52 protein-coding genes, 1 tRNA gene and 1 pseudogene (1 of these 54 cut by a window edge) are annotated in these 57335 nt (G+C 69.2%); 26 read left to right on the forward strand and 28 right to left on the reverse strand.

Going from position 1 to position 57335, the window contains the following annotated elements:
- Positions 1–176: 176 nt before the first annotated feature.
- The gene (locus H5965_RS38435; RefSeq protein ID WP_310975962.1) at positions 177–512 is read left to right on the forward strand and encodes a hypothetical protein; all 336 of its coding nucleotides are present in this window, start codon (positions 177–179) and stop codon (positions 510–512) included.
- A gap of 243 nt (positions 513–755) precedes the next feature.
- On the opposite strand, the gene H5965_RS38440 is transcribed toward H5965_RS38435, so the two are convergent.
- The 16 genes from H5965_RS38440 to H5965_RS38515 form a co-directional block, all read right to left on the reverse strand.
- Positions 756–1922 (reverse strand): argininosuccinate synthase-related protein, encoded by a 1167-nt coding sequence (locus tag H5965_RS38440; RefSeq protein ID WP_310975963.1) that lies wholly within the window; start codon positions 1920–1922, stop codon positions 756–758.
- A 43-nt stretch (positions 1923–1965) separates the two neighbouring features.
- Positions 1966–3273 (reverse strand): ATP-grasp domain-containing protein, encoded by a 1308-nt coding sequence (locus tag H5965_RS38445; protein WP_310975964.1) that lies wholly within the window; start codon positions 3271–3273, stop codon positions 1966–1968.
- Positions 3273–3899 carry a 2OG-Fe(II) oxygenase gene (locus H5965_RS38450; RefSeq protein ID WP_310975965.1) on the reverse strand — a complete coding sequence of 209 codons (627 nt, stop codon included), beginning with the start codon at positions 3897–3899 and terminating at the stop codon, positions 3273–3275. The genes H5965_RS38445 and H5965_RS38450 overlap by 1 nt, the downstream gene beginning before the upstream one ends.
- Before the next feature lie 29 nt (positions 3900–3928).
- Entirely contained in the window at positions 3929–5176 is a 1248-nt protein-coding gene (locus H5965_RS38455; RefSeq protein WP_310975966.1) for an MFS transporter, read from the reverse strand.
- Positions 5177–5210: 34 nt separating this feature from the next.
- Complete coding sequence (locus tag H5965_RS38460; RefSeq protein ID WP_310975967.1) at positions 5211–5810, reverse strand: (d)CMP kinase; 600 nt, start codon at positions 5808–5810, stop codon at positions 5211–5213.
- Positions 5801–6190 (reverse strand): adenosylmethionine decarboxylase, encoded by a 390-nt coding sequence (gene speD / locus H5965_RS38465; protein WP_310975968.1) that lies wholly within the window; start codon positions 6188–6190, stop codon positions 5801–5803. The genes H5965_RS38460 and speD overlap by 10 nt, the downstream gene beginning before the upstream one ends.
- Before the next feature lie 30 nt (positions 6191–6220).
- Positions 6221–7258 carry a bis-aminopropyl spermidine synthase family protein gene (locus H5965_RS38470; RefSeq protein WP_310975969.1) on the reverse strand — a complete coding sequence of 346 codons (1038 nt, stop codon included), beginning with the start codon at positions 7256–7258 and terminating at the stop codon, positions 6221–6223.
- Between the two features lie 7 nt (positions 7259–7265).
- Positions 7266–9254: a carbamoyltransferase C-terminal domain-containing protein gene (locus tag H5965_RS38475; RefSeq protein ID WP_310975970.1), complete on the reverse strand. Its 1989-nt coding sequence runs from the start codon at positions 9252–9254 to the stop codon at positions 7266–7268.
- Between the two features lie 104 nt (positions 9255–9358).
- Positions 9359–10204 carry a TauD/TfdA family dioxygenase gene (locus H5965_RS38480; protein ID WP_310975971.1) on the reverse strand — a complete coding sequence of 282 codons (846 nt, stop codon included), beginning with the start codon at positions 10202–10204 and terminating at the stop codon, positions 9359–9361.
- A gap of 251 nt (positions 10205–10455) precedes the next feature.
- Positions 10456–11280: a phytanoyl-CoA dioxygenase family protein gene (locus H5965_RS38485; RefSeq protein WP_310975972.1), complete on the reverse strand. Its 825-nt coding sequence runs from the start codon at positions 11278–11280 to the stop codon at positions 10456–10458.
- On the reverse strand, positions 11277–11831 hold the full coding sequence (gene cysC / locus H5965_RS38490) for an adenylyl-sulfate kinase (protein WP_310975973.1): 555 nt from the start codon (positions 11829–11831) through the stop codon (positions 11277–11279). Before cysC ends, H5965_RS38485 begins: the two co-directional genes overlap by 4 nt.
- A gap of 26 nt (positions 11832–11857) precedes the next feature.
- On the reverse strand, positions 11858–12703 hold the full coding sequence (locus H5965_RS38495; protein ID WP_310975974.1) for a hypothetical protein: 846 nt from the start codon (positions 12701–12703) through the stop codon (positions 11858–11860).
- The gene (locus H5965_RS38500; RefSeq protein ID WP_310975975.1) at positions 12700–13998 is read right to left on the reverse strand and encodes a diaminobutyrate--2-oxoglutarate transaminase family protein; all 1299 of its coding nucleotides are present in this window, start codon (positions 13996–13998) and stop codon (positions 12700–12702) included. The genes H5965_RS38495 and H5965_RS38500 overlap by 4 nt, the downstream gene beginning before the upstream one ends.
- Positions 13999–14060: 62 nt before the next feature.
- Entirely contained in the window at positions 14061–14702 is a 642-nt protein-coding gene (locus H5965_RS38505) for a 2OG-Fe(II) oxygenase (RefSeq protein ID WP_310975976.1), read from the reverse strand.
- A gap of 55 nt (positions 14703–14757) precedes the next feature.
- Positions 14758–15780: a tRNA pseudouridine(13) synthase TruD gene (gene truD, locus H5965_RS38510; RefSeq protein ID WP_310975977.1), complete on the reverse strand. Its 1023-nt coding sequence runs from the start codon at positions 15778–15780 to the stop codon at positions 14758–14760.
- Between the two features lie 3 nt (positions 15781–15783).
- Positions 15784–17217 (reverse strand): hypothetical protein, encoded by a 1434-nt coding sequence (locus H5965_RS38515; protein ID WP_310975978.1) that lies wholly within the window; start codon positions 17215–17217, stop codon positions 15784–15786.
- 544 nt (positions 17218–17761) lie between these two features.
- Here H5965_RS38515 and H5965_RS38520 point away from each other — a divergent pair.
- From H5965_RS38520 to H5965_RS38545, 6 genes are read left to right on the forward strand one after another with little or no spacing between them, the layout of a single operon-like run.
- The gene (locus H5965_RS38520) at positions 17762–18166 is read left to right on the forward strand and encodes a 2OG-Fe(II) oxygenase family protein (RefSeq protein ID WP_310975979.1); all 405 of its coding nucleotides are present in this window, start codon (positions 17762–17764) and stop codon (positions 18164–18166) included.
- Positions 18163–18816 (forward strand): hypothetical protein, encoded by a 654-nt coding sequence (locus H5965_RS38525; protein WP_310975980.1) that lies wholly within the window; start codon positions 18163–18165, stop codon positions 18814–18816. Before H5965_RS38520 ends, H5965_RS38525 begins: the two co-directional genes overlap by 4 nt.
- A gap of 24 nt (positions 18817–18840) precedes the next feature.
- Positions 18841–20181 (forward strand): radical SAM protein, encoded by a 1341-nt coding sequence (locus H5965_RS38530; protein ID WP_310975981.1) that lies wholly within the window; start codon positions 18841–18843, stop codon positions 20179–20181.
- Complete coding sequence (locus H5965_RS38535) at positions 20181–21494, forward strand: SidA/IucD/PvdA family monooxygenase (RefSeq protein WP_310975982.1); 1314 nt, start codon at positions 20181–20183, stop codon at positions 21492–21494. The genes H5965_RS38530 and H5965_RS38535 overlap by 1 nt, the downstream gene beginning before the upstream one ends.
- A complete protein-coding gene (locus tag H5965_RS38540; RefSeq protein ID WP_310975983.1) occupies positions 21495–22238 on the forward strand; it encodes a tyrosine-protein phosphatase in 744 nt (247 codons plus the stop codon). It abuts the gene before it with no gap.
- A complete protein-coding gene (locus H5965_RS38545; RefSeq protein ID WP_310975984.1) occupies positions 22235–23317 on the forward strand; it encodes an aminotransferase class I/II-fold pyridoxal phosphate-dependent enzyme in 1083 nt (360 codons plus the stop codon). Before H5965_RS38540 ends, H5965_RS38545 begins: the two co-directional genes overlap by 4 nt.
- A gap of 1346 nt (positions 23318–24663) precedes the next feature.
- On the opposite strand, the gene H5965_RS38550 is transcribed toward H5965_RS38545, so the two are convergent.
- Entirely contained in the window at positions 24664–24819 is a 156-nt protein-coding gene (locus H5965_RS38550) for a hypothetical protein (RefSeq protein WP_310975985.1), read from the reverse strand.
- A 584-nt stretch (positions 24820–25403) separates the two neighbouring features.
- On the opposite strand from H5965_RS38550, the gene H5965_RS38555 reads away from it, so the two are divergent.
- Together H5965_RS38555 and H5965_RS38560 are read left to right on the forward strand one after the other, a co-directional pair.
- Positions 25404–26180, forward strand: coding sequence for a helix-turn-helix transcriptional regulator (locus H5965_RS38555; RefSeq protein ID WP_310975986.1), 777 nt, complete (start codon positions 25404–25406; stop codon positions 26178–26180).
- Between the two features lie 77 nt (positions 26181–26257).
- On the forward strand, positions 26258–27409 hold the full coding sequence (locus tag H5965_RS38560) for a 4-hydroxybenzoate 3-monooxygenase (protein ID WP_310976050.1): 1152 nt from the start codon (positions 26258–26260) through the stop codon (positions 27407–27409).
- A 31-nt stretch (positions 27410–27440) separates the two neighbouring features.
- Here H5965_RS38560 and hpxZ read toward each other — a convergent pair whose 3' ends face one another.
- Genes hpxZ through H5965_RS38580 form a run of 4 tightly spaced genes read right to left on the reverse strand, consistent with a single transcriptional unit; the run spans position 27441 to position 30837 of the window.
- Complete coding sequence (hpxZ, locus tag H5965_RS38565; protein ID WP_310975987.1) at positions 27441–27857, reverse strand: oxalurate catabolism protein HpxZ; 417 nt, start codon at positions 27855–27857, stop codon at positions 27441–27443.
- Positions 27854–29455, reverse strand: a complete 1602-nt coding sequence (locus tag H5965_RS38570; protein WP_310975988.1) for a regulator — start codon at positions 29453–29455, stop codon at positions 27854–27856. The genes hpxZ and H5965_RS38570 overlap by 4 nt, the downstream gene beginning before the upstream one ends.
- 22 nt (positions 29456–29477) lie before the next feature.
- A complete protein-coding gene (locus H5965_RS38575; protein WP_310975989.1) occupies positions 29478–30170 on the reverse strand; it encodes an isochorismatase family cysteine hydrolase in 693 nt (230 codons plus the stop codon).
- 25 nt (positions 30171–30195) lie between these two features.
- Complete coding sequence (locus H5965_RS38580) at positions 30196–30837, reverse strand: isochorismatase family cysteine hydrolase (RefSeq protein WP_310976051.1); 642 nt, start codon at positions 30835–30837, stop codon at positions 30196–30198.
- A 226-nt stretch (positions 30838–31063) separates the two neighbouring features.
- On the opposite strand from H5965_RS38580, the gene H5965_RS38585 reads away from it, so the two are divergent.
- The 3 genes from H5965_RS38585 (at position 31064) to H5965_RS38595 (ending at position 33202) form a co-directional block, all read left to right on the forward strand.
- Entirely contained in the window at positions 31064–31618 is a 555-nt protein-coding gene (locus H5965_RS38585; protein WP_310975990.1) for a sigma-70 family RNA polymerase sigma factor, read from the forward strand.
- 10 nt (positions 31619–31628) lie between these two features.
- Positions 31629–32657, forward strand: coding sequence for a hypothetical protein (locus H5965_RS38590; protein ID WP_310975992.1), 1029 nt, complete (start codon positions 31629–31631; stop codon positions 32655–32657).
- A 227-nt stretch (positions 32658–32884) separates the two neighbouring features.
- Positions 32885–33202, forward strand: a complete 318-nt coding sequence (locus H5965_RS38595; protein ID WP_310975993.1) for an amidase family protein — start codon at positions 32885–32887, stop codon at positions 33200–33202.
- Between the two features lie 278 nt (positions 33203–33480).
- Here the strand turns inward: H5965_RS38595 and H5965_RS38600 are convergent.
- Positions 33481–33553: transfer RNA gene (locus H5965_RS38600), tRNA-Ala, on the reverse strand.
- A 259-nt stretch (positions 33554–33812) separates the two neighbouring features.
- Between H5965_RS38600 and H5965_RS38605 the strand changes: the two genes are divergently transcribed.
- The 10 genes from H5965_RS38605 (at position 33813) to H5965_RS38650 (ending at position 46651) form a co-directional block, all read left to right on the forward strand.
- A complete protein-coding gene (locus tag H5965_RS38605; RefSeq protein WP_310975994.1) occupies positions 33813–35990 on the forward strand; it encodes an RICIN domain-containing protein in 2178 nt (725 codons plus the stop codon).
- A 132-nt stretch (positions 35991–36122) separates the two neighbouring features.
- Positions 36123–36692 (forward strand): HdeD family acid-resistance protein, encoded by a 570-nt coding sequence (locus tag H5965_RS38610; protein ID WP_310975995.1) that lies wholly within the window; start codon positions 36123–36125, stop codon positions 36690–36692.
- Between the two features lie 13 nt (positions 36693–36705).
- Positions 36706–37632: a ribonuclease Z gene (locus H5965_RS38615; RefSeq protein ID WP_310975996.1), complete on the forward strand. Its 927-nt coding sequence runs from the start codon at positions 36706–36708 to the stop codon at positions 37630–37632.
- Positions 37633–37642: 10 nt separating this feature from the next.
- The gene (locus tag H5965_RS38620; protein WP_310975997.1) at positions 37643–39295 is read left to right on the forward strand and encodes an FAD-dependent oxidoreductase; all 1653 of its coding nucleotides are present in this window, start codon (positions 37643–37645) and stop codon (positions 39293–39295) included.
- Positions 39292–40713 carry an ATP-binding protein gene (locus H5965_RS38625; RefSeq protein ID WP_310975998.1) on the forward strand — a complete coding sequence of 474 codons (1422 nt, stop codon included), beginning with the start codon at positions 39292–39294 and terminating at the stop codon, positions 40711–40713. Before H5965_RS38620 ends, H5965_RS38625 begins: the two co-directional genes overlap by 4 nt.
- Positions 40713–42206, forward strand: a complete 1494-nt coding sequence (locus tag H5965_RS38630; RefSeq protein WP_310975999.1) for a carboxylesterase family protein — start codon at positions 40713–40715, stop codon at positions 42204–42206. Before H5965_RS38625 ends, H5965_RS38630 begins: the two co-directional genes overlap by 1 nt.
- Before the next feature lie 81 nt (positions 42207–42287).
- The gene (locus tag H5965_RS38635) at positions 42288–43361 is read left to right on the forward strand and encodes a hypothetical protein (protein WP_310976000.1); all 1074 of its coding nucleotides are present in this window, start codon (positions 42288–42290) and stop codon (positions 43359–43361) included.
- Between the two features lies 1 nt (position 43362).
- A complete protein-coding gene (locus H5965_RS38640) occupies positions 43363–44490 on the forward strand; it encodes a toxic anion resistance protein (RefSeq protein ID WP_310976001.1) in 1128 nt (375 codons plus the stop codon).
- Entirely contained in the window at positions 44487–46088 is a 1602-nt protein-coding gene (locus tag H5965_RS38645; protein WP_310976002.1) for an extracellular solute-binding protein, read from the forward strand. The genes H5965_RS38640 and H5965_RS38645 overlap by 4 nt, the downstream gene beginning before the upstream one ends.
- Positions 46085–46651: a hypothetical protein gene (locus H5965_RS38650; protein WP_310976003.1), complete on the forward strand. Its 567-nt coding sequence runs from the start codon at positions 46085–46087 to the stop codon at positions 46649–46651. Before H5965_RS38645 ends, H5965_RS38650 begins: the two co-directional genes overlap by 4 nt.
- A gap of 79 nt (positions 46652–46730) precedes the next feature.
- Here H5965_RS38650 and H5965_RS38655 read toward each other — a convergent pair whose 3' ends face one another.
- From H5965_RS38655 to H5965_RS38665, 3 genes are all read right to left on the reverse strand, one after another.
- Positions 46731–47555 (reverse strand): hypothetical protein, encoded by an 825-nt coding sequence (locus tag H5965_RS38655; protein WP_310976004.1) that lies wholly within the window; start codon positions 47553–47555, stop codon positions 46731–46733.
- 57 nt (positions 47556–47612) lie between these two features.
- On the reverse strand, positions 47613–47867 hold the full coding sequence (locus tag H5965_RS38660; RefSeq protein ID WP_003083120.1) for a hypothetical protein: 255 nt from the start codon (positions 47865–47867) through the stop codon (positions 47613–47615).
- A gap of 832 nt (positions 47868–48699) precedes the next feature.
- On the reverse strand, positions 48700–49608 hold the full coding sequence (locus tag H5965_RS38665; protein ID WP_310976005.1) for an ornithine cyclodeaminase family protein: 909 nt from the start codon (positions 49606–49608) through the stop codon (positions 48700–48702).
- Positions 49609–49649: 41 nt separating this feature from the next.
- On the opposite strand from H5965_RS38665, the gene H5965_RS38670 reads away from it, so the two are divergent.
- From H5965_RS38670 to H5965_RS38685, 4 genes are all read left to right on the forward strand, one after another.
- Complete coding sequence (locus tag H5965_RS38670) at positions 49650–50249, forward strand: pentapeptide repeat-containing protein (RefSeq protein ID WP_310976006.1); 600 nt, start codon at positions 49650–49652, stop codon at positions 50247–50249.
- 29 nt (positions 50250–50278) lie between these two features.
- Positions 50279–50878 carry a sulfite oxidase-like oxidoreductase gene (locus H5965_RS38675; protein ID WP_310976007.1) on the forward strand — a complete coding sequence of 200 codons (600 nt, stop codon included), beginning with the start codon at positions 50279–50281 and terminating at the stop codon, positions 50876–50878.
- Entirely contained in the window at positions 50848–51591 is a 744-nt protein-coding gene (locus H5965_RS38680) for a ferredoxin reductase (protein WP_310976008.1), read from the forward strand. The genes H5965_RS38675 and H5965_RS38680 overlap by 31 nt, the downstream gene beginning before the upstream one ends.
- Before the next feature lie 91 nt (positions 51592–51682).
- Positions 51683–54319 (forward strand): fibronectin type III domain-containing protein, encoded by a 2637-nt coding sequence (locus tag H5965_RS38685; RefSeq protein ID WP_310976009.1) that lies wholly within the window; start codon positions 51683–51685, stop codon positions 54317–54319.
- A 175-nt stretch (positions 54320–54494) separates the two neighbouring features.
- Here the strand turns inward: H5965_RS38685 and H5965_RS38690 are convergent.
- The 3 genes and pseudogenes from H5965_RS38690 to H5965_RS38700 all read right to left on the reverse strand — a co-directional run.
- Positions 54495–54650: pseudogene (locus H5965_RS38690) on the reverse strand (IS110 family transposase); the annotation flags it as partial.
- A 77-nt stretch (positions 54651–54727) separates the two neighbouring features.
- Positions 54728–57103 (reverse strand): helix-turn-helix transcriptional regulator, encoded by a 2376-nt coding sequence (locus H5965_RS38695; RefSeq protein ID WP_310976010.1) that lies wholly within the window; start codon positions 57101–57103, stop codon positions 54728–54730.
- A protein-coding gene (locus H5965_RS38700; protein ID WP_310976011.1) for a molecular chaperone DnaK crosses the window boundary here: on the reverse strand, positions 57100–57335 show its final stretch. Its footprint extends 877 nt past the window's final position; only the last 236 of its 1113 coding nucleotides appear in the window; the start codon falls outside the window, past its right edge; it ends in the stop codon at positions 57100–57102. The genes H5965_RS38695 and H5965_RS38700 overlap by 4 nt, the downstream gene beginning before the upstream one ends.

Here is a 57335-nt window from a genome sequence, read left to right on the forward strand (position 1 = left end):
GGCTCGGGAGCTGGAGCGAGCCGGTTCCGCCCCGTCGACGGTGAGTTCGCAGGTGAACCTGTTGTCGATGCCGCTGGCCGACGCGGCCGATGAGCGGCTAATCCCGTTCAATCAGGTGTCGGCGGAGGCGTCGTGGTCGACGGTCGCGGCGGGCGGTACCGGAGAGGATCTGGGCGATGCCGGAGCAGGTGGTGCGGATCGCCGAGCAGACCGGTCTGCTCGGCGGCCCGATCGCGCGGCTGCTGATCATCACGGCGGCGTGGACCGGTTGCCGGTGGGGCGAACTCGCCGGGCTGCACCGCGACAACGTCGACCTCCGACGCGGCGTGATCGTGATCGATCCGCTGGTGGGTGCGCTTCATGAGTCGGGGTCCATGCGGTGGCTGGGGGCGCCGAAGACCCGGGCCTCCGCCCGGACGATCGCGCTCCCGCCGTTCCTGGTCGCTGCTGCTCGGCGTCGTCCAACGAACTACGCCCCGCAGCGTCGGGTCGGTGCGACAGCAACGCGCTGAACACCGCACCCATCGACGTGCCAGCCAGCATCTTGTCAGCCGGCGGGTCGCGCACGGCGTGACCCGCACGCTGCTCGATGTTTGGCCCAGCTGATCACTCCGTCCTTCAACCGGAAGCCCCGTTGAGGGGGCGACGCGGTCTGGCATGCGTGGAAGTCGGGCCTGACGACCTCATGCCCGGCGGCGTGCATGCGATCCGCGGCACTCAGTTTCACTGGCCACGGTATTTGGCTGATCTCGGCATCACCACGCGGACACCGAGGTCGCTTCCCAAGTTTCACGGCTTCTCACGTACAATGGGCGCTCGGCGCGAATCGATACCACTTCCGCGCCGTGGCCGGAAAGCTCGAACATCACCGTGCCCGTCACCGCGATCCGGACGTAAGAGATGAAGGCTTGGGCGGCGTGCCGGAGGCTGCCGAACCATCGGCCTTCGAGCGCCTCCCGGACCCAAATCTGCTCCAAGGCCATCTTTTCGCGGATGGTCTCCGCTTCGACTGTCGCCGATTCCAGGTGCCGGTAAGCCCGCAGAAGAACCTCGGCCGCGGGCATCTCGCGCACTTCCAGCACCTTTGCTCCGGAGTCCAGGTGTTCCAGGCCACTGTACCGGCCGAGTCCGAACGCGCCGGCGATCCGGTTGAGTCGGTCGATCAGTTCGATCCCCCCGACGGCTTCGCCATCCAAAGCAACGGGGATGCCCTCTCGGAAGGAAAGCGAGATGATCTGGTCGCCGGCGGCCGGATCCGCGCGGCTCCACTTGTAGAATTCAGCTGGAGCGGCGAACCCTTCGGGGTCATCGAGAAATCCCGACTCGAATTCGCGGCACCACAGATTGCAGTCAGAGCTGAGCGCGCGGTCGGAGAACAGATCGATGCCGGCGCTCTTCAAGTCGAATTGCTTTTGAGCGCGCTGGACGGCCGACGCGTCGTAGGGGGATCCGAACTTGCCCATGAAGCCGAGGGTTCCGATGGCGCCGTTGATCCGGCGCAACGTGTTCTGCGAGCGGCTAGCCGTGTGCAAGATGGCTTCGGCGCCGACCTGCCGTGCGAGCCGCACCCCTTCCCGGGCGATCAACGGACGGGTGAGTGATGAGCTGATCGGATGGAGACCGAGGTAGATCGCTTGTGCCTGGATCGCCGGGAACACGAACTCGCTCACCAGCTCCGCGCGCCGGTCGATCACCTCCAGCCGGGCACCGAACTGCTCGCAAAGTGCCGCGGCGTTCTCGGTGTCGACGAAGTCGCCGAGCTCGACGACCAGTGCGGTGATGTCCCGGAAACCTCGCTCCGCCAGCATGAACAGCAGGTGGCTGCTGTCCAGGCCGCCGCTGAACAGGGTGACGACCGGTGCCGAGACGTCGAGCTCGACGGTGAGGTCCTCGACGCGTCGGACGGTGGGGAGGATCGACATGTTCACGTCCTGACTTGGCTCTGATGACGGGAAGGAGCGGAGGCTACGCCTCGTCGAGTCCGGTCCCCGCGGTCGCGAAGGCCGGGCGGATCAGCGGAATGCCCAGTCGCTCTTCGAATCTCGGGATCAGCTCGTCCGCTCGCCGCATCGCGTCGGCCCAGTCCTCGCCGAGAACCGCGAAGCGGCCGAGTACCTGCTGCCGTTCGACTGCGGCACCGGGCCGGATGCGGAAGTTCTCGAAGTTGTCGAGTGTGCAGGTGAGCCGCTCGAGGCTTGCCAAGTCGAGCTGGTCCGGGAGGGTTCCGCTCCGGCGGGGCATGAGCCGCCGCGCGGTGATCGTTCGGTGCCGCGGGACGGAGCCCGGGCGGGGGTGCTTTCCCAAGTGGATGTCGAGGATGTAGTCGCAGAAGTCCGTGCCGGTGAGCAGCTTGTAGAGCCGAGCCATCACCCCTCCCATTGCCCGTGGGTTCACCTCGACGAGTACCGGTCCCTCACCGGTCACGATCATTTCGACGTGGAACACGCCGTGGTCGAGCCCCACCGCGCGGCAGACCCGCTCTGCGTACGCGAAGCAGGCTTCCTCGTCCACGGAAGCGTGGTGGGCAGGCAGGACCGCACCCATTTCGATGCAGTCGTTCTCCGCCGCTCGTGACCGCCCGGTGATCAGGAAACGCCAGGTCTTCCCCCGCAGAACGCCGAGCTCGGCGGAGACCAGCTCTCCCTCGACGTGCTCCTCGACGAGGACCCCGTTGTCGAGCAGCCGCCGCACGAGTTCGGGTGTGCGCCGGTCCGCCGCGGCGGCGAAGATTTCCTCCGCCGCTGCGCGGACCTCGGCGGGCCGATCGGCCCGGGACGCCATGATGCTGTCCGTACCGCTGACCGGCTTGACGACGACGGGGTAGCCGATCTTCTCCGCCGCACGCAGGACGTCATCGGTGTTGTGGGCGACGGCGAACCGGGCGGAGGCGAGTCCGACTTCGTTCAGCAGCTGCCTGGCCAACGCCTTGTTCCGGACATTGCGGACACCTGCGGTGCTGGTGAAGGGAAGTTGCAAGCGCTCGCACGCTTCGGAAAGCGCCGGCAGCACCGAGTCGTACTGCCCGACAACCCCGTCGACCGGACGTCGAGCGTGTGCTTTCCCGATCGCATCGGTCAGCGCGTCTGCGTCGAAGGCGTCGGGAATTTCGATGACTTCCCCGACCCGGTCCAGCAGTGCCCGGAACTCGTCGTCGACGGCGTAGTAGTGCACCGACATCCCGCGCACGAACGTGACGTAGTGGCCCCTTTCGACAGCTCGCCGGATGGTGTGCAACCCGGCCTGCGTCGCATCGCCGAAGAGCACGTGCGCCATCAGGGGCGCCAGAATTCCAGCATCATGACCAGCCGATCGGCGCGCCCGCCCGAATCGACCTGCTGGATCCGGTGCCAGGTCGAGGGGCCGGGGGTCATGGTCGTGCAGCGGCCGCCGATCGGGACGATCTGCCGGTCCGGCGACGCCGCGGGTTCCTTGGCGGAGTAGAGCTGGTAGTTCCCGCCGAAACCCTCCTCCCAGAACTCGTTGAGGTACAACGCGAAGGTCAGAGCCTTCTCTTCTTTCCCGGTGTCGATGGTCGTGTAGTCACCGTCTTCGAAGACGTAGAGCCCCACGGTCTGCGGGCACGGGGCAAGGTCGATTTTGACGTTCTCCGACAGCCAATGCCGGAAGTCGGAGCTCAACACACTGTCGACCAGCTTCGACCACGGAGGCGCGAGCCGGTCGGCGACCGGTGCCCGCACGCTCTCGAGTGCGACTTCGGAACGCCACATCCGGTACTCTTTGCGGTGTTCAGAGCCAGTCTTGATTTCCCGGCTGTAGATCTCCCGATCGGGGAGGACGGCGTTCAACGCGCTGATGTCCTCCGGCGAGACCAGGCCTTCTCCGAGGTAGTGCAGGAAGGGCTTGTCGAAACGTTCGAGGCTGATTCCCGTGTTGATCATCGTTCACTCCTGATCTTTCGCGATGGATTTCACGGTTCGGTGGTCAACGTGCCGTCAGTGACAACTTGGTCGTAGGCCCGGGTCAGCCCGACGAAGACGGCGAGTGCGGTCGTGGCGAGTGCGGCGGCCAAGAGGGCGAGCCCGGGACCACGCGCCTCAGCGAGCGCACCCGCGATGGCGGTCCCGACCGGCCGCAGCCCGGTGGACACGGATTGCACCACCCCCTGCACCCGGCCCTGCATGTCGAGGGGGATGGCGATCTGCACCTGGCTGTCGGCGAGAACCGCGGTGAGCATGATCCCGGCGCCGACTAGGAAGCCGGCGACCAGCAGTGTGGTTCGCGCGTCGGCGAGCGAGGCGAGCAGCTCGCCCCCGGCGAGGCAGCCCAACGTGCAGCACATCACCCAAGTGCGGATGCGGAGACGGCGTCCGAGCTTGCTGGCTGTGATCACGCCGACCACGAGCATGCCGGCTTGGAACGCAGAAAGTGACAGGCCGTAGAGGACCGCGCCGCCTTCTCGGCCCAGCACCGCGGCTTGCACCGGAATGGCGAGTGAATACATCGACAACGCCGAGTTGGCCACACCCGTGATCAGCATGCTGGCCCGGGCTGGTTTGCAGCGCCGCAGCACGACCAGGCATTCGCTCAGCCGCGCCTTCTTCTGACGGTTGACCGGCGCTCCGATCGTCCGGGAGTCGAGCCGGCGCAGCAGCAGCACCGCCGTACCGGAGAGGAGGAACGAACCGATGTCGACGACGAGCGCGCCGGACAGGCCGAATCCGGCGACCGCGATCCCACCGAGCGTCGGACCCGCCAGCATCGCGGTCGTGCGCACGGTGTCGAAGACGCTGTTGGCGCGGGGCACGTCGACCCGGCTGACAATGCGGGGGATCAGCGCGAGTACCCCTGGTTTGGCGATCCCCGTGCCGATTCCCATCAGCAACCCGGCTCCGGCCAGCAGCGCGAGCCCGGCCGATCCGGTGGCCGCCGCGATGGCCAGGAGGCCGCCGAGTACAGCCGCTCGCCAGCCGTCCGCGATGACGAGCAGCCGCAGCAAGTCGCCTCGGTCGATGAGCACCCCGGCCCACGGTCCGGTGAGCAGGATGGCGACAGTCGTGCAGATGGTGACGACCGCGAGTGCGCTCGCCGAACCCGTCCGCTCCAGCACCCACCAGCTCATCGCGATCAAGTAGATGCCGTCGCCGACGGCGGACAGCGCGAAACCGCCCAGCAGGAGCAAGAAGCGTGAATTCCACAGCTTCGTTTCGTCGCTCACCGAACCGGAATCTCCCCCATGATGTGGTCTGTACCTACCGACGCTGCGGCTCGCCGCTCGACGTGGCCGCTGCGAAAGGACCGCGAAGCCAGGCGTCGACCTCCCGCTGACCCCTCAGACGGACGATCACCAGTCCCGGGTGGTTGTCTTCGGCGATGACGCGCTTCACCCGGTTCCGGATCTTTTCGTGGTAGCGCCAGGACCACTTGATGATGTGGTCGGGGTCGGTGAAGAACGTGCGGAGCGGTCCTTCCTGAAGGCCGTTGGGCAGTGGCGAGCCCCCGAACCTGCGGCGCACGGTGCGGCGGACCACCCGTGATGTCACCGTCACGCGCGAATGATCCAGCCACACCAGTACCTGAGCCCGTCCGGTCATCTGCTCGCGGACCTCTTCGCCCTGCCATTCGATGGCCCATTCGGGACCGGCGATGAAATCGAGCACCTCTTCCTGCCAGGTCTCTCTGACCGTCCATTCCGGACCGTGATAGAGCGCGTCCAGTTCGACGTAGGGAATTTCGAGCCGTGCGGCGATGGTCCGGGCGAGTGAGGATTTGCCGGAACCGGAGGGGCCCGCGACCGTGAACCGGCGGGGCTGGTCGATGGGCAGGGGGTCGTCGAAGTTCACTAGCTGCATTGCGCGATCCTACAGTTTCCCGAGGCTCCCGATTCGACCGTCGATCGCGACGACGTCGGCGGGCCAAGACGTGTTACTTCTTGTACCTTCACCTCACCGGCCCGCAACGCGGCCAGCACGGGTGCCACGGCGTCGTCCACTTCGGCGTCGGCGCGGCAGGTGAACACGTCGATGTGCGCGAGCCCGATTTCCGGCCAAGTGGAAACCGTGATGTGGGATTCGGCGAGCACGATCACCGCGGTCGCCCCGTGCGGCTGGAATTGGACCGGCAGCTCACCCAGCACCGTGCAACCGAGCAGCGCGGCTGTCTTCCGCATGGCGCCGACGAGTTCGGTCGTGCCGAGGCCTGTGAGTTCGCAGCCGGTGACGTCGTAGACCATATGAATGATGGGACTCCCCTTCCTGCGTGGTCAGGCCGGGCCGGGCCGGTAGAACATCGCCGGTTTGCCGCTGTCCACCCACTTCATCATTTCGGCTTCGGCCTCGCGGCCGGCGCCTTTGACGAACCGGACGAGCGATTCCGTGAACGAAACCGCCTCGTCGTCGTCCTCAGGCGAATAGAACGCTTCCTCCTCCGGCGTGAGCGATCCCGGCTGCCTCCGGTATTCGTTGAACGCGGGCACGACGTCGGTCAAGACCCAGTCCAGGTCCAGCGCGGCGCGCTGGAAGATGAACTGCCCGACCGGGTGGGAGTGGCTGGGGTTGACGAAGGAGTACAGCACTCCGCTGGGGCGCAGGAGAGCGATACCGCGTTCGAGGAAGACCTGGTAGAGCTTGCGCGTGGGATCGCACAAGTAGGTGTCTGCGGCGCCGGCCAGATCAGCCGGGACTTCGTCGTGGGCGTCGTAGACTCGCACTTCCACGTTCTCGGCACCCAGCCGGGCGACCCGGTCGGTGATGAACGCGACCAGCTGGGGATCTGCCTCCAGCACCACGAGCTGCGCGAAGCCGCCGATCAGGCACAACGCGAGACCGGTCAGGTCGTCGTCGCCGAGCAGCACGATCTTCTTGCCGTGCACGTCGCCCCGGTAGGCGAGGTAGAGCGCGCGCAGGAGCGAGGTCCGCAGCGAGACGTGCCGCTGCTGGAACTCGTGTTCCTCGCTCGGCCTACCCTGAGCGACGTCGGCGAGCCGGTCCAGCAGGGCCCGGCCCTGCCCGCTATGCAGGAAGGCCTCGTGCGGGTTGAACAGTGTCGCCGCAAGCTTGCCGATCTCCGGCGCGGTGGCTTGCGGCGTGCGGTAGTGATCGCCGTCGCGGGACACCTGGCCGCGTTCGATGCCGAGCGCCAGCAGCGGAATGAGCTGGCGGTCCGCACGCATGGTGTGCCTTAGCAGCTCAGGGATGGTGGACGGGCCCAGCCGGTCGAGGACGGCGACGATCTTGGCGAGTTGCTCGAGCTGTTCCCGCCGCTCCAGGTCGTTCGTGGTGGTCGTCTGCTGAATGGTCATCGTTCCCCTATCGGTGTGCCGCGGCGTGGCCGGCGTCGAAGATGTGCTCCTGCCCGAAGTCGGCGAACTGCAGCGCGCTCCGCCGCATCGCGTGTTCGGTGTGCTCGCGCAATCCGGGTTCGTTGTTCAAACGGTGTTCCACGGTCGCGAACGCGCCCGCGGCGCCTTGCTCGGTCCTGATGTCGAAGCGTGCCCCGAGCTCGAAATCGCGCAGGAGCAGGTAGAGGTGCAAGTCGGGCAGGCCGTGGGGGTTCGCCTCCGCTCGGACCGCTGCCGAACGTTCGACGGGAGACGCCACGAACGGCTCTCTTGTTCGCGGCCTCGGCCCGGGAGCCGGGAAGGCTTCGAAATCGGTGAACACCACCCGCCGCCCGTTGAAGTACGCGATCGGGACTCGTCTGCGCAAGCAGAAGGTCACCGCCTCGGCGATGGTGTCGACGATCGGCTCGCCCTTGTCGTTGAGCGAGGTGTTGCACAGCATCGGTACCCCGGTCCGCCGGTGGAACGCCGCGATCAGGGCGTACAGCCGCGGGTTCTGGGCCGGGTTGACCGACTGCACCCTGGCCGACTGGTCGAGGTGGGCGACCGCCGGGATGCGGGTGCGCCGGTCGTCGCGGATGGTGAAGGTCTCCAGCATGTACGGCGACGGCCGGGAGTCGGCGAACCAGTCGGTCAAGTGCTCTTCCAGCACCACCGGCGCGACCGGGCGCCACCACTCGCGTCGTTTGAGTTCGTTGAGCGCAGTCTTGGCGGCCGGCGAGGTGGGATCCGCCAGCAGGCTGCGGTTGCCCAGTGCGCGTGGTCCCGTTTCCGAACGTCCCGCGAACCAGGCGACCGGACCGTCGAGGATGTCGTCGACCACGACCTCGGGACCGGCCGGGGAGACGTCGACGATGAAGTCGGCGAACTCGGCCAGCGCCTCGTCGACATCGTCGTCGGCGCGGCCGAGGTAGGCGCCCGGAAAGGTGAAGTCGAACCGGGCACCGCCGGTTTTCTTGTGGAACGCGGCGAGCGCCATGCCGATCGACTGGCCGCCGTCGCTGACGCACGGCGGCGCCAGCAGACCGGCGAAGCCGTACTTCAGCATCAGGTGGCTGTTGGTCGGGCAATTGAGCGCATAGCCGCCGGCTAGCGCGAGATGCGTGGTACCCGGGTCGAGGGCGAAGCGGTCCACGGCGCGATCAACGTTGCGCTCCATGATCATGACTGAGATGCCTTGCACCTCCTTCATGACGGCGCTGATCAGGCTTTCCTCTTCGGTGAACCGCGGGTCGCCTCCCGCGGTGTCCCGCACCTGCTCATGGATGCGGTCGAGGGCTGCCGGTGCCTGGGCCATGCTTTCGAAACCGCTGAACGCGAACTCGTCGAGGATGGCCTCTCGGTCGCAGTTTCCCTCGGCATCGGTGGCCGTCGCGAGCGCCATCAGCGTGCCTTCGCGCAGCCGGAACCGGTCCTTGGCCGATCCATAGAGGGGGCCCGGCGACTCGATCGGGAAGAATTCGACGGATCCCGCACGGGCGACGGCCCCCGCGAACCAGCAGGTCTTCCACCGGCGGTCGAGCAGCCGATCGGGGCCGCGGTCGACGGCCATGCCGAGAACCGTGCCGTCGAAGAACACGTCGCTGTCGAGGAGCATGGCGCTGTAGAGGTGGCCGAGGCTGTGGTACGCGAGATCCGGGTGTTCCGCGACCAGGTGGTAGTCGTCGACGGTGGCGAGCCCCGGAGTGCCCCAGATCTCGGTCATGTCGTCGAGCGTCAGGTCGAAGTCGGCGAGCAGGACGTTCAGGAACGAGCGCGCGTCGTCGAGGTGGGCGAACGGCGTGCGGTGTTGCTTCTGCCCGGTCAGGCGTTCCAGCTCCCAGTGACCGAGCAGAGTTACCGCGCGGCCGTGCTTCCGCCACAGCGAGACGTTGTTGTCGTGCCGGTAGGCGACGTTGACAAGCCGATTCAGGCCGGCGCTGTTGAGGTACGTCGAAAGGTAGAAACCGTCCTGCATCGGCCACCTCCTTGATGTCGTCGTTGTTCACCCCGGCCCTGCCGGCCCGGCCGTCGCTGGCCGAGCCGGCAGGGTGACGCTCACTGCCCGAGGCAGTTCTCTAGTCAGATCTCCGCTGCGATGTGCATGTTGAAGATGCGCCGCTTGGACACGAGCTGGTTGCCGTCGGCGTCCTGCGCGTAGGCGGGAAACTCGCGGCGACCGTGCGCGGTCCGGTGGTTGTCGAGAACGACGAGGTCACCCTTCTCGAGAGCGAACTCAAACTTCTCGGCGTTGAGCGCCTGGTCGAACATGTGCAGCGCTTCGATCTGCTCGGTGGTCAAGTCCGCGTTCGCCGCGTGCTGCTTGATCCGCCGCCAGTAGCGGAAGCTCCACGTACCGTCGGTCGCCCTGGTCAGGAACGGGTCGACACGGGGCGCGTCCTCGGGGAACTCCGTGCTGATCGGTGTCCGCAGCAGCACCGAGAGCGCGGCCTCAGCTGCCTCGCTCCCGAACATGTCGGACATCCTGGCCACCGCGTCGTCCACGCGAGCGAACTGCGACTGGCCGTTGTCGGTTTCGCCTTCGGTCACCGGCAGATCGCTCTTCTCCACCATCAGGAGCAGGTGGATGCGGGGCTCGGCGGCCGCGTGCGAGCCGGCGGTGTGCATGGTGAGCTCGCCGCCGCCCTTCTTCTGGTGGGTGATGTCGTTGATCCAGTACATCGGCTCGTCCGGCTTCAGGGAGCCGTCGTCCAGCACGCCGGGTTCCGGCTTGCCCAGCTGCTTCGAGAAGGCGACCAGCGAGGCCGCTTCGGCGGGGAAGCCCCGCACGATGACGATGCCTTCTTCCCGCAGTGCCGAACGGACGGTCTCGATGGCATCGGGTGTGGCGACGCCGGTGCCGTCCCCGGTGTAAGGAACTGTGCGCACCACCTCGGTCTGTGGACGGGTGTCCCAGACAGCGGTCATTTCCTTTCCCCTTTCAGAGTGCGCGTGTTTTGCGATATCGTCTTGTTGGCGACGCACCGCGCCACGACGCGCGGGTAAATGACTGGTGTCGGAAAAGATGCTCGGAACGCCGAAAATCCGGGAGCTCGACGAGAAATCTGGCCAGATTCGTGGTGATTTCCCCCGGTCTCGCCAGTGCCGATTCGACACCACTCTCGACGTTACTGAATCGCCTGGTCATCGTCAAGGTTGAAAAACGATGTTGCCACACTTCAAATCTCATTCTGACCACAGTTTCCCGTCGGCCACACAATGGGGGTGAGCGGGTGTTCGAAAGTATCGTTGATCTTGATGGTCTTCATCTTTTCCGCGAGCCTCGCGGCCCATGGGACGCCGGTGTAGCGGGCGTCGGCGTCGAAGAGCACGACGGTGTAGCTCCAGCGGATCGCGTCGGAGGTGTTCGCCCAAGCGCCGTGCACCGACATGGCGTGGTGCGCGTACGCGTCGCCGGCACGCAAGGCCACTTGAGGTGAGACGGGGTATTCGTCGACAAGTTCGGGATGGCGGGTGACCGTGTCGTCGGCTTCGCCGTCGAACGACCGCCCGAGCAGGCCGGCCCGGTGCGAACCGCTCAGGTAGCGCATCCCGCCCCCGTTCGCTGGGATGTCCGCCAACGCTATCCAGAAGTTCAGTTGTTCGGACCGGTCGCGATTGGCGTAAGCGAAGTCCTGGTGCCACGGCGTCGGCTGGCCTCCGCCTTCTTCGGTCGGCATTTTCACGTAAACTTCGTCGCGCAGGAAGCGCACCGGGCGGTCACGCAGGAAACGGGCACCGATGCGCCCGACTTCCGCTGACGTGGCGAATTCCCAGAGCCGTTCACTTTCGTGGCCGGGTTCGTCGTAGGTACGCCAGATCGAAGACAGCCAGCCTCTGCCGTCCTTGTGCCGCTGCGCGTTCGTGCCCATGAGCCGGCGGATTTCCGCCGCGAGCGCGGCGAGCTGTGTGGGGCGGACGAAGTCGCGCAGCAACACCCACCCGTGTTCGCGGAAAGCTGCTACTTCGGCCTCGGTCACCTGGCGAACCCGTGGCTCGGTCATGACGGACGTCCCTTCCCCGAGATGGCCGCGACCTGGGCGCGATCGGTGACCAGTTGGAGCACCTCGCGCGCGCAAGCGTCGACAGTGTGAGTCGCCGTGAGCAGCCGGAGATCCGGCGCTTCCGGGCGGTCGTAGCCGTCGTCCACGCCGGTGAGCCCGGTCAGGGTGCCCGCTCGCTGTCGCGCGTAGAGGCCCTTGCGATCCCGCAGTGAGCAGATCTCGACCGGTGCGTCGACGTGCACCTCCAAGAAGCGGGTTCCCGCGCGCTCGTGGTGGGCCCGGACCGCGTCGCGCGCCACCCGGTGCGGTGCGATAACGGCGACGAGCGCGATGATGCCGTTGCGGGCCAGCAGCTCGGCCACGTAGCCGATTCGCCGGACATTGGTGATCCGGTCTTCGCGGGAAAACCCGAGTCCGGCGCAGAGGGTCCGGCGCAGTTCGTCGCCGTCGAGGACCTGTACGGCGAGGCCACGACTGGCGGCGAGCGTCGCGGTGGCCTCCGCGATGCTCGACTTACCCGCGCTCGGCAGGCCGGTGAGCCAGGCCGTCACGCCGCGTCCGCTTGAGTCTGTCGCCGTCATGTCGCACCTCCGGCGACCAGCAAGTTGGGGTCCTGGCGCAGGCTGGCGTGCAGCTTCGCCCAGGCTGCGACGTCGTCGGCCATTCCGGCTTTCTCGATCAAGACGTCCTCGACCTCCGGCTCCGGGTGATCCGGGGGCTCGATGCCCCGGCTGGCGAGAACCCGGCGATAGAAGGGGTCGTCCGCCGTGCGAGCGGCGCTCATCAACGTGCCGACCTCCGGCGAGACCAGCTGCAGCCCCGGACGGGGTTCCCAGACGTGTACCGGCCCGGACTCCGCCAGACCGAGCGCCGAGAGCAGCGCGGCCGACGTTCCCGCCGGGGCCGCACGCAGGTCGTCGGAGTCGATCAGCACGTAGCGCACGTCGTTCCTCCGGCACCACGTGACTTGGGTGGCCAGCGACGGCCAGCCACTCTCGAACGCCGGGAACCGGTCGCCGTCGTAGAGCTCGCGCACGATTCGCAGTCGCGACACCGTCGACTTCCGCGGGTCGCGGAGCACGAAGACGATCGGTGCGGTGGCCACCGCAGCAAGCTCGGCGAACTGGTCTTCGTTGAGCTGGAAGCTCATCTCTTTGACCAGCAGGCCGCTCCCACCGGGGACCTGGCGCAGCGGCACACGCTGTCCCCCGGCGATCGACATCGGGTTTCGCAGGCACGTCGCCACCGACTCGGCGCCCTGACCGCCCCAGTAGCGGGCTTCGTACGGCTCGTGGCAGTGGAAACCGATCGCCGGGTGCTGCCAAAGGAGCCTGGCCACCGGTGTCGAGCCGGTCCTCGGCGGTGAAACGAGCACGAGCCGGTGGCGGTAGACCCGGGACAGGTCCACGGCGATCGAGGTCATCGAAGCTCCTTCGCGGCGGCATCGACAGCTTCACCGAACAGGGCCATAGCGTTCGCCATGATGAATTCGTCGACGATCAACGGCGGCAGCATGCGGACCACGCCGTCGCCGTGCCCGCCGATCTCCAAGATGAGCCCGCGCCGCAACGCGTTCCGCTGCACCAACGCCGCCGCTTCCGCCCACGGCTCGCCGTCGGGGCGGCTGAACTCCACCCCGATCATCAACCCGAGCCCCCGCACGTCGGAGATGAGGCCGGAGTGCGCGCGCCGGACGGATGCCAGCGACTCGAGGGCTTGCCTGCCCCGGTCCCGCACGTTGCCGAGCACCCCGTCCCGCTCCACGAGCTCGAGGAACGCTGCGCCGGCCGCGAAAGCGAGCTGGTTGCCGCGAAAGGTGCCGGTGTGCGAACCCGGCCGCCAAGTGTCGAGCCGCCGGTGGTAGGCGATCACCGCCGCGGGCATGCCGACGCCGGACAGCATTTTCGACAGCACCACGACGTCCGGCTCGATGTCGTAGTGCTCGAAGGCGAACCACCGGCCGGTGCGGCCGCACCCGGTCTGCACTTCGTCGACGATGAGGGGGATTTGCAGCCGCGCGCTGACCTCGCGGACCCGGCGGACGAACGCACGGGGTGCCACCACATTGCCGCCTTCGCCCTGCACGAGCTCGAGCAGCACCGCGGCGGGTTTGCCGATGCCCGTGTGCGAACCGGAGAGCGCGCGCTCGACGTAGGTCGCGCAGTTCGTCTCGCAGGTCGACGGCGTCAAGCCAATCGGGCAGCGATGGCAGTAGCCGAAGGGCAGGAAGTGGACGCCGGGCATGACATCGGCCAGGTTCGTGCGTAAGGCGCCTTCCGACGAGGCGGCGATGGCGCCATGCGTCATCCCGTGGAAGCCGCCTTGGAACGCGACGACCTCACCACGTCCGGTGGCCTTCTTGCACAGTTTGATCGCGGCCTCGACCGCGTTGGCACCGGACGGCCCGCAGAAGTGCAGCCTCAGGTCCTGGCGCATCGACGTCGGCATGACATCCAGCAACTTGCCGGTGAAGTCGTCCTTGACCGCGGTGGGGAAGTCCAAGCCGTGCGCCAATACGGCGACCTGCTGCTGCACGGCTGCGACGAGTTCGGGATGACTGTGGCCGAGTGCGAGTACGCCGGCGCCGCTCAAGAAGTCGATGAAGACGTTCCCGTCCTCATCTTCGACGAAACAGCCGGATCCGCGCTTCAGTGCGATCGGGAGGCGCCGAGGATAGGAACGAGCGGCGGACTCGCGCTCTTGCTGGCGGTCCAGCAACCGCCGACTGCGCGGGCCCGGAAGTTCGGTCCGCACCGAAGGAACCCGGTCGACAGCGAGCACTAGTGCCGCCTCCCGCGGTTGTCGAGCCAGAATTCCAGTTGTACAGTCAGCCGGGTCTGCGTGCCGCCCGTGCGCACCTCGGACACCGCGTGCCAGGAAGTGGCCGTTGGCGGGAAAGCGAGCAGCTGCCCGCCGCGGGGGGCGATGCTGCGCACCGGGGGGACGGCTGGATCTTCGGAGGCGCGTACCTCGTAAAGACCGCCCAGTTCCTCGGGCCAATTCCGGTTCAGGTAGAGGATGGCGGTGAGCGCTTTGTCTGGCTTGTCCTTGTGCACGGAAATGTAGTCACCGTCGAAGTGGGTGTACACGCCGATGTCGGTCGGGAGCGCCCGCAGCTCGAGGCCGGTCCCCGCCTCGAGCCAGGTCACGAATTCCGGCGACCGCAACGAGGTGATCAACTCGGCCCACGGGGCGGGTACCGTGGCGGCAGCCGGGCACAGCTCGCTGTCCTTCTGCAGGTAGAGCAGGTTCATCGCGTACTGCTTCTCGTGCTCGGGGTCGAGCACCTCGATGCGTTCGAACCCTTCGGTGGGCGCGGAGTCTTCGAGCTTGGCCACCGAGTCAGGAGAGAGCACGTTTTCGGCTAGATGGATGGTGAACGGATCCGTGCTGTGAGCGAATCCGCGGTCGGTGTCGAGCATGCTTGGTTATCCCTTCACGACCGGTGGGCCGACGGACGGGTGGAAGCGTGCGGGTTCAGTCCCGGTGCGCCAGGAGCTGGCGTATGGCGGCCGTCGCGTAGCAGCCGGAGGGCAGGAAGAAGCGCGCGGTGATAGCGAACCGGCCGGGGTGGAACGGGTCGGCTTCGAGGCCGGATACCGCCACCACGGTCTGAACCACGGTAGGCCTGGTTGAAGCTGTCCCGATCGGCACGCCGTTCTCGAAGGTGTAGCGCCGGTAGGGAAGATCGGGGGCCACGGCCATGACCGCGGCACCGGAGCCGCGTCCGGTCGGATACAGGTAGGGCAACCCCTCCTGCTCGACCCGGATCCAACCGGAGCAGGTGCTTTCGACGAGGTTCTGCAAGGTCTTGTTCCACAAAGAAGACGAGTGTGCTGCGAGGTAGAACGCCACAGTGCGCGGATCGAGTTCGTGGTGGAAGTAGGCGGTGGCCTCGCCGGTCCACGCCCGTGCGGAAGCGCTTTCCGGAGCCCGCAGCTCCGCAAGCTCCCGGAGCGCGGTGCTGTAGTCGCCTTCGAGCAGAGCCGCGCCGACGAAGTGCGTCCGTTTGGGGCCGCCGGGGACGCCGAACCGCTGGGTGTCGTAGTAGTTGAGAAACAACAGGTTGATCTTCCGTCGATCGGCCAGCTCCGCTGCGGTCCCTTCGGGTAGGTTGCGCACCACCACCCGGAACCCGTTGCCCTCCAGCCCGCCGATGCGCAACGGGTCCGCGCCGTAGCCGTAGTGCTGCAGGCTCAGCTCCCCCTCATCGGTGGAGATCGACGGCTCGATGTCCTGGCCCGTCAACGTTCCCACGGGCAACGCGACGAGCTGCTCGGTGACGCCGTCTTCGTCCTTCAGGCCGCCGTACGTGATGTCCGTGGCCGGCAGCCCGAGGCGGTCGGCGATGAGCCGGACGGCTTCCATAGTGGTGTAGCCGGACTTGCGCAACAGCAGGTAGTGGTGGCTTGCGTCGGCGTGGTCGACGAGCGCGGTGACGAGGTTCTCCCGAACCAGGAAGTCGGCGGGATGGTGTTTGAGCACGGCCGTGTCGAGCATGGGCTAATTTCCTTCCTCGACGGGCTTGGCAGGTTCGGCGGCTACGTCGGCACCGAGCGCTCGCAAACGGCCGGGCAGGTCGGCGTAGCCCCGCACGAGATGATCCGTGCCGGAGACCCTGGTGGTCCCGGGTGTTGCGAGCGCCGCCAGCAGGAGCACGGCCGCGGCCCGCAGGTCTGTGGCGTGGATCGCCCGCTCGGCGGCACTCGGCGTCCAGGGTCCGGTCAGCCGTAGCGACCGCCGGTTCAGCTGGGCGTCGACACCCAGTGTCCGTAGCCCGTCGAGGTAGCCGAACCGGTTGGCCCACACCGTGTCGGTGACGGTCGAGCGGCCCGTGGCGTGTGCCGCGAGCAGTGCCAGGAACGGCTGGCTGTCGCTGAACACACCGTGCGAGCCGACGACGAGGTCGATCGGCTTCAGCCCCTCGGCCGGGTGGGCGACAACCGCGTCCGCCTGGAGGTCGATGCGCAGGCCCAGCTGCTCGAACGCCGCGAACTCCGGGGCGAGTGCCCGCGTGGCGCGTGCCATGCCGCGTCCGGTGACCCGCAGCGGAGCGCTGCCGAGCACCGCGCCGGCGCAGATCCACGTGACGACCTCGATCAGGTCCGGCACCAAGGTGTGCGACAGCGGGGTCCGGAGGACGTCGGGGCCGCGGCCGTGCACCACGATCTGCTCCGGCGAGGCCACGTCGATGTCCGCGCCGAGCCCGCGCAGCACATCGACCAGGTCGGTCACGTCCGGTTTGGGGTACGGGTGCCGCAAGACCGTTGTGCCGTGCGCTACCGCGGCGGTCAACAGCGCCGTCTTGGTGGCGCCGGAGTACAGCGGACCACTGCGCAAGCGGCGATCGGCGGTGTAGTCCAGCAGGTCGATTCGGCAGCCGGTCAGCCGATCGGCGGTGACATCGAGACCGCCGATCGGGCTGGGCTCGACCATCGCGCCGAACCGGCGGAACACGTCGGCGTACTGCTCGACCGGCCTGCCGCCACCGGGATCGTTGCCGATCCGGCAGCCGCCCGCGTTGGGGATCCAGCCGGCTCCGAAACGTCCTAGCAGCGCCGGGACGAGGTAGACGCTGCCGTGGATCCGGCTCGCGAGGTCCGGGTCCAGCGCCGCGGTGGCGACACCGCTGCCGTCGACGACGAGGGTGCGGCCGTACAGGTGCGCACGACCGCCGAGCGCGTTCACCAGCCCGGCAAGCACCTGCGTTTCCGAGACGTCCGGGCAGTTCGCCACCGAGACCGGTGCTTGCCCCGCGAGCGCGGCGGCGACCACGGTCACCAGTGAATGCTTGAAGCCCTGTGTCGCCACCGCGCCGGCGATCCGGCGCCCGCCATTGACGGTCAATACGGTGTCGGCTTGATTTGCTGTGAGCACGCTACGCAAGGCACACAATTTGGCCCCCCTCCCCGAAGGCTTGCTTCTCAAGCAGTACACGAACCAATGAGGTGGATCAAGGGGTTGACGCCCTCATTTGCGCCGTGCTGTACTACGGATCGCGCTGGGAGGGCGCTCGCTAAGGTGGGGCAGCGTTCAGCGGCAGTCCAGATTGATTCGACGTCATAGACGCGCGCTGATTACGCACCGGCTTCGAAGGTCTGGCATTGTGCCGCGGCGACACTGGGTCGCATCGTGCCTGTTCACGGTGAGTGAAGTGGGCGATTCGCGTGCCGCGGTGCTGAGTTCGCGAATCGCCGTGTCCGGTGTGTCCGGTGTGTGCCGTTGCGCGCCGAGTGAAGAGTCGCGTACCAAGGGGCCTGCAATGTCTGTATTGAATCCTGATTGGGCGCGCCGAGAGCCAAGGTGTGAACCTTATGTTTGGCTCGAAACCGCTCCTGGAGAGTTGTTCGGGGCCGAGGTCGCCGAGCGTCTGGCGGCGGAATTCCCGTCCGGAGAATTCACTCGAATGGACGTGACTGGTGCGAACAGGGACAAGACTTATCGCAATTTCAGCCGCCCCCTGGTCACCCGGGAACATTCGGTGCCGTCCGATCTGACGGAGGTGTGGCGCCGGTTGATCGCCGACCTCACCGAGGGGACCTACCTGCGGGACGTGGCGGCGCTGCTGCGGCAGCCGGTCGCGTCCGGACTCGAGATCCGGCTGGTCCGCCACGCCGGCGGCGACTGGCTCAGCCCGCACACCGATCGTGCGGACAAGCTGTTCAGCCACATCTTCTACTTCACCAGGGGGTGGCGAGCCGAATGGGGTGGCTGCTTGGAGATCTTGGAGGGCGACGATCCGGCCTCGGTCGCCGGCCGGGTCGTCCCCGAACTCGGAGCTTCCGCCCTGCTGGCCCGTGCCGACAACTCCTGGCACCAGGTGAGCAGGGTGCGCGGGGCGCCCCCAGTCGACCGCACTTCGTTGCTGGTGCACGGCCGGCGATGAACGGTTTCGGCGCAACGGTGTCGCGGATCTTGGTGCTTGGCTGCCCCGGTTCGGGCAAGTCGACGCTGGCGACCGTGCTGGCACGCCGGACCGGGCTGCCGCTCCACCGGCTCGACGACGAGCACTGGGGGCCAGGCTGGACCCGACCGGACCCAGTGTGGTGGAAACGGCGGCAGGAAACCATCGTCTCGAACGACCGGTGGATCATCGAGGGCAACTACCTGCCCACTATCCCCATCCGGGCGGCGCGCGCGGAAGTGGTGGTGGTCGTCGACACCGGCACGTTCCGGTGTCTGTACCGGGTGGTCGCGCGGGCGTGGCGGATCCGGCGCGGTGATCTCGGCGGTCTGCCGACCGCCGTGGCGGCCGAAGCCGCGAGGGGTACACGAGTGAAGGCGACCCGTGATCTGGGTGCCTTGTTGTGGCTGGTTCTCCTTTTCCGGTTCCGCGGCCGATGGCCGGTCGTCGACGCGGCCCGCACCAACCCGGACGCCGGATTGGTGCTGGCGGTGACGCCGAGCCGGGGGAGGGACCGGGCCGAGAACGTGCGCAAGGCGCTGCGGCGCCGGGAGATCGAAGCTCGGACGGTCGGTACCGCGGAAGTCGCGGACCTGATCGAAGGCTGGGCCGTGCCGGCCCGGCAGGTGTGACAACCAGTCGAAAAGGAGCAGTGGATGCGAGTACTCGTCACCTGGCCACCGCATGTGCCGAGTTACTTCAACGCCGGCCACCACCTGCCCACCTTCACGATCGCCGCCTACTTGCGCGGACAAGGGCACGAGGTGGCGGCACTCGACGCGGGTGCGTTGAACTTCTCGTGGAAGGAGTTCGCCGACTTCGTGTTCTCGGGCCGGTTCGACGCGGTGGTGATCGTCAACGAGTTCGACGTCGTGGAAGGGGTGCGCCGGGCCGCGGACTACTGCCGGGCGTTGTGCCCGGAGGCCACCCTGGTGACAGTCGGCAGGCTCGGCTATCAGAACCCCGGGTTCTTCCGGACGCTCGACCTCGACGCGATCGTGGCCGGTGGCGACTACGAAGCGGGCGTGGCCGAAGCGCTGCGGTGGGCGGAAGCGGGCGAACGCGTGGGAAGAGGGTTACCGGGGGTGTACGTGCGCCAAGGCGGGGACTGGCTGGACCCGAGCGGGCCGGGTCGCTGGCTCGCCGTCGGCGAGTGGGTTCTGCCGGACGTGTCCGAGATCCCCTATGCGGCCTATGAAAGTCTTTATCGCCGCGACCAGAACAAGTTCTGCGGCATTCCCGAACGGCGCGAACTGGTGGTGCCGGTCGCTCGCGGTTGCCCGGTGGGCTGTTCCTTCTGCGACGTGCCGTCGATGCAGGGCCGCGGCGAACGACGGCTGGGGGTCGAAGCGACGGTGAGCTACATCCGAGACGCCTTCGCCGCCCACCCCTTCGAGTACGTGGCTTTCTACGCGCCGACGTTCACGCTGGACAAAAAGTGGGTGGCCGAGCTGTGCGGGGCGCTCCGCGCGGAACCACGGCCTTATGCCTGGAAGTGCGCGACCACCCTCCACCACCTGAGCGAAGGAATGATCGCGGACATGGCCGCGGCCGGGTGTGTGCGGATCAGCGTGGGCGTCGAAACGTTCGAGGAGGCCGCCGCCGGGGAACTTCCCCGAGTCAAGCAGCTGGCCCGGGCGCGCTTCGAAGAGGTCGTCGGCTGGTGCCGGACGCACAGGATCGAGCTGAACTGCTTCGTGATCGTCGGCTTGCCGGGGACGACTCCGGTCGGAACCCGGCGCACGATGGAGATCATCCGCGCGGCCGGCGCCAGAGTCCGGCCGACGCTGTACACGCCCTACGAGCAGATGCACGGTGACATGACAGAGCGAGAGCTGAGCGCCTTCAACCGGCAAACCTTCGTGACGCCGTCAGAGATCACCCTCCGCGGTCACACGCCCGCCGACTATCTGGAGCTGATCTTCGGCGGTGACGGCTACCGCACACCGTCGACCGAGCGCGTTCCCGCGGCACTGGCGTTCGGACGGACCCGGTGATGGGCGGCCAGGAGGAAATCCACGACGTCGTCGGCATCGGGTTCGGTCCGGCGAACATCGCGCTCGCCGCGGCCGCCGCCGAGGAAGCACCGGAACTTCGCATGCGGTTTCTCGAAGCGCGTCCGCAAGTGAGCTGGCAGCCCGGGATGCTCCTGAGGGGCTCCGACATCCAGAACAACCCGATCCGGGATCTGGCCACGCTCCGCAATCCGAGAAGCCGGTTCACCTTCGTCAACTTCCTGCACGAGCAGGGGAGGCTGTTGGCGTTCCTCAACGTTCCGGCGCACTTCCCCCTTCGTCGTGACTACGCGCAGTACGTCCGCTGGGCCGGCGAGCAACTCGGTGACGTCGTCGAGTACGAGCGCGAGGTGGTGCGGGTGACCCGGGCGCCGGGGCCGGACCGGCACTACGTGGTGGAAACCCGGTCGGGGCAGAGCTACCGCGGGCATTCGCTGGTCGTCGGAACGGGGCGCACACCGTACATCCCGGAGTTGTTCACTCCTCTTCTCGGTACGAATATCTTCCACAGCAACGAATACCGCTGGAGAGTGGCCGAACTGCGTGAGCGCGAGGAGGCACCGAGAGTCGCAGTGATCGGCGCGAGCCAGAGCGCCGTCGAGATCACCCTCGACTTGCACTCCGGTTTCCCGCGAGGTGCGATTCTCAGCATCATGCGGGGCTTCGGCCCGCGACTGAAGGACACCAGCCCGTTTTCCGAGGAAGCGTTCCTCCCCGAGTTCACCGACTACTACTTCGACGCTTCGGCGGAGAGCAAGCGGGATCTGGACTCGCAGCTGCGTGGAACCAACTACTCGGCTGTCGACGGCGACGTGATCGACGCGCTCTACCTTCGCCGCTACGAGGACCAGATCGACGGTACGAGGCGGCTGTTCACCTACCGTAATCGGGAGGTGACCGCAGCCAGGATGGTCGGGAGCCAGGTGGAACTGTCCCTGCGCGAACGGCACCGAGGCGACCAGGAGGTGGTCGTGGTGGACGCCGTGGTGCTGGCCACCGGATTCCGCGACCTCGGCCCGGCGGTCGATCAGGAGCCGCACCCTCCGGTGCTCGACGGGCTGGCGGGCGACTTCGCCACGGACGCGCGGGGCACGCTGCAGGTGGACCGGGACTACTTCGTCCAGCCCGCCGACGAGGCGTCCGGAGTGGGGCCGTTGTTCCTCAACGGTCTGTGTGAGAGCAGTCACGGCCTCGGCGACGCGGGTTCGTTCAGCTTGCTTTCCCTGCGGGCGGAGACGCTGCTCACCGGGATCAAGAAGCGCCTGTCCGCCGTGGGCTCGCCCCGGGGTCGTTGAGTGGACGTGCGAAGCCGCTGCTGGACGGGCGCCGGGGTGATCAACACGCGCGATCTCGGCGGACTGCCGCTGCGGGACGGCCGTCGCACCGCGTTCGACGCATTGATCCGGTGCGGTTCCGGCACGTCCGCGATTCCGCCGGTCGCCAGGGTCCTGGCCGCCCGTCACGGGCGGGTCCGGCTGGTCGATCTGCGCGGCGACGGAGAGGTGGTCGACGAACCCGACCACCAGGGCATCCTGGTGCGCCGGCTGACGATGAGCGATCCGGTGCATCGCGGAAGAGGAGGCGCCACTCGTGACGCGGCCTACTTCGTCGCGCACTACCGACGGCTCCTGCCCCGGGCGTTCGAGGTTGCGGGCGAGGTCATGAGCATCCTGGCAGACGATCCCTCGCCGGTCGTGGTCACCTGCAGGCTCGGCAAGGACCGGACCGGGCTGGTGGTGATGGTCGTGCTCCGGGTGCTCGGTGTGGCTCCGCGGTGGATAGTTCGCGATTTCGCCTTGACCGCGCGGTTCTTCACGGCTGCCGGGGAGTGGGTCGACCAGTACGCGTCGACGCGTGGCGAACCCCCCGTTGCGGTGTTGCGTCGGCTGGTCCTCCCTCCGTCCGTACCCGTCCGGACGTTGGCGGAGATCGACAGGCTGGCGGCCGACGCGGTCGCCCGGCACGCACTGCTCGGGATCGATGAACAGGTCGCACGCCGGGCGGCGCTCCGGCTGACCCTGCCAGGGGGAGCACCATGACGAGTCCGGGACCACGCTGGCCCGACCCCGTCGTCCGACCGCGGCGCACGTACGACCCGCGGGCCAACTTCAGCTCGAACGAGCTGATTCACCCTGCTGTCGGAGACCTGGTCGCCGGTCTGGTCGCGGACTTCCGGCCGGGGACGCTGACCCGGTACCCGGTGCAGGACCGAGCATTGGATTCCGCAGCCAAGCTGTTCGGGCGGGAGGAAGACGAGATCCTGCTCGCCCCCGGCTCCGACTCAGTCATCAGATTGCTGGTTTCGGCGGCTCGCGAGCTCTACGGCGGCAGGCTCGTGCTGCAAGACCCGAACTACGAAGCTTGGACCACGGCGGCGGCGTTGGCCGGCGGGTGGCGGGTGACGCGGGTCCGCAAGCCTTCGGACCCCGCCAGGCGATGGCTCAACGAGATGCGGGTCGCGGCTGAAGCGTCCGTGTCCTCGATCGTCGCGGTGTCGTGGCCAAACGGCCCGGACGGCCACCTACCGGCATGGGCCGAGCTGACCGCGCTGGCGGCCTCGTGTCGGGCTCGCGGCCACTTGCTGGTCATCGATGGCTGCTACGCGGGATTTTCTGGCGACTACCGTCGGCTGGCACAACTGGCCGGGCCGAACTGCCTCGTCCTGTTCAGCTGGTCCAAAAGCTTCGGTTTGGCCGGGGGCAGACTCGCCACTGCGCTCGCCGACGGCGCCATCATTCGATTCTTGCGTGCCTTCGGCCAGGAATCCCACGTCAACACGCTCATGCTCCAGGCGTTGTGCGCCACCCCCGGCCGCCACCGGGCGTTCGAGCAGGTATGGGCGGACATCGCGGGAACTCGCGAAACGACGCGTGAATGGCTGGCCGGTCGCGCTGTCCACGCACCACCATCCGGCGGCAATTTCCTGCACGTGCCGTGCGAGAGCGAGTTCACCGCCAAGAAGCTGACGACCGAGCTGAGCACCCGCGGCTTCCGCGTCCGCGACATGGGCGACACCCCGGGACTCCAGCATCACGTGCGATTCACCGTGGGACACGGCCCGGAGCACATGCGTTTCCTTCATTCACTCGACCCTCTGCTCGCGTTCCTGGACCGATAGCGGAAGGCGCAGAAACCCTTCAGCCAGCCCCGTAGAGAGCGACAATTTGCTGGCCACGGCAGCAACACACCCTCATCGGCACGAGAGTGTTGTACAGACCGGTCGTCGCGATCTGCGCATCTGGGATGCCGGTCGGCGCCTGCATCGTCGTTGAGGGCGGACGCTGGAGATATTTGCGCCGGGGAACTCCACGGTTGGGTAGTGGTGTTCGTTCGGTCTCCGGATTTGGCTCGCGGCGTGATGCTGGGGTCTATGCCGCCGGGTTGGAGGTGGATCAGCGTCGGCGGGTGTGGATCGATCCGGCCGGCAGCGCGGTCACGGTGGCTGAGTGGCCAAGGCGGCGGTTCCGGTCGCTGGATCTCGATCCGCGGACGATCGAGAGACCGTCTCAGCGTCGGAACGGGGGTGGGGCAGTGCTCCAGTTTTGCCCCAGCAGGAGCACAAGATCACGCCGTAAGCCGATCACCGAAGATCCGAGCCGGAACGCAGAAAACCCCTCCGACCAGCCTGGAAGACTGAAACGAAGGGGTTCGTTGCGATGTGGAGCCAAGGGGACTCGAACCCTCACTGCCAGTGAGGGTCGATCATGGCTCTGACCTGCGCGATAGAGAATCGCCTAGTGAAATGATGCGCTTGACCATCGTCGCTGGCAACTGTGTGCTGTTCAGCGCAGTTGTAACAGGGAGTTTACCCCAGTGAAATTGGTGAGAGGACCCGCCAGCGTTCGTTACGAACAAAAGTGCGGATGGCGCGCGGCCCCGAGCTTGGAGCCAGTCGAGCAGCATTGAGTCGGGCGGTGCCGTGCGGCCGGAACCCCGCATTGACGAGCTGTGTCAGTCGCGGCCGGTCCCTGCGTTGTGCTGCCGAGCGCCGCTTGCCGAGGTGCACGCTCTGCGGCTACTCAAGACTGGGCGGCAGGACCGGGTCCGGCCAGACTCTGCACGGGGGCACGTAACGATGACGCCTGAGGCCTCACCGAGTCAACGGGCGCAGGCGTTGGAAGCTGGCCATCGACGTCATCTGCGCCGACGACATCGGTAGCAAGCGCTCCTCCGCGATCCACTACGAAACGGTCGAGTGCTTCCAACGGGCCAGGCTGCGGGCAGCGGGCCGTTGCTGCGGGCAAGCTCAACCCCGAATGCCACGAGTACCAGGGGTATCTCGACCCTGGATGACCAAGCCGGCAGAAGAAAGTCCCCTTGCACTTACTCGCTGAATCGAAGACCTGCGCAGACGCTGCGTAGCACCTACCTGGAGCGAGATCGCGTGCTGGCGACCGTGGTGGCCGCCGAGCCGGTTCGCGCACGGAAAGGGCCGGAAGCGAGGGCTTCCGGCCCGTTCCGGGCTCAGTACCAGTGCGCGCGGCCGCCGATCTTACGGCCGGTCCCGCCGAGGATCGCGAGGACGACGCCCGCGACGGCGAGCACGGTGCCGATCGTGTACAGCACCGGGATGCCGATGAGGAAGCCGATGATGATCAGGATGACGCCGAGGACGATCACGGTGGGGGAACTCCTTTTCCGGGGGACCCGCCACCCCTGAGCGGGTGGCGGCTCGCTTCGAGCGCGGAGGTACCCCGGACACCCTGCCGGTCAAACAGGCGTTCTTATCCGGAAGGATGGACAGTGGGGCCGATCTCGGCCCAGACCGTCTTCCCGGCCGGCCGCTGCCGGACCTGACGAAAACCCGACTCGCAGCCGATGTCGCGACGCAACGCGGCCCTGTGGTCGGCGGCTCGAACGGCGTGTCGTCAGTACTCGGTGGTCAGACTCAGCCGAGCCCGGCCGAAGCCAGGTGTGCACCCGTCGGCGGCGGGGTCATGGCGCACGCCTTACTACGTCCACTCCTCGGCATGAGCGTGTGTCGTGGCGGGATGGCCGGCACGTCCGAACCCTCTTGGCCAACGAGCTGGAGCTCGGCGATTTTGGAGGAGATCCGGCCGGACCGGGCAAACGCTACCGGCCCACGGCGGATGGCAGGGCGATGGTCTGCGGCGCTGACCGACGCGGCGGAACCCGGCCACCGGAAAAGTAGCAGCGGCATGTCCGTTACCGAAGGTGCCGTACCACCGGTAAGCTGGCCTCCGATGCAGAAAACCCGCCAATCTTCCGCACCGCCGGAAGAGCGGACGCCGCAAGGCGCGGGCTGGCTCCCGCACGGCTATCACCTCGCAAGCCACTCCCACCGCGACGGGCAGCTGGTGTACGCGGCAGCCGGGGCCTTCGCCACCACGACCGAGTACGGCACCTGGATCGCGCCCGCCGATCGGATCACCTGGACGCCGCCGGGTTTCGAGCACTCGCACCGCTTCTACGGCCGGACCGACGCCCGCATCCTCGCCGTCCCCGCCGACGAGTGCGGGAACCTGGTCGAGCACCCCTGCGTGTTCGCGGTGTCGCCCCTGCTGCGCGAGGGCATTCTGGCGCTGACCGGCGACCGGACGAAATCCGCCGACGCCGACCGGCGGCTGCGCGCGGTCGTGCTCGACGAACTCGGCGAGATTCCCGAGCAGTCCTTCCACCTGCCCGAGCCGCGCGACGACCGGCTGCGCGCCGCGACCGATCTCCTGCACGCCGATCCCGGCCGGAACACGACCCTGGCCGAACTGGGGCGGGCCGCCGGGACGAGCGAACGCACCCTCAGCCGCCTGTTCCACACCGATCTCGGCATGAGCTTCCACCGCTGGCGCACCATCCTGCGCATCCACCACGCCCTCATCCGGCTCACCGACGGCGACTCCGTCACCGACACCGCGATCACCTGCGGGTGGTCGAACCCCTCGACCTTCATCGAAGCGTTCACCGCCGTCGTCGGGCAAACCCCCGGGCGCTACCAGGCCGGCCTGCGCGACCGCGGCGAATAGGAATGTTGGCGGGTTTTCGTTATTGCCCGTCCGGATATCGGTGGACGGCAATCACCGGCCCGGCCACAGTGGCGATCATGACTCCAACAGAAGAAAACACCACCGCGGTCGTCGTGGGCGGCGGGGTCGCCGGGCTCGCGCTCGGCACCTTCCTGCAGCGCAGCGGAATCCGGTGCGTCATCTTGGAAAAGCACAGCCGCCAGTACGTCGAGAACCGGCAACGGGCCGGGTCGCTCGACGCCCGCGGCGTGCGCATGCTGCACGAATGGGGCGTGGGAGAGGCCGTCGAAGGGCCCGGTCACGATTCCTCCGACGAGTCGATACCGCTGATCGTCGACGGTGAAGAGCGCGAATGGAAAATGGACTACGAGGACGCCGAGGGTGCCTTCCTCCCGCAGCAGATCCTGGTCCGGAACCTGATCAGGATATTCCTGCGTGACGGTGGCGACCTCCGTTTCGAGGCCAAGGACATCGCACTGGACGGTCTCGGCACCGGGCATCCCCGGGTCCGCTACCGGGACACCGCCGGCTCGACCACGGTGATCGGCTGCGACTTCGTCGCCGGTAGCGACGGCCACCAGGGCGTCACCAGGACGGCCATCCCCGACGGCTTCCTCACCTGCCACACCCACGAGTTCGGCTACGCCTGGCTGACCGTCATGACGGAGGTGCCCGCCGATCCGCCGGCCGTGATGGCGGTGCATTCCCGCGGCTTCGCCGCCCAGATCACCCGCGGACCGAACGCGAGCCGTGTCTACCTGCAGTGCCCGGTCACCGACACCGTCGAGGACTGGCCGGACGAACGCGTCTGGAGCGAGCTCGGCACGCGGTTCGGCGAACCTGTGCCGAGGGGGCCGATCGGCACCAAACAGGTCGTGCCGCTGCGCGGTGTGGTGTTCAGCCCGATGAGGTACGGCAGGCTCTACCTCCTCGGCGACGCGGCGCACTTGATTTCCCCGATGAGTGCGGAGGGAATGAGCCTCGCACTGCACGACGCCGAAAAACTCGCCCAAGGGATCATTCACCAGTTCGAGAAAAACGATGGGAACCTGCTGGAGAGCTACTCGGACACCTGCCTGACCCACACCTGGGAACGACAGGCGGCCGCGGTCTCGATGACCGACACGATGCACGACTCAGGTGACGCCACCTACCGCGGAGAGTTCTTCAAGCAGGTCGCGCGAGCGAACCTGGAAAACCTCCTCCGGCCACGCGTGCCGAAGAACTGACCCCGCGCATGGACCGTCGCCGCGGACGTACCTACTGGCCGATCTCCGAGACGTGGGCACTGACGATTCGCCAGCCGGCGGGCATCCGTACCCACGTTTGGCTCTGCCGGCCCACGACCGGCCGGCCGGGGTAGCGGAACAGGGTGGTCACCACGGCGGTGTCGGCGCCGAAGGTGGTGATCCGGGTGTCGTGGGTTTCCCGGCCGTCGAGTGGTCCCTGCGTGGCACGCCACGCGCGCAGTTCGTCGATGCCCTGCTGGTGGTCGGCGATGCCGAACCGGACGGTGGCCGGGCTGGCCCAGAACGACTCGTTCAGCACGGCGTGGTCGCCGGCCACCAGTGCGGCTTCGTAGCGTGCGAAGGCCGCCGACACCTCGGCGTGCACGGCTGGGTCGTCGACAACGGGCCCGGTGGTCCCGAGCTCGGCGACCCGGTCGGTGGAATTCATGAGGCGGATGCGTCGATCATGTCCGTGGCGGCTGGTCGCGGCTCGGCGTCGGACGTCGAATCGCGGTGGAGCAGGGCGAACACCGCACAGACCACGGCGAAGAACAGATAGCCCAGCGCGACCTGACCGCCACCCGCGTTCCAGCCGATCTGCGGGGCGTGGATCAACCCGACGAACGACAGCACCGCGCCGGCCGCCGCGTAGCCGGCGGCCCACCAGAACTGCTTGTCGATGAGGAACGCGGTGATCGCGCCGAGGACCAGTCCGGCCAGGATGGCGCCGTCGCCGAGCAGGTGCAGGCCCTGGTAGACGACGCCCGCGCTCTCCAGGGCGGGTTCACCGACCTCGGCCGCGCTGGTGCCCGCCGCCGACAGCACGTTGTCCATCTGGCCGGTCGCCCACGCCGCGACGTTGGGGATGATGGCCATGACCACCGCGACCGCGTGCGGCCGCGGGACGACCCGGAAGGCCTGCGCGCCGATCAGCAGGCCGATGTACAGCAGGATCGGCACGATCGCCGGCACCGGCAGCAGCGCGCTGAGCAGGCCGAACAGGCCGCCGAAGCACATCAGCGCGATGACGACGCCGGTCAGCATCGAGTACGCCGTGCGGCCGCCGACCTCCTTCCAGCCTGGGTGTCCGATGTAGACAGCAGGCGGGAACGGCGAGCCGAGCGCCGAGCCGACGATCGCGCCGATGCCGTCGGCCAGCAGCACGCTGCGCAGGTTGAAGTTGTCGCCCGCGGCAGCGGCACTCTCCACATTGGTCATACCCTCGGTGAAGTTGTAGATGCCCAACGGGATGGCGGTGGCCAGCAGCGGGCCGATCTCGGACAGGCCGTGCCACAACAGGTCGAACTGGAACGACGGCAGGCCGGTCACGATGTCCCGGGCGGCCGCGGACACGTCCGCGGGGTGCATGTAGCCGCCGATCCAGCCGATGGCGGTGCCCGCCACCAGGGCGGCCAGGCCGATCGGGATGCCGAACGGCAGCTTGACGCCGGCGAAGAAACCGATGAGCAGCAACGCGAACACCGGCAGCGCGATCCACGCGGCCGCCCACATCTGGCCGGCCGGACGCATCGAGATGAAGGCGATGGAGATGCCGGCGAGCGTGCCCAGCATCGCCGCCTGCGGCGTGAACCGCCGGATGTAGGGGCCGACGAACGCACCGGCCAGCACGATCAATCCGATGATGAACGACCACGCGAGGCCCGCTTGCCACGCCTTGATCGGGTCATTCGTGCTCAGGTACACCGGCAGCATGATCACGAACGTCACGATGAACATGTGCGGCACACTGGGCCCGTAGGGCATGGCGGTGACGTCGGTGCGGCGCTCCTTGTAGGCCAGGCGTCTGCCGAGCCAGGTGTAGTAGACGTTGCCGATCAGCAGCTGGATGCCCAGGGCCGGCAGGATCACGCCGTACACGTCGCCCGAAGAGATCTTCGCGACGCCCAGGCACAACCCGGAGAGCACCAGTACGTTCACCAGGACGTTGAAGCCGAGACCGAAGAACGCGTTGAGGTCACCGCTGACCCACAACGGCAGTTCGACATCGGAATCGGAGCGGTTGCGGGAGCGCGCGAAGATGGACATGACCGGAACCTTTCCGCGGATCTCAACGGGCCGGGGTGGCGAGAACGGAAATCGCGGCGAGGTAGGCGGCCGACGGTGCGACCCAGCCGAAGATGCCGCCCTGCGCGGAGATCATGGCGAGACCGGCGTCCTGGAACTCGGGGAAGTACGAACCGACGCAGTCCGACAGCACCAGGCATTCGTAGCCGCGGTCGTTGGCCTCACGGACGGTGGTGTGCACGCAAACCTCGGTCGTCACGCCGGTCACGACCAGCGAGGTGATGCCGGCGGTGGCCAGCACCGTGCCGAGTTCGGTGCAGTAGAACGCGCCCTTGCCCGGCTTGTCGATCACCAGCTCGCCGTCGACGGGCGCGAGTTCGTCGATGATGCCGTGGCCGTGTTCACCGCGGACGAGGATGCGGCCTCTTGGACCCGGATCGCCGATGCGCATCGACGGGCGACCGCGCTCGAGTTTGGCCGGCGGGCAGTCGGACAGGTCCGGCAGATGGCCCTCGCGGGTGTGGATCACCATCACGCCGGCGGCGCGCGTCGCGGCGAGGGCTCGCTGGAGCGGAGCGATGACCCCGCGCAACCGGCTCACGTCGTTGCCGAGCGTTTCGCCGAACCCGCCCGGTTCGACGAAGTCCCGCTGCATGTCGATCACCAGGAGCGCGGTGGTGGTGGGCTCGAACAGGAACGATGCGGGGTCGGCGTCGACCCGGAGAGGAGTGGTCATCGGCTGTCGAGCCCTTTCGTTTCGGTCAATCGTCGGTGGTGATCGCCCCGATCACGGCATCGGAAGTGGCCACGGCCCCGAACACGCCGCCCTGCATGGTCACCATCTTCAGCGCGGCCGCGTGGTTGCCCGGATCGGTCGCGCCGGTGCAGTCGGACAGGATGAGGCATTCCAGACCGCGGTCGTTGGCCTCGCGCATCGTGGTGTGCACGCACACGTCGGTCGTGATGCCGGTCAGGATCAGGTGGCTGATCGCGTTGGCGCGCAACACCAAATCCAGGTTGGTGGCGTAGAACGCGCCCTTGCCCGGCTTGTCGATCACGACCTCGCCGGGCAGCGGCGAGACCTCGTCGACGATCTCCCAGCCCGGTTCACCGCGTACCAGGATGCGCCCGGCCGGCCCCGCGCTGCCGATCTCCGCCCCGATCCGCGCCGAACGCCAACGCTTGTTGGGCGGCAGGTCGGTCAGGTCCGGCAGGTGACCTTCCCGGGTGTGAATCACCAACATGCCCACGTCTCTGGCGTGGGCAAGGAGTTTCTGCGTGCCGGGCAGGCCCGCTCTGGTGAGTTCGAGGTCGTAGCCCATCCGCTCGACATAGCCACCGGGTCCGCAGAAGTCGGTCTGCCAGTCGATGCACAGCAAGGCGACCCGGTCGATCGGCACCACAGTGTCGTACGGCCAGGGGTAGGGATCTGCCGGAACCGGTCCTATCCGCGCGGTCATAGTCGTCGATTGTCGACCGTTGGGTTTCAAGGAGGACCGTTGTGAGTTACGTCTCAGTTACCAGCCTGGCTTCTGACCAGCGATGTCGTCGTGGGTGACATGACTTGAACGCTTCGGGCGCGCGTTGGCAAAGACGGGGTGTCAGGGCAAGCGAAACCCGAGGAGCTTCATGTCGTCAGACGCGGAACTGATCGGCAGGTCGCTGCGCGGAGACACCGATGCCTTCGCGGAAGTGATCAGCCGGCACGAGACCGCGATCGGGACCTATCTGGCGCGCAGAGTGGGGCGGCAGGCCGCCGAGGACGTGCTCGGCGATGTGTGGGTGGCGGCTTACGAGTCCCGCGCGAACTATGACCTTTCGTACCCCGAAGCCAGGCCTTGGTTGTACGGGGTCGCGCTGAACAGGCTGCGCCGGCACTGGCGGTCCGCACCGGCCGAGGAGCCGGCGCCGGACCTGGCCGGCGTGGCCAGTGACTGGGATCCCTGGCCGGCGGTGGATGCCCGCGTGGACACGCAGGCACTGCTGAGCAGCGCACTGGCCCGGCTCAAACCGGAAGAGCGGGAAGTGCTGGGCCTGGTCGCCTGGGAGGACCTGACCGTCGCCGAGGCCGGGCGGGTGCTCGACATCCCGGCCGGCACGGCCCGCCGCCTGTTGCACCAGGCGCGCAAGTCGTTGCGTGAAGCCCCCGAAGTCGTCGCGCTGCTGCAAGTCCCGACAACGTGAAAGACAACTCATGGACGAAATGGATCTCATGAAGAAGCTGCGTGACGTGCCGTCCCCCGGGCCCGAGGCCTATGACCGTGCCCGCACGGCACTGCAGACGGCGATGGAGGAACCCGTGGCCACGGTCGTGCGACCGAAGCGCTGGTTCTCCTGGCCCAAGGCCGGCGTCGCCGCCGCGGGCGCGGCAGCCGTCGCGGCGGCCGTGGTGATGGGTACGACAGGTGGCAACGCCCCGGCCGTCCCGTCCGGCGCGGCGTCGCAGGCGGTCGAGGCGCCGCTGGTGAAGCTGGCCTCCGCGGTCCAGGCGGCCGGCATGCAGCCAGGAGACGCGTCGCTGATCATCAACACGAAGTTCGGGCCCGACGACAAACCGGAACATTCCTACACCCTCTACACCGACAAGGGCCTGCAGTTCACGGGCGACTCGGCGAAGTCCCTGACGGACGCAGTCGCCGGTGGCCACGCCGAGCCTGCCACGCCGTACGACGGGAAGGTGATGGCGGCGGCCCGCCTCGCTGCGAAGGGCGACGTGGGCAAGGCCAGGATCGCGATGATCACCGCGTCCGACAACGCTCTCGGAGTCGGCCTGAGCCCCACCGAGGCCGAAAAGGCCTGGGCGGCCGCGCAAGCGGAGATCGCGGAGATGTTCCGTAAGGCGGGGAAGCCGGTTCCCGCCCCCAAACCGCGTCCGACGGGCAAGGACCTGGAAAACCTCATCGACAACCACCTGTGGAGCAACGCCGAACATGCGCTGTTCGCCAACGCCGCCGACGCGGAGGTCCGCGCGGGCGTGCTGAAGCTGTACGCGACCATCCCGGACATGATCGTCGGCAAGACCAACGTCGACGGCCAGGCCGCGCTGACCCTCACGGCACCCCCCGCCATCCTGGGCGGCGGTGCGGACGTCCTCATCATCAACGCCGGCAACGGCCTGCCGATCCGTGAGGAGATCACCTCGGCGGAATCGTCGAAGCGTTACGTGGTGAACTACAAGGCCTTCCGCGTGACCGTCGCCGACGTGGCCGCGGGCAAGATCTGATCCTCGTACCGGACTGTCTTGGGAGGGCCGGGATCATCACGGCCCTCCCAAGGCAGTTCTGTCTGTGCGTCGCCGCGGCCGGCTCCCATCGACGCGACAGAACTGGCGCGCCTGATAGCCGTCGGCGAGGTTACCGCGGTCGAGGTCGTGCAGGCGCATCTGGATCGCATCGAGGCGGTGGGCGAGCGGGTCAACGCGTTCGTCACCGTGCTGGGCCGCTGGGTGGCGTGCCGTTCACGATCAAGGACTCGTTCGACACCGCGGGTGTGCGGACCACCCGGGGATCGTCGTTGTTCGCCGATCACGTGCCGGAGGCCGACGCCACCGCCGCGGCACGGCTGCGGGCCGCGGGCGGCATCCCGTTGGCGAAGACCAACTTGCCGGAGATGTCGTATTGGATCGAGACTGTGGCGAGGGGGTCGCGTCGTGGTGGTGTCCAGGACCGCTCCATAGGCGACAGAGAGGAAGCTGATTCCGCGAAGAACCTCGTGGCGCCACCGGAACAGGTGCCAGCGACGAGATCGGCGGCGCCGGCCGGCGTGTAGAGGAGCTGGCCTGTGTAGCTGGCGGGGGAGCCGTTGGGCCCGGACTGCCTTGGTCGCCCGAGCGGTTCGGCGTCGGACTGCCAAAGTGGGTCATCGATTTGCATGGCGGCCTCGAAGTGCGCGACGGGTCGTGGTCGCTGCTAACTCCGCCTGACGGCGTCCGGGGAGACAGGACTCGTCGGTAGCTGAACTTCTTCTTGACGAAACTCAAGATCCGGACCAACGAAAAAACCGCCCTACCTGGATCTCTGGATCCGGTGGGCGGTGTTTCGTCACTGTGGAGCTAAGGGGACTCGAACCCCTGACCCCCTCACTGCCAGTGAGGTGCGCTACCAGCTGCGCCATAGCCCCGAGGCGAAGGTGAACTCCGCATCTCGTATGCCCATACAGTACACCCCGCCCAGATGGCCTCCACGCGGGGGTACCCACAACCCCGTGAAGCCCCTGACCTGCACGTTCACACCTTATTTTTAGTCCTGTATTGACCTCCCCCTGTGGCCGCCGTTACATTTTGCGCGGTTGTGACGCCGAGGTCCCCGCCCGTTACGCCGCGTCTTCAACACCGGGCACACCTCTCGATGACGCCGCAGGTGCGGCAGAGGAGGCTTCGATGACGAGACGGCGGGTGATGACGCTGCTCGCGGCAGCGTCGGTCCTGGTCGGAAGCATGACGACGGCCACGGCGAGTGCCGCCGTGACGCCGGACGGGTGGTACACCGTTGCCGCCGTCAACAGCGGGAAGTGCGTCGATGCGCGGGGCGCCGGGACGGCCGATGGGACCGTTGTCCAGCAGTACGCCTGCAACCAGACCGCCTCGCAGCAGTGGCAGTTCCAGTCCACCGGGGACGGCTACTTCCGGGTCAACGCCCGCTCCAACCCGGCCGCCGCCTGGGACGTCAAGGACGTCTCCGCCGCGGATGGTGGCCTGCTGCAGCTCTGGACCTACGGGGGCGGGGCCAACCAGCAGTGGCAGGCCGTCGACGAGGGCAACAGCCGGTACCACTTCGTCAGCCGCAACAGCGGGAAGTGCCTCGACGTCCCCGGGGCGTCCACCGGCGATGTGCAGCTCCAGCAGTACACCTGCAACGGCACCGGGGCCCAATCCTTCATGCTGACGCCCGTGAACACGAGCCAGCCCGGACAGCCCGACTTCGGCCCGAACGTGGTGATCTTCGACCCGTCCATGCCGAGCTCGACCATCCAGAGCCGGCTCAACAGCATCTTCTCCCAGCAAGAGCGCAACCAGTTCGGCAGCCAGCGCTACGCCGTCATGTTCAAGCCCGGCACCTACGCCAACGACGTCAACGTCGGCTTCTACACGCAGGTCCTCGGCCTCGGCCTGAGCCCTGACGCCGTGAACATCAACGGCGCCGTGCACGTCGAGGCCGACTGGTTCCCGCCGCAGAACGCCACCCAGAACTTCTGGCGGGGTGCCGAGAACCTGTCCGTGACGCCGAACGGCGGTGCCGACCGCTGGGCCGTCAGCCAGGCCGCCCCCTACCGCCGCATGCACGTCCGCGGTGACCTGCAGCTCGACGACGGCGGCTGGGCCAGCGGCGGCTGGATCTCCGACACGAAGATCGACGGCCAGGTCCGCTCCGGCTCGCAGCAGCAGTGGATCTCCCGCAACTCGCAGTTCGGCAGCTGGAACGGCTCGAACTGGAACATGGTCTTCGCGGGCGTCCAGGGCGCCCCGGCGAACACCTTCCCGAGCCCGCCCTACACCACCGTCGGCCAGACGCCGGTGACCCGCGAGAAGCCGTTCCTCTACATCGACGGCGCGGGCAAGTACCAGGTGTTCGTCCCGGGTGTGAAGACCAACGCGTCCGGCACGAGCTGGGCGAACGGCGCCGCTCCCGGCACCTCCCTGCCGATCGACCAGTTCTACATCGCCAAGCCCGGCGCCACCGCCGCCGACTTGAACGCCGCGCTCGCCGCCGGCAAGAACCTGCTGGTCACGCCCGGTGTCTACCACCTGAACCAGACGCTGCGGGTGACCCGGCCGGACACCGTCGTGCTCGGCCTCGGCATCGCCACGCTGATCCCGGACAACGGCATCACCGCGATGACCGTGGACGACGTCGACGGCGTCAAGCTCGCCGGCCTGCTGATCGACGCCGGCACGACCAGCTCGAACACGCTCATGCAGGTCGGCCCGGCCGGCGCGAGCGCGAACCACGCCGTGAACCCGACGTCGCTGCACGACGTGTTCTTCCGGATCGGCGGCGCCGCCGTCGGCAAGGCCACGAACAGCCTGGTCGTCAACAGCAGCAACGTCATCGGCGACCACATGTGGATCTGGCGCGCCGACCACGCCGAGCGCAACGAGTACGTCGGCTGGACCACGAACACCGCCGACACCGGGCTGATCGTCAACGGCAACGACGTCACCATGTACGGCCTCTTCGTCGAGCACTACCAGAAGACGCAGGTGGTCTGGAACGGCAACGGCGGCCGCACCTACTTCTTCCAGAACGAGATGCCCTACGACGTGCCGAACCAGGCGAGCTGGATGAACGGCTCGACGCAGGGCTTCTCCGCCTACAAGGTCGGCCCGAACGTCACCAGTCACGAAGCGTGGGGCCTGGGCAGCTACTGCTACTTCAGCACCAACCCGGCCGTGGCCAGCGCGCACGCGTACGAGGCGCCGAACACGCCGGGTGTCCGGTTCCACGACATGGTGACCGTCTCGCTCAACTACCAGGGCACGATCACGCACGTGATCAACAACACCGGCCCGGCCACGCCGTCCGGGACCAAGGCCGTCAACCTGGTGAGTTACCCCTGAGCAACCGGCGTGCGCCGTGGTGGCGGCCGCGGCGCACGCCGGTCCTTTGTGGAATACACCGAACGGGGTGTTCCGGGCGACGAACGGGGTAATCGCCGCGATACTGGGAGTCCCTAGATCCGGGAGCGGCAGATGACCTCTTTCGCAGCGTTCTCCGTCGTCGAACCCCGCAAGGCCTGGCCGATCACCGCCGTCCGCGGCGTGTTCGCTGTGCTCTTCGGGCTCTTCGCACTGATCTGGCCCGGTGTCACCGTCCTCGTCCTGGCGATCCTGTACGGCGTGTATGCGATCGTGGACGGCATCGGCGGCCTGATGCAGGCGTTCCGCCCGGGTGACACCGGGCACCGGGTGGCCTACGGCGTCCTCGGCGCGCTCGGCATCGTCGCCGGGATCCTCGTCCTCGTCTGGCCCGGCATCACCGTCCTGCTGCTGGCCCTGCTGGTCGGCTTCTGGGCGATCATCACCGGCATCGCCGAGATCGCCGCGGCGATCCGCCTGCGCAAGCAGATCCAGGGCGAGGCCTTCCTCATCCTGGCCGGCGCGATCTCCGTGCTCGCCGGCATCTTCATCGTGATCAACCCGATCGCGGGCGCGTACGGCATCGCGCTGCTCGTCGGGATCTACGCGCTCCTGTACGGGATCGTGCTCCTGGTGCTGGCCTTCCGGCTGCGCAAACTCGGCGGCGCCCCACCGGCAGCCTGAGTACCGTGCGGGGGTGTCGACCCGCGAACTGGTGGTGCTGGGCACCGCGAGCCAGGTGCCCACGCGCCACCGCAACCAGAACGGCTACCTGCTGCGCTGGGACGGCGAGGGCATCCTCTTCGACCCCGGCGAAGGCACCCAGCGCCAGATGCTGCGGGCCGGCGTGGCCGCCACGGACGTCACGCGAATCTGCGTCACGCACTTCCACGGCGACCACAGCCTCGGCCTGCCCGGCGTGATCCAGCGGCTGTCCCTGGACAAGGTGGCGCACCCGGTCCACGCCCACTTCCCGGCGTCCGGCGCGCACTACTTCGCGCGGATGCGGCACGCGACGGCCTTCTACGAGCAGGCCGACCTGCGGGAACACCCGATCGCCGAGGACGGCCCGATCGCCACCGGGAAGCTCACGCTCGAGGCGAAGCGCCTGAGTCACCCCGTCGAGGCGTTCGGCTACCGGCTGACCGAGCCCGACGGCCGCACCATGCTCCCCGGGAAGCTGCGTGAACACGGCATCGCGGGCCCGGACGTCGGCAAGCTCCAGCGCGAGGGCCGCCTCGGCGACGTCCGCCTCGAGGACGTCAGCACGCCGCGGCCGGGCCAGCGGTTCGCGTTCGTGATGGACACCCGCCTGTGCGACGCGGTGTACGCCCTCAGCGAAAACGCCGACACGCTCGTCATCGAGGCGACGTTCCTCGCCGAGGACACCTCACTGGCCGAAAGCTTCGGCCACCTGACCGCGCGGCAAGCGGCCCGGGTCGCCGCCGAGTGCGGCGTCCGGCAGCTCGTGCTGACCCACTTCTCGCAGCGCTACCCCGATCCGGAACGCTTCGAAGCGGAGGCGCGGGCGGAGTTCGACGGCGAGATCGTCGTGGCCCAGGACCTGGAGCGGGTCCAGGTGCCGAAGCGACGTTCTTCGCCTCCGGGGCGGGAAGCGCCGTAGGCTGCACCTCGTGAGCCAGCCGATCCTGATGACCGTCGACGACGATCCCGCCGTGTCCCGCTCGGTCGCCCGTGACCTGCGCCGGCGCTACGGCAAGGACTACCGCGTCATCCGCGCCGACTCCGGCCCGGACGCCCTCGACGCCCTGCGCGAGATCAAGCTGCGCGGCGACGCCGTCGCGGCCATCCTCGCCGACTACCGGATGCCGCAGATGGACGGGATCGCCTTCCTCGAGAAGGCGATGGACCTGTTCCCGCACGCCCGCCGCGCCCTGCTGACCGCCTACGCCGACACCGACGCCGCGATCCAGGCGATCAACGTCGTCGACGTCGACCACTACCTGCTCAAGCCGTGGGACCCGCCCGAGGAGAAGCTCTACCCGGTGATCGACGCCCTGGTCGAGACCTGGAAGGCGGTCGGGGACAGGCCGGTCGAGGAGGTCAAGCTCATCGGCCACCGCTACAACTCGCCGTCGTTCCACCTGCGCGACTTCCTCGCGCGCAACGCCGTCCCGTACCGCTGGTACTCGGTCGACGACGACGAGGCCTGCCGGATCCTGCAGGCCGCCGAGGCGACCGACAAGGACATCCCGGTCGTCGTCACCCCGGACGGCACCGTCCTCAAGAACCCGTCCGGCAGCGAGATCGCCGACGCGGTGGGCTTGTCGACCCGGCCGGCGCAGGAGTTCTACGACCTCGTCGTGATCGGCGGCGGCCCGGCCGGCCTCGGCGCCGCGGTGTACGGCGCGTCCGAAGGCCTGCGCACGGTGCTCGTCGAGAAGAAGGCCACCGGCGGCCAGGCCGGCACGAGCTCGCGCATCGAGAACTACCTCGGCTTCCCGGACGGCGTCTCGGGCGCCCAGCTGACCGACCGGGCGCGGCGCCAGGCGCAGAAGTTCGGCGCCGAGGTGCTGACCGCGCGCGACGTCGTCGGCCTGGAAGCCCGCGGCTCACAGCGCGTGATCACCTTCGGCGACGGCAGCGAGATCGCCGCGCACTCGGTGATCCTCGCCAGCGGCGTCACCTACCGCGCCCTGGAGGCCGACGGCATCGAGGAGCTCACCGGCCGCGGCGTCTACTACGGCTCGGCCGCGACCGAGGCGCCCGAGTGCAAGGGCGAGCACGTCTACATCGTCGGCGGCGCCAACTCGGCCGGGCAGGCCGCGGTGTTCTTCTCCCGGCACGCCAGCGACGTCACCATCCTGGTGCGCGGCGAGTCCCTCGAAGCGTCGATGTCGCACTACCTGATCGAGCAGATCGCCGGCATCGAGAACATCCACGTCCGGACGCACACCACCGTCAAGCAGGTGCACGGCGACGGCCACCTCGAGCGGATCACCCTGTGCGAGAACGGCGTCACCGAAACGGTCGAAAGCGGGCACCTGTTCATCTTCATCGGCGCCGCCCCGCGCACCGACTGGCTCGGCGACGCGATCCACCGCGACGACCACGGCTTCGTGTGCACCGGTCCGGACCTGCTGAGCGCCGGGCAGCGGCCGGCGGGGTGGCCGCTCGACCGTGACCCGCACTACCTCGAGTCGTCGATCCCGGGCGTGTTCGTGGCCGGTGACGTGCGGTCGCAGTCGGTCAAGCGGGTGGCGTCCGCGGTCGGCGAGGGCGCGATGGCCGTGACGCTGGTACACCGGTACCTGGAGGAACAATGAGCGCACTGCCGCGGGAAGAGCTTCGCGGGCTCTTCCTGTTCGAACACCTTTCCGAAGACCAGCTCGACTGGATTTCCGACAACGCCGTGCTCGAGGAGTACCCGGCCGGCTCCACCGTCATCAGCGAGGGCGGCGAGGCGACCTGCTTCTACGTCCTGCTGAACGGCGCGATCCGGATGACGCGGCTGGTCAGCGGCACGGAGGTGGAGACCAACCGGTCCGACCAGCGTGGCGCCTACTTCGGCGCGACGCAGTTCTTCGTGCACCAGGAGACCGAGCACACCTACAACGCCACGGTGCGCGCGCTGTCCGACGTCACGTTCCTGGCGCTGCCCTCGAAGGAGTTCTCCTTCGAGTTCCGCCGGTGGTTCCCGATGGCGACGCACCTGCTGGAAGGCATGTACCTCGGCTGGCGCAACAGCGACACGGTGATCGGTTCGCGCCGGCGTCTGCTGGCGCTGGGCGAGCTCTCGGCCGGGCTGACGCACGAGCTGAACAACCCGGCCGCGGCCGCTGTCCGGGCGACGTCGGCCCTGCGCGAACGCGTCGCCGGCATGCGCCACAAGCTCGCCTTCCTGGCCAAGAAGGACATCGAACCGGAGCTGCTCTACCAGCTCATCGACGTCCAGGAACGGCTGGTCAAGCAGGTCGCGCAGGCCGAGAAGCTGACGGCCATGCAGCAGGCCGACCGCGAGGACGAGATCGGCGACTGGTTCGACGACCGCGGCATCGACGGCGGCTGGGACCTCGCCGACATCTACGTCCGGGCCGGCCTGACCACGGCCGACCTCGACCACGTGCTGGAGCAGGTCGGCGACACCTTCATCGACGGCGCCGTCCGCTGGCTCGCCTACGCGCTCGAGACCGAGATGCTGATGGGCGAGATCGAGGACTCCACCACCCGGATTTCCGCCCTGGTCGGCAAGGCCAAGCAGTACTCCCAGATGGACCGGGCGCCGCACCAGTGGGTCGACGTCCACGACGGCCTCGACTCCACGCTGGTGATGCTGTCCGGCAAGATCGGCGGCGGCGTCCGCGTGGTCAAGGAGTACGACCGCGGCCTGCCGAAGATCCCGGCGTACCCGGCCGAGCTGAACCAGGTCTGGACGAACATCATCGACAACGCCCTCGGCGCGATGCAGGGCGAGGGCACGCTGACGCTGCGGACGTGGGGGGAGAACGACCAGGTCCGCGTCGAGATCGGCGACACCGGCCCGGGCATCCCGGCCGACATCAAGCCGCGGATCTTCGAGCCGTTCTTCACGACCAAGCCGGTCGGCGAGGGCACCGGGCTGGGCCTGGACATCTCGTGGAAGATCGTCGTCGAGCGCCACCAGGGCGACCTGCGCGTCGAGTCCGAACCCGGGAACACCCGGTTCGAGGTCTGCCTGCCGACGGTCGAGCAGGCCTCGCTCTGATGGGTTCCGTCCCGACGGTCACGACCGAACTCGGGGCGCTGGTGGGGCTGGCGGGCGACGGCGTCCGCGTCTGGCGCGGCGTCCCGTACGCCCGCCCGCCGGTCGGCGAGCTGCGGTGGAAGGCGCCGCAGCCGCCGTCGCTGTCCGGCGGCGTGCACGTCGCGACCGAGTACGGGCCGCACGCGATGCAGTCGCCGGACCCGATGAACCCGGCCGCCGTGTGCGACGAAGACTGCCTGTACCTCAACGTCTGCACACCGGACGGCCCGGCGCCCGAGCGTGGCTGGCCGGTGCTGTTCTGGCTGCACGGCGGCGGCTACCGCGTCGGCCACGGCGAGCAGCTGGGCGACGGCGAGGAGTTCGCCCGCGCCGGGATCGTCGTCGTCACCATCAACTACCGGCTCGGCTCGCTCGGCTTCCTGCACCTCGCCGGGATCTTCGGCTCCGCGGAGGAGGACGCCGGCGTGTGCGGCTTCCTCGACCAGGTCGAGGCCCTGAAGTGGGTGCGCCGCAACATCTCCGCGTTCGGCGGCGACCCCGGGCGCATCACCGTCTACGGCGTTTCCGCGGGCGCGAAGAGCGTCGGGAACCTCCTGGGCAGCCCCCTGGGCCAGGGGTTGTTCGCCCAAGCCATCAGCAGCTCCGGCGGCGCGGACCACGTCGCGACGCCGGAGGCCGGGACGGCGCTGGCCCGGCGGCTGCTGGACGAAGTCGGCTGCCACGACCCGGCGGCGCTCCGGGCGTTGCCCGCCAAGGAGTTCGTCGAGGCGCAGGAACGGATCCTCACCGGCTTCCAGGCGCTGTGGCTCTGGCGGCCCACCCTGCACCCCCGCGTGCTGCCCGAGGTCCCGATCGAGCCGATCCGGCGGGGGAGCGCGGCCGGGATCCCGCTCCTGATCGGCTGCAACAGCAACGAAGGCAGCACGTACGCGATGATGCTCGGCGACGACGTCGCGACAGCGCCGGCGTCCGGTGTGCTCACGGGCATCCTCGGCGATTTCGGCGCTTCGGAGCTGCTCGAGACGTACCTTCGCCGCGTACCCGACCTCAAGGCCGCGAAGATCGCCGCCATGGGCGACGAACGCTACGGCATCCCGACGCAGCGGCTCGCCGACGCACAGTCCGCGCACGCGCCCGTCTACCGCTACCGCATCGACATCGCCGCGCCCGGCGTGCCCGAGCAGCTCGACGGCGGTCACGGCACCGAAACCACCATGGCGTGGAAGACGCCGCTGCCGCTGTTCGCGGAGGCGACGCAGGTGAACCCGAAGCGTGAGCGCGCGGCGCTGCTCATCCACCGCGCCTGGGTGCGCTTCATCCGGGACGGCGTCGCGGACGCGGACGGTCCCGAATGGCCGCCCTACGGCCCCGAACTGCGGCCGGTGCTGGTTTTCCGGGAAGACACCGACCTGGTGCTCGATCCACGCTCCGACGAGCGAAAAGCCTGGGGCGACACGGAATGGGCGTCCGGGACCTGGTTCCCGGTGACCTGAGACCGTTCCTTCACCCGCCGTTCACTTCGAACCGGCCCGCTCCCGCGTCCAATGGGCGAAGGCGGCTGAGGGGAGTGGCTCGTGAAACGCCGGGTGTCGATCGGACTGGCCGTGGTGCTCGTCCTGGCCGTCGTCGGAATCATCGTCTGGGGCCGCGGCGACGGGACCGCTTCCGACGTCACGACCGTGCGCGGGGTGATCGGTTCGGAGAAGCAGGCCTTCTTCACCGACCAGCGCGTCGTCGACGCCTTCGCCCGGCACGGCCTGAAGGTCGAGGTCGACACGGCCGGGTCACGGCAGATCGCGACGACCGTCGACCTCGGGAAGTACGCCTTCGCGTTCCCGTCGTCGTCGCCCGCGGCGCAGAAGATCCAGCGCGACCGCAAGGTGACCACCGTCTACACGCCGTTCCAGTCGCCGATGGCCGTCGCCTCCTTCGAACCGATCGTTTCCCTGCTGCGGGCCGACGGGATCGTGCACAAGGGCGCCGGCGACTACGACGTCCTCGACATCGCGAAGTACCTCGACCTGGCGAAGGCCGGGACGCGCTGGGACCAGCTGCCCGGCAACACCGCCTACCCGGCCCGCAAGAACGTCCTCGTCACCACGACCGACCCGCGCGAGTCGAACTCCGCGGCGATGTACCTGTCGATCGTTTCCTTCGTGGCCAACGGGAACGCCGTCGTGAGCACGCCCGACCAGGAAGCGAAGGTGCTGCCGTCGGTGGCGAAGCTGTTCCTCGACCAGGGCTACACGCAGAACAGCACCGAAGGGCCGTTCGAGGACTACCTGTCCGCGGGCATAGGGAAGACGCCGCTGGCGCTGATCTACGAGTCGCAGTTCGTCGACCGCGTGGTGCGCGGCGACGGCTCGATCCGGCCGGACATGCGCATGCTCTACACCGCGCCGACGGTCTACTCGAAGCACACGCTCGTGCCGCTGACCGGCGACGGGGACAAGGTCGGGCAGCTCCTCGCGACCGACCCCGAGCTGGGCAAGCTCGCCGCGACCTTCGGCTTCCGCACCACCGACCCGAAGCTCTTCGCCGAGGTCGCCGCGCCGGCCCACGCACCCGCCGACCTGGTGGACGCCGTCGAGCCGCCGTCGTTCGAGACCCTGGAACGGCTGCTCGACGCCGTCGGCAAGCAGTACTGACATGGACTTCGCGCTCACCCCGCCCGAGCCGGTCACCGCGATCCCCGCCGAGCGCGCCGCCGGGCTGATCACGCTCAGTTCCGAAACGCGGTCGGAAGTCTCCGTTCGCGCCGCGGAGTTCGCGTCCCGGCTCGAAGCCCTCGACGTCCGGTCACCGGAGTTCACCGACCTCTTGGACGAGCTGCTCGCCGTCGGCGAGGCCGACATGCGCGCGGCGGCCGGTGTCGCGGGAACGATGCTCGACCGGTCGTTGCGCAGCGCGGTGTCGCCGCAGGACGGCGTCACGACGAGCCTCGCGAGCCTGCGCCGGACCGTCGCCGAGCTGGACCCGGCGAAGCTGCCGCTCACCGGCCGCAAGCTGCTGGGCGTGTTCCCGGCCGTGGCCGGCGCGAAGCGGGCGCTGGACCGCTACCGGGCGGCGAACGAGCCGGTCAACGCCCTGGTCGTCGACCTGCGTGGCCGCCAGGACGTCCTGCGCCGCGACAACGCCTCGATCAAGGGTGAGCGCGAGCGGCTGTGGCAGGTGATGGGGAAGCTCGCCGAAGCGGCCGCGCTCGCCGAGGCCGTCGACGGCGCGATCGAAGCGCAGGCCGGCGTCTTCGACCTGACGGATCCCGTACGCGCCAACGCGTTGCGCGCGGACGTGCTGTACCCGATCCGGCAGCGGCACCAGGACCTGCTGACCCAGCTCGCCGTCAGCGCGCAGGGCTACCTCGCGCTGGACCTGGTGCGCAAGAACAACGACGAGCTGATCCGCGGCGTCGAACGCGCGGTGTCGACGACGGTGTCCGCGCTGCGGGTCGCGTTGCTGGTCAGCGGCGCGCTGGCGAGCCAGCGGGACGTCCTCGACGAGGTCGCGGCGCTGCAGGCGACCACCGACGGGCTGATCCGCGCCAACGCCGAGCTGCTGGACCTGCAGTCCGCGGAGATCCGCAAGGCGAGCAGCGACCCGGCCGTCGCGACCGACACGATCCGCGCGTCCTTCGACCGGATCTACGCCTCGATCGACGCGATCGACGGGTTCCGCGCCGACGCCGTCCGCACCATGGCCGCGACCGTCGAGTCGCTGTCCGGGGAGATCCGCCGCGCCGAGGACCACCTGCGGCGTTCGCACGAGGGGGAAGCATGAGGAAGTTCCTGGCGCTCCTGGTGGGCGTGCTGCTGCTGGCGGGGTGTTCCGAACCGTCGTCGGCACCGCTCGGGGATCCCGAGCCGGGCGTGTTGCGGATCCTCGCGGGCAGCGAGCTGGCGGACCTGCAGCCGGTGCTCGACGAAGCCGCTCGCGCCACCGGAGTGACGGTCAAGTTCACCTTCACCGGGACGCTGGAGGGCGCCGAAGCGCTGGCGAACGGCAGTGTCGACGGCAAGTACGACGCCGTGTGGTTCTCGTCGAACCGGTACCCCGCCGGCCTTCCCGAAGCGGCGAAGCGGCTCGGGAACCAGGTCAAGATCATGAGCTCGCCGGTGGTGCTGGGGCTGGCCACGCCGGTGGTGCAGCGGCTCGGCTGGGCGGGGAAGCCGGTCAGCTGGGGCGAGATCGCCGCGCAGGCCGGGAAGAAGGCGTTCAGCTACGGGATGACGGACCCGTCGGCGTCGAACTCCGGGTTCTCGGCACTGGTCGGTGTCGCTTCGGCGCTGGCAGGCGCGGGCAACGCGATCGACGCCCAGCAGATCGCTTCGGTGACGCCGCAGCTGACGCAGTTCTTCAGCGCCCAGGCGCTTTCGGCGGGTTCCTCGGGCTGGCTCTCGGACGCGTACGTCCGGCGCGCGACCGGACCGGACCCGGTCGACGGGCTGATCAACTACGAGTCCGTGCTGCTGTCGGCGAACGCCTCCGGGAAGCTGCCCGCGCCGCTGACGCTGATCTACCCGAGCGACGGCGTCGTCACCGCCGACTACCCGCTCACCCTGCTGGCTTCCGCCGGCTCCGACGCGCGTTCGGCCCACCAGCGGCTCACCGACCACCTGCGGACGCCTTCGGTGCAGCAGCGGATCATGGAGACCACCGGACGGCGTCCGGTCGTGCCCGGGGTCGCGCTGGAGCCGCAGTTCGCGCAGCGGGACCTCGTCGAGCTGCCGTTCCCGGCGACGCAGCAGGCGGTCGACGCGCTGCTGTCGGCGTACTTCGACAAGCTCCGGCGGCCCTCGCGGACGCTCTACGTGCTTGACACGTCCGGGTCGATGGCCGGTTCGCGGATCGACTCGCTGCGGGCCGCGCTGGTCGGGCTGACCGGCGCGGACACGTCGCTGACCGGCCGGTTCCGGCGGTTCCGGAGCCGGGAGGAGGTGACGATGCTGCCGTTCAACACTTCGCCCGGGACGCCACGGACGTTCACTGTGCCGGAGGCCGATCCTGCGGCCGAGCTGGCGCGCATCAAGACGTTCGCCGAAGGGCTCGAGGCGCGCGGCGGGACGGCGATCTACGACAGCCTTTCGCGGGCCTACCAGGTGCTCGAGCCGCTGACGGCCGCGGATCCGGACCGGTTCACCTCCATCGTGCTGATGACCGACGGCGAGAACGCGAACGGCTCGTCGCTGGGGGACTTCCTGGGATCGTTCGGGTCGCTGCCGCCCACGGTGAACCAGGTTCCGGTGTTCACGGTCCTGTTCGGCGAAGGCAGCAGCGACGAGCTGACCCAGGTCGCGACGCGGACCGGCGGGAAGGTGTTCGACGCGCGCAACGTCCGGCTTTCGCAGGTGTTCCAGGAGATTCGCGGGTACCAATGATGCTGCGCTATCTGGGGTCGACCAAGAACCTCGCCGGCTGCGTCGGCGGCCTGATCGGCGTCGGGCTGTACCTGACCGGGGTGGTCGGGTGGTTCTGGCCGTTCGTCGTGGCGGCGCTCTACGCGGCCGGGGCGCTGCTGGCGCCGGGGGAGAAGGTGCGGCTGGTCCCCGACACCTCCGGTGAGCTGCGGCAGTCGCTGGACGCGCTCGAGGCCGTGGTCTCGGCGCAGGCGTCCCGGATGCCGGAGTCCTCTGTGGACACCGTGCGCCGGATCGCGTTGGTGCTGCGCGACCTGCTTTCCCGGCCCTCGCGCCTCTCGGCCGACCCTGATCTGCAGCACGCGGTCGTGCGGCTGGCGGGCACCGATTTGCCGCTGTCGCTGGAAACCTACCTCAACCTGCCGTGGTGGTTCGCGGCGCGGCGGGCCGGTGCGGGCGAAGAACTGGTGGCACAGCTGGGTTTGCTCGAGGCGGAGGCGCACCGGGTGGCCGAGCGGTTCTACGCGGCGGAGGTCGACCGGCAGGCGGACCACACGCGGTACCTGCGGGATCGCGACGCCTGATCTCCACACCTGTGGGTGATGATGTTCGAACGCGCGTTCGAGTAGCGTGGTCGTTGTCGCACTCGCCGGAGAGGAGAAATCATGAACGGGTACCGAGGTTCGGCAGGGTCAGGGTCATCGTGGCGGTGGTCAGCCAGCTCAGCAGGTCCGGCAGGGGAATGCGGGAGAGGCGTTCCGGCCATTCCTCCGCCACGGTGTGCAGCACGAGTTCGTCCTGCCGTGGCTCCACTTTGGTCAGTTTCAGGCCGGGCGGGAGTTCCGGCAGGGGAAGCACGATGGGCTGGAAAGCCCGGGGCGGGCGCAGCTGCCGCCGTCCGATGTGGAGGGTCTGCGGCACGAGCACCACGGCGTCGTCCGCCACCTGCGGGCGGAGCGTCAGATGGCCCCAGTGCGGGCGCTTGGCCCAGCGGATCTGCAGCAGCCCGTTGCCGGCCGGGGTGGCGACGATCCCGGGGCGGGCTTTCGCCACCCGGTCCCGCAGCACGTCGGCGGACACGGCGATCCCGAGCTGCACCCGCGCGGGCTTGGCGGCCGGCGTGGGCAGCGAGCGGAGGCGGACGTCTTCGGCGAGCACGGTGACGCGGCGCAGCGGGATGCTGCCGGGCTCGTTTTCGCCTTCGGACTCCGGCCAGTCGACGTCCTCGGCGACGATCCGGACGTCGCCGAGCCGTCCGGTGGCCAGCCGGAGGCTGTCGGCCGGGTAGTCGAGTTCGGCGAGGGTGAGGCCGACTTCGCGGTCACCCACCTTCGCGGTCAGCCGGCGGCCGACGAGCTGCTCGGTGACGGTGCGCACGAGGGCGGCCGGCGTGACCGGGACGTTCGGGAGCAGGGAACGCCCGGCCGCGGCCAGGTCGGCCAGCTCGGGCCAGGGTGACCAGCCGTCGAACCACCTGCCGTCGCTCATCCGTCCAGTGTCGCCCAGGGCGACCGGCGGCGGCGACGGCGGGTGGTCCGCCTTCGGTCACCGTCCCGCAAAGCGGGCGATGATGCCGGTCACGACCAGCCAGAACACCGCGGCCAGGCCGTAGTCGAGGATCACGGCCAGGCTGGGGCTGTCCACCGGGAACAAGCCGGGCCAGAACAACGCGAGAGGAACCGCCAGCGACTTGATGAACTGGAAGAAGGCATTGCCGGCGTTCGCGCCGGCGAGCACCATGATCATGTAGAGAACTTCGATCCCCGCGAAGATCGCGCCGATCGCCGTGATGACCCGCACGGCCGTGTTCCGTCTGGTGGTGGTTCGCCAAGGAGACATGCCGCGAAAATTCCCGGATCGGGTGACAGATCAAACGCGTCCGACCCAAGATTGCGCCGTTCGGCCGCTCCCGTTGCTCTCCGCCGCCCACCCACCACCCCAGGTGACCACCCCAACACCCGGCTACCCGACGCCTCCACCACCAAACGCCCCCGTCACCCAACGCCCTCGGCCACCCAACGCCCCAGCGCCCGCCCCCAACGCCCTCGGCCGCCCAACGCCCCAGCGCCCGCCCCCAACGCCCTCGGCCGCCCAACGCCCCAGCGCCCGCTGCCAAACGCCTCTGCCGCCCAACGCGCCGCCGCCCGAGGCCCTCGGCCACCGAACGCCCCCGCCGCCCAACGCGCCGCCGCCCGAGGCCCTCGGCCACCGAACGCCCCCGCCACCCAGCACGCCGCCGCCCGCCGCCCTCGACCACCGAACGCCCCCGCCGCCCAACGCGCCCGTCGCCCAAGGCCCCGGCCACCCAACGCCTCCGCCACCCAACGCCTCCCGCTACTCCGCACGCCCGCCGCCCAACGCGGCGGCCACCGAAGGCCCTCCGCCACCAATCGCCCCGCCACCCCGTCCGCCGGTGCCCCTCTCCCTCGCCGCACGTTCCCCGGCGGGCCACCTCCCGAGCACGTGTCGTCCGCCTAGGTACGCGAGTCGTCCATCCCGGTACGCGTGTCGTCCGTCTGGGTACGCGTGTCGTCCATCCCGGTGCGCGTGTCGTCCGTCTGGGTACAGGTGCCCAGCGGCGGCCTCGGCCCAGGGGGGCGCACCCTCGCCGACACCCGCCAACCGACCCGGCCTAAGGCCGCATCCCCATCGCTTCACCGAGCAGCCTGCCGATGGCCCAGTCCTGCACCGCAAGCCCCACCGACTTGAACACCGTCCGCCCACCCACCGCCGGCGGCCGACCCAACGCCGACCCCAGCTCAACCAGCTTCCCCCGATCGAGAAGCCCGGCGGAAACGGCGTGGATCACCTCACCGCCCTCCGACAGAACCGCACCGACCTGATCCACCACCACACACCCCGCGGTGGCCAGCAACTCCGCGGGAAGCTCCCGCATGGAAGGCAGGTACGACCCGATCGCGTTGACATGAACCCGTTCCGGCAAGTCATCGACACCGAAGAGAGGAGTCGCCGATGAAGTGGCGCAACAGACGACGTCCGCATCGGACACCGCGTCCGCTGCGTCGCGGGCCACCCGCACCGTCACCGACGGGAACTCCGGCCGCAACCGGTCCGCCAAGGCCGAAGCGCGCGAGCGGTCCCGGCCGAACACCGACACGCGGCGAAGCGGCCGCACCGCCGCCACCGCTCGCACCTGGTCGGCCGCCTGAGCTCCCGTGCCGAGGAGAGCCAGGCTGCCGGCCGAGGGCGGGGCCAGCAAGTCCGTGGCGACGCCCGACACCGCACCCGTGCGCAGCGCCGTGGCCTCGACCGCGTCGGCGACCACCTGGCCGGCGGCCGTGTTCCACACCGGCGTGCCCAGGATCATCGGCGTGCGGCCGGGGGCCAGGTTGAGCGTCTTCACCACCGTCGTCGACGTCGGGGTGTGGCAGGCGGTCATCACGAGCGTGGTCGCGGAGGCGAACGACAAGCGTTGCGGCACCTCGAAACGGCCGGCGGCGAGGTCGAGGAACGCCGAGCGCACCGCGTCGATCGCGGCCGGCATCGGCACGGCTTTCCGGACTTCGTCGGCGTCGAGCATGCGCGGCCCCTCCGGCGTGGATCTGCCGCTAGCCTGGCGGCATGTCCGAGGCCACGCAAGAGGAGCAGCGGTTCGTCCGCGACGACTGGTACGGGGAGGAGATCGCGGGGCGGCACTACGTGCGGTGCGAGTTCCGCGAGACCGACTTCTCGGAGGCGGTCACCCGGAACGCCGTCTTCACCGACTGCGTGTTCGGCAACGTGCGCTTCAACGCGTCCCGGCACGAGGACTCGGCGTTCACGGGGTGCACCTTCACCCGATGCAACTTCTTCGACGCCGAATTCACCGGGTGCAAGCTCGTCGGCTCGAGCTTCAGCGAGTGCGAGCTGCGGCCGCTGCGGGTCACCGGCGGGGACTGGTCGTTCGCCGGGCTGGCGGGCGCCGACCTGCGGGCCGTCCGGTTCCAGGGCGTCCGGATGCGGGAGGCCGACCTCACCGGGGCGGACTGCAGCGGCGCGGTGTTCGCCGACGTCGACCTGTCCGGGGCGCTGCTGCACGCCGTCAAGCTGCCGAAAGCCGAGCTGCGGGGCAGCGACCTCTCGGCGCTCGACCCGACGGACGCCGTGCTGACCGGGGCGATCGTGTCACCCGAACAGGCTGCGGTGCTCGTCACGTCGCTGGGGCTGCACGTGCGGGCGTAGGCTCGTCGCGATCGGGAAGGGAGCACCGCATGGGCGTCGTGACACCGGGTTTCCAGGGCCGGGCGCGCAGCGGCAACCCGCGGCTGCCACCGGGGCAGTACCTGGCCGAGGACTTCCCGGTCCTCTCCGCGGGCCCGACGCCGCGCGTGCGCACCGAGACGTGGGAGTTCACCGTCACCACCGAGACGGGCGAGAAACACACCTGGAGCTGGGCTGAGCTGATGGCCCTGCCCAGCGAGAAGCCCACCGTGGACATCCACTGCGTCACCCAGTGGTCCAAACTGGACACCCGGTGGCGCGGCGTCTCGGTCGACACGCTGGTCGGCGGGCTCGGCACCGAGGCCGACTACGTCATGGTGCACGCCTACGGCGGCTACACCACGAACCTGCCGCTGGCCGACCTGCTCGACGGCCAGGCCTGGATCGCCTACGAGTACGGCGGCAAGCCGCTGACGCCCGAGCACGGCGGTCCGGCGCGGCTGCTCGTGCCGCACCTGTACTTCTGGAAGTCCGCGAAGTGGGTGCGCGGACTGGAACTGAAGACCCGGGACGAGCCGGGCTTCTGGGAGAACGCCGGCTACCACGACTACGGGGATCCATGGCGCGAACAGCGGTATCAGGGCGACTAGCCTGGCGGGTCGCCCGCCTGGCCGGCTTCCGCGACGAGACGCCGACGGCGCGCACGCTCGTCTTCGACCTGCCCGGCTGGCCGGGCCACCTGGCGGGGCAGCACGTCGACGTCCGGCTCACCGCCGCGGACGGCTACCGCGCGCAGCGCAGCTACTCCCTCGCCGCGCCCGCGGACGGGGACCGGGTGGAGCTGACCGTGCAGCGCGTCGCCGACGGCGAAGTGTCCGAGCACCTCACCGGCCCCTACGCGATCGGCGACCCGGTCGAGATCCGCGGCCCGATCGGCGGCTGGTTCGCCTGGCGGCCGGCGGATCCGGCGCCGGTCCTGTTGATCGCGGGCGGCTCGGGCATCGTCCCCCTGATGGCGATGATCCGCGCTCGCCGCGCGGCGGGCGTCCGGACGCCGTTCAAGCTGATCTACTCGCTGCGCACCCCGGCGGAGCTGTACTACGCGGACGAGCTGCGCACGCCGGTGGCGGGCGTGGACGTGACGTACGTGTACACGCGCGAGCTGCCCGAAGGCCGTCCCGGCATTCCGCGCCGCATCGACGTGGCGACGATCAACACGGCGGGCTGGCCGGCGGAGTTCGGCGCGTCCTGCTTCGTCTGCGGGCCGACGGGCTTCGTGGAGACGGTGGCGGACATCCTGGTCGCCCTCGGCCACGACCCGCACCGGATCCGCACCGAACGATTCGGGCCCAGCCGCGACTGAAACCCGCAGGCATCCGATGAATAGGTGACTGTCTGCCCCGCTGAGTGGGAAATTGTCGACATCGCCGCCGAGAGATCCTATCTTTCGACCCATGCTGACCAAGTGGGGCTCGACGCGGCGCCGCACCGTGGTGACCGTTCTCTTCGGCGCGGGCGCACTGCTCGCCACGACCGGCCCGGTGGCCGCGGCCGGCTCGACTGCCGCCGGCCAGGACGTCTACGTTTCGCCCACCGGCTCCGACCGGGCCTCCGGCAGCGCCGGGCACCCCGTCCGGACCCTCGAGCGCGCCCGCGACCTCGTGCGGCAGCGCGCGCCGCACCTGACCCGGGATCTCACCGTCCACCTCGCGCCCGGCGTCTTCCGGCTGACCGCCCCGCTGCGGCTCGACGCGCGGGACTCCGGCGGCAACGGCCACCGCGTGATCTGGCAGGGCAGCAAGGACACCGAGCTGAACGGCGGCGTGCGGGTCACCGGCTGGCGGCCGGTGCCGGGCCGTCCGGGCCTGTTCGCCGCGCCCGCGCCCGCCGGGCTCGACAACACCCGGCAGCTCTACGTCGACGGCGTCCGCGAGCATCGCGCCCGCGGCCCGCTGCCGGTGACCGTCAAGGCCACCGACACCGGCTACACCGCCAGTGCCGACACGCTCGCCCACTGGCGGAACCCGAAGGACGTCGAGTTCGTGTACGTCTCCGGTGAGGCGCTGTGGAACGTCCAGCGCGACGGCCTCGGCCAGTGGACGGAACCGCGCTGCCCGCTCGCCGCCGCCGCAGGCACGACGATCACCATGGCCCAGCCGTGCTGGGACAACTCGACGAAACGCGTACTGTTCCCCGACATCCCGGGCCGCAGCGTCAACATGGTCGGCCCGGCCGACCTCACCAACGGGCGGCACCCCACCTACGCCGAAAACGCCTTCGAGCTGCTCGACACCCCGGGCGAGTGGTACCTCGACCGGTCCGCCCGCGTCGTCTACTACCAGCCGAAGCCCGGCCAGGACCTGCGCCGCGCGGACGTCGAAATGCCAGTGCTGGAGAAGCTCCTCGACGCGAAGGGCACGGCCGCCTCGCCGATCCACGACGTCGCCTTCCGCGGCTTGCGCTACTCCTACGCGACCTGGCTGACGCCGTCGTCGCCCGAAGGGTTCTCGGAAATCCAGGCGGGCTACACGATCACCGGCGCCGACGGCTGGGCCGTCCAGGGACTCTGCCAGTTCGTGCCGGGCGGAACCTGCCCGTACGCCTCGTGGACGCGGGAACCCGCCAACGTCTCCGTTTCGCACGGCCGGCGCGTCGAATTCGCCGACAGCGTGTTCGCCCACCTCGGCGGCGCCGGGCTCGACCTGCTCGACGGCACCAAGGAATCCCAGGTGCGCGGCGACATCTTCACCGACATCTCCGGCAACGGCGTCCAGATCGGCGGGGTCGACAAGCCCCTCACCGACACCGACGCCGACGTCGTGCGCGACGTCCGGGTCACCGACAACCACCTCTACGGCCTGCCGCGCGAATTCCACGGCGGCGTGCCGATCGTCAACGGCTACACCGTGCGGAACACCATCGCCCACAACCAGATCGACCACGTCGGCTACTCGGCGATCTCCGTGGGGTGGGGCGGCTGGCCGGACAAGATCAAGCGCCCCGCGACGCCGAACCTGTCGCACGACAACGTCGTTTCGGACAACCTGATCTTCGACTACATGCAGATGCTCGACGACGGCGGCGGCGTCTACACCCAGGGCATCACCGGCACTTCCCTGGCCGACGGCGAAAAGGTCACCGGCAACGTCATCCACGACCAGTGGGGGCTCGGCAAGGGCGTCTACACCGACAACGGCAACACCTACGAGACGATCCGCGGCAACGTCCTCTACCGCACGGCGTACTTCAACGTCGGCACGGTGCACGTCGACTACCGCGACGACCTGGGCAACAACGACCCCACGCTGACCGAGGGCAACTACTGGGAACAGGGCGACCGCGACAAGGTCGACAAGGGCGCCATCACCCGCGGCAACCACCTCCTGCCGAACCCGGCGGACGCGCCGCCCGAGATCGTCGCGAACGCGGGCCTCGAGCCGGCCTACCGCGGGCTGCTCACCCGCCAGGTCGGAGGTCAGGCCCCGGCCGAAGCGCCGTCACGCGTCGGCACGTTCGCCGTGGCGGGAAGGCTGTACGCAACCTGGAACCCGACGTTCGCGTTCAACAACGCCCCGGTGACGCACTACGTGGTGACGGCATCGGGCGGCGGCCGCACGTATTCCTCAACGGTGACGGCGGCCGACTTCGCGAAGCGCGCGTACGCCGAAGTGCCCGGACTGACGGAGGGAACGCCGTACACGGTGACAGTCGCGGCACGCAACGCGTACGGAACGAGCGAGCCATCGCTGCCCTCGGCACCGGTGACGCCAGGCCCGAAAACCGCGGTGCTGCCGGGCATTCCGACGAGCGCACGGGCGTTGCCGAGCGCAACGGCGGCCTCGATCCGCTGGAACCCACCGGCGGCAACGGGCGACACCCCGGTCCTGGCGTACGTGATCACGGTGTCCGACGGCCGCACGATTCGCGTGGAGGGCCGCGACGCCCTGGTCACCCAGCCGACGGTCAAGGGCATGACCAGGGTGGTGGACGGCCTGAAACCGGCCACGGCCTACACGTTCACGGTCGCGGCGATCACGGCAACGGGAACCGGCCCAGCGGCAACGTTCACGGCCACAACGGCGGCAGCCTGACCTGAGCGGACCTCGTTGTCCACAACCCGCCGACGATGTGGACAACGAGGCCCACCGGCCATCGTTCCCGGGCTTTTCGTCGCCCGCCGCCGATAGACTGGAACCGGGGGGCGCCCCCGGGGCGGGCTGCCGGTTCGGGCGGGGTGTTCGCCCTTGACGCTGGTGCCGGAGCTGCGAGGCTGTCGGCCAGCCTCGGGAGGACGGTGTCCGCGGCGGCGGTGCCCGGGACGGTGACGGTCTGCTCGCCGAGTGCAGTCATGATCGCCTCGACCAGCCGCTCACCCGTTCGGGGCGCTTGGACCTTGGCGATGGCGGGGAGTTTGCGGCGGCCGGGCCACGTTACGACGAGATCTACCGAGCTGGTGGCCGTGCCCCTATCAGCGCCGGCGATCCGCCGGACGCGACGAGCTAAGAAGCGTCCGGGCGGGACAGCAGCTCCCGCAGCGTCGCCAGCAGCTCCCGCCGGTCCGCCGCCCCGAGCTTGCCGCGGATCCGGGCCATGTGGTGCTCCACCGTCTTGCCCGAAATGAACAGCTTGCTGCCCGCCTGCTTGTACGTCAGCCCCTCGACGACCAGGCGGGCCACCTCCAGCTCGCGCTCGCTCAACGCCGCCAGGCCCGTCCCCGCCGCCGGTTCCGATGATGCTCCCGGGTCGCGGCGGGCCGCCGTTCCCTGGAACTGGCGGGCCGCCTCGAGGAGCTGGACCATCGCCTTGCGGTCGGACGTGCGGATCGCCGCCTGGCCGGCCAGGCGGGCCGCGTCCCAGCGGAGGCCCAGGTCGTGCAGCTCGGCCGCCGCCGCCGTGATGGCGTCCGGGTCGAAACTTCCGCCGAGGACCGCCAGCCAGCCCTGGGCCGCCGTGGCCAGGGCGCGGGGGTGGCGGCCGCAGTGGGCGTGGGTGGTCAGTGTCGCCAGGTGGGCCTTGACCGCGTCCGCGTCCTCCAGGGTGATCGCCGCGTGCAGCTCGTGCCAGACCAGGGAGACCGTCCACAATGGAGGTTCGCCCAGCCGGGCCAGGAGGCTGTGGGCGCGCTCGAACTGGCCGGACAGCTTGGCGAACGCGCCGGTGCGGGCCGCCGCGATCGCCAGCTCGCCCAGCGGCAGCAACGTGAACAGGTCCGTCTGCTGCCGCATCGACGCCTGGTACGCCCGGTTCCACGACCGCTGCAGGCCGACGAGGTCACTCGCCCGGCGCGCCAGGCCGAGTTCCAGCGTGGCGAAGAAGAGCTCGTCGCGCGCCTCCAACGAACGGCCCGCGACGGCGTCGCGGTGTTCGGCCGCCGTCGCCAGGTCGCCCGCCGTCATCGCGACCCAGCCGAGCAGCAACCGGTGGCGCGCGGCCAGGAGGTCGCCGCCGGTGCCGCCGTCCAGCGCCCGGCTCAGCACGGACTCCGCCAGCGCCAGCTCGCCCGTGTGCAGGGCGACCAGCGCGGCCAGCGCCGCCGGGCTGTCCGGCAGCAGCGTGCCACCCAGCGCGGGCTCCAGCATCGCGGCCGCGCCCAGCAGCGTCGACAACGTCTCCGTCGCGCAGCCGGACACCGAATCCACGATGCCGCGGGCCATCCGGGTGGCCGCCCCGGCGAACAGCGTCGGTGCGACGCCCGGCGTGGGGGAGTCGAGCAGCCGCCGGGCGCCCTCGAGGTCGCCGGTGCCGACCAGGGCCGTCGCCGAGAACGCGTCGGCACGGCCCGCCCAGTGGTACAGCTCGGCGCTGCGGGCCAGTTCGCCGCGGTGCGCCAGCACGGTCGCCGCGATTTCCGCGCCCGCCGCCCGGGTTTCCGCGTCGGCCGCGCCGAGCATCCCGTCGCCGAGCCGCAACGCCGTGTCGAGGTCGCCGGACAACGCGGCCGCGCGCGCCCAGCCTGCCGTGACGGCCGCCGAGCGGTCGCCCGCTTCGGCAGCGGCCTCGAACAACTGCGTCGCCAAGCGGGCGTCGGACGGCAGCGCTTCCCCTGCCGCGGCGGCGAACGCGGCCGCCGCGGACGCTCCCGAGCTGCCCGTGCCGAGCAGGGAGCGGGCCAGGTCGAGCACCGGGAGGCCGTTCGCGAGCTGCAGTTCGACCAGCCGCTGCACCGTCGTGAGCCGGCGCGCGGGCGGCCCGAAGTCGCGGACGGCGGCCGCGGCGAGCGGCAGCAGCGTGTCGTCGGGCGCCAGCAGGCCGGTGGCGCGGGCGCCCTCGACGATGGCGGGCAGCTGGTCGGGACGCCGGTCGAGCAGCGCGCACAGCAGGTCCAGGTTGCGCCCGGCGCCGGCTTCGGCCGCGATCAGGTAGCGGAGGACGTCGTCGTCGAGCTCGTCGAGCTCGGGCCGGAATTCCTCCAGCCGCCCCCGCAGCGCGCGTTCGGCCAGCCGCGGCACCCCGCCGCTGCGCGCGTGCAGCTCGGCGGCGGCCGCGGGGTCGGCGGGCGCACCCGTCATCGCGGACATCAGCCGCGCCACGTCTTCGACGCCGAGCGGGCCGAGCTGCAGCAGCGTCCAGCCGGGCGCCACCGCGGCCGGCCGGTGCGCGACGACGATCGGGCCGTCCGCGCCGGCGAGCAGTTCTTCGAGCTGGTCCGGGCCGAGCCGGTCGGCGTCGTCGACCAGCACCGCTTCGACGCCGGCCTCGCGGTAGCGGCGGTCGAGCGCGGTGAGCAGCACGCTCTTGCCGTACCCGCCGGGGGCGACGACGGCGAGGCGCAGGGGAGCGGCCGGTTCGGCGGCGACGCGGTCGAGCAGCTGCCGCGCCGCCGGGTGCACCGGAACGGTGTGCGGCGGGGGAACCTGCGTGAGCAGAGTGTTCAACAGTGACCTTCCCCGGCGGGGACGCAATGGGTGGGGGACGGAGAGGGGCCGGCGGTGGCTTCGCGGGCGGTGACGGTGATCACGACGGCCGAGACCGCCGCGGCGAGCACCAGGACCGCGGCCGCGAGGGGCCGCCGCCGTTTGAACAGGCTGAGCGGGCCGGTGCGCTCGGGCAGCTCGAACGGCGTGATCTCGACCGGCGGCCGGGGCGGCCGCTCGCCGAGCTCACCGA

It is taken from the genome of Amycolatopsis sp. 505, assembly GCF_031625235.1.
Taxonomy (GTDB): domain Bacteria; phylum Actinomycetota; class Actinomycetes; order Mycobacteriales; family Pseudonocardiaceae; genus Amycolatopsis.

Bases quoted from the DNA above. Each gene is read 5' to 3' on its own strand.
- H5965_RS38555 (WP_310975986.1), top strand. From the start codon at position 25,404: ATGCAGAAAACCCGCCAATCTTCCGCACCGCCGGAAGAGCGGACGCCG.
- H5965_RS38535 (WP_310975982.1), top strand. From the start codon at position 20,181: ATGGGCGGCCAGGAGGAAATCCACGACGTCGTCGGCATCGGGTTCGGT.
- H5965_RS38440 (WP_310975963.1), bottom strand. From the start codon at position 1,922: ATGTCGATCCTCCCCACCGTCCGACGCGTCGAGGACCTCACCGTCGAG.
- H5965_RS38470 (WP_310975969.1), bottom strand. From the start codon at position 7,258: ATGACCATTCAGCAGACGACCACCACGAACGACCTGGAGCGGCGGGAA.
- H5965_RS38650 (WP_310976003.1), top strand. From the start codon at position 46,085: ATGATGCTGCGCTATCTGGGGTCGACCAAGAACCTCGCCGGCTGCGTC.
- H5965_RS38685 (WP_310976009.1), top strand. From the start codon at position 51,683: ATGCTGACCAAGTGGGGCTCGACGCGGCGCCGCACCGTGGTGACCGTT.
- H5965_RS38435 (WP_310975962.1), top strand. From the start codon at position 177: ATGCCGGAGCAGGTGGTGCGGATCGCCGAGCAGACCGGTCTGCTCGGC.
- H5965_RS38480 (WP_310975971.1), bottom strand. From the start codon at position 10,204: ATGACCGCTGTCTGGGACACCCGTCCACAGACCGAGGTGGTGCGCACA.
- H5965_RS38670 (WP_310976006.1), top strand. From the start codon at position 49,650: ATGTCCGAGGCCACGCAAGAGGAGCAGCGGTTCGTCCGCGACGACTGG.
- H5965_RS38505 (WP_310975976.1), bottom strand. From the start codon at position 14,702: ATGCTCGACACCGACCGCGGATTCGCTCACAGCACGGATCCGTTCACC.
- H5965_RS38525 (WP_310975980.1), top strand. From the start codon at position 18,163: ATGAACGGTTTCGGCGCAACGGTGTCGCGGATCTTGGTGCTTGGCTGC.
- H5965_RS38610 (WP_310975995.1), top strand. From the start codon at position 36,123: ATGACCTCTTTCGCAGCGTTCTCCGTCGTCGAACCCCGCAAGGCCTGG.
- H5965_RS38475 (WP_310975970.1), bottom strand. From the start codon at position 9,254: ATGCAGGACGGTTTCTACCTTTCGACGTACCTCAACAGCGCCGGCCTG.
- H5965_RS38560 (WP_310976050.1), top strand. From the start codon at position 26,258: ATGACTCCAACAGAAGAAAACACCACCGCGGTCGTCGTGGGCGGCGGG.
- H5965_RS38575 (WP_310975989.1), bottom strand. From the start codon at position 30,170: ATGACCACTCCTCTCCGGGTCGACGCCGACCCCGCATCGTTCCTGTTC.
- H5965_RS38665 (WP_310976005.1), bottom strand. From the start codon at position 49,608: ATGCTCGACGCCGACGAAGTCCGGAAAGCCGTGCCGATGCCGGCCGCG.
- H5965_RS38485 (WP_310975972.1), bottom strand. From the start codon at position 11,280: ATGACCGAGCCACGGGTTCGCCAGGTGACCGAGGCCGAAGTAGCAGCT.
- H5965_RS38495 (WP_310975974.1), bottom strand. From the start codon at position 12,703: ATGACCTCGATCGCCGTGGACCTGTCCCGGGTCTACCGCCACCGGCTC.
- H5965_RS38450 (WP_310975965.1), bottom strand. From the start codon at position 3,899: ATGATCAACACGGGAATCAGCCTCGAACGTTTCGACAAGCCCTTCCTG.
- H5965_RS38605 (WP_310975994.1), top strand. From the start codon at position 33,813: ATGACGAGACGGCGGGTGATGACGCTGCTCGCGGCAGCGTCGGTCCTG.
- H5965_RS38460 (WP_310975967.1), bottom strand. From the start codon at position 5,810: ATGCAGCTAGTGAACTTCGACGACCCCCTGCCCATCGACCAGCCCCGC.
- H5965_RS38675 (WP_310976007.1), top strand. From the start codon at position 50,279: ATGGGCGTCGTGACACCGGGTTTCCAGGGCCGGGCGCGCAGCGGCAAC.
- H5965_RS38625 (WP_310975998.1), top strand. From the start codon at position 39,292: ATGAGCGCACTGCCGCGGGAAGAGCTTCGCGGGCTCTTCCTGTTCGAA.
- H5965_RS38530 (WP_310975981.1), top strand. From the start codon at position 18,841: ATGCGAGTACTCGTCACCTGGCCACCGCATGTGCCGAGTTACTTCAAC.
- H5965_RS38570 (WP_310975988.1), bottom strand. From the start codon at position 29,455: ATGTCCATCTTCGCGCGCTCCCGCAACCGCTCCGATTCCGATGTCGAA.
- H5965_RS38640 (WP_310976001.1), top strand. From the start codon at position 43,363: ATGGACTTCGCGCTCACCCCGCCCGAGCCGGTCACCGCGATCCCCGCC.
- H5965_RS38590 (WP_310975992.1), top strand. From the start codon at position 31,629: ATGGACGAAATGGATCTCATGAAGAAGCTGCGTGACGTGCCGTCCCCC.
- truD (WP_310975977.1), bottom strand. From the start codon at position 15,780: ATGCTCGACACGGCCGTGCTCAAACACCATCCCGCCGACTTCCTGGTT.
- H5965_RS38445 (WP_310975964.1), bottom strand. From the start codon at position 3,273: ATGGCGCACGTGCTCTTCGGCGATGCGACGCAGGCCGGGTTGCACACC.
- hpxZ (WP_310975987.1), bottom strand. From the start codon at position 27,857: ATGAATTCCACCGACCGGGTCGCCGAGCTCGGGACCACCGGGCCCGTT.
- H5965_RS38680 (WP_310976008.1), top strand. From the start codon at position 50,848: ATGGCGCGAACAGCGGTATCAGGGCGACTAGCCTGGCGGGTCGCCCGC.
- H5965_RS38645 (WP_310976002.1), top strand. From the start codon at position 44,487: ATGAGGAAGTTCCTGGCGCTCCTGGTGGGCGTGCTGCTGCTGGCGGGG.
- H5965_RS38585 (WP_310975990.1), top strand. From the start codon at position 31,064: ATGTCGTCAGACGCGGAACTGATCGGCAGGTCGCTGCGCGGAGACACC.
- H5965_RS38545 (WP_310975984.1), top strand. From the start codon at position 22,235: ATGACGAGTCCGGGACCACGCTGGCCCGACCCCGTCGTCCGACCGCGG.
- H5965_RS38630 (WP_310975999.1), top strand. From the start codon at position 40,713: ATGGGTTCCGTCCCGACGGTCACGACCGAACTCGGGGCGCTGGTGGGG.
- speD (WP_310975968.1), bottom strand. From the start codon at position 6,190: ATGGTCTACGACGTCACCGGCTGCGAACTCACAGGCCTCGGCACGACC.
- H5965_RS38655 (WP_310976004.1), bottom strand. From the start codon at position 47,555: ATGAGCGACGGCAGGTGGTTCGACGGCTGGTCACCCTGGCCCGAGCTG.